Origin of the sequence: Pseudoduganella guangdongensis (assembly GCF_009857475.1) — a bacterium.
GTDB lineage: Bacteria > Pseudomonadota > Gammaproteobacteria > Burkholderiales > Burkholderiaceae_D > Rugamonas > Rugamonas guangdongensis.
Genome location: NZ_WWCJ01000017.1, coordinates 57,672 through 113,213, shown reverse-complemented (window position 1 = coordinate 113,213; position 55,542 = coordinate 57,672). Strand labels below are relative to the sequence as shown.

At 62.3% G+C, this 55,542-nt stretch carries 45 protein-coding genes (1 of these 45 cut by a window edge); 18 read left to right on the top strand and 27 right to left on the bottom strand.

Annotated elements, in window-relative coordinates:
• Nucleotides 1-157: 157 nt before the first annotated feature.
• Nucleotides 158-1,498 (bottom strand): short-chain fatty acyl-CoA regulator family protein, encoded by a 1,341-nt coding sequence (locus tag GTP41_RS20705; protein ID WP_161027480.1) that lies wholly within the window; start codon nt 1,496-1,498, stop codon nt 158-160.
• A 137-nt stretch (nt 1,499-1,635) separates the two neighbouring features.
• On the opposite strand from GTP41_RS20705, the gene GTP41_RS20700 reads away from it, so the two are divergent.
• From GTP41_RS20700 to mmsB, 5 genes are read left to right on the top strand one after another with little or no spacing between them, the layout of a single operon-like run.
• Nucleotides 1,636-3,129, top strand: a complete 1,494-nt coding sequence (locus GTP41_RS20700; protein WP_161027479.1) for a CoA-acylating methylmalonate-semialdehyde dehydrogenase — start codon at nt 1,636-1,638, stop codon at nt 3,127-3,129.
• A gap of 5 nt (nt 3,130-3,134) precedes the next feature.
• On the top strand, nt 3,135-4,295 hold the full coding sequence (locus GTP41_RS20695; RefSeq protein ID WP_161027478.1) for an acyl-CoA dehydrogenase family protein: 1,161 nt from the start codon (nt 3,135-3,137) through the stop codon (nt 4,293-4,295).
• Nucleotides 4,292-5,077, top strand: coding sequence for an enoyl-CoA hydratase (locus GTP41_RS20690; protein ID WP_161027477.1), 786 nt, complete (start codon nt 4,292-4,294; stop codon nt 5,075-5,077). Before GTP41_RS20695 ends, GTP41_RS20690 begins: the two co-directional genes overlap by 4 nt.
• Complete coding sequence (locus tag GTP41_RS20685) at nt 5,070-6,194, top strand: enoyl-CoA hydratase/isomerase family protein (RefSeq protein ID WP_161027476.1); 1,125 nt, start codon at nt 5,070-5,072, stop codon at nt 6,192-6,194. Before GTP41_RS20690 ends, GTP41_RS20685 begins: the two co-directional genes overlap by 8 nt.
• The gene (gene mmsB, locus GTP41_RS20680) at nt 6,191-7,078 is read left to right on the top strand and encodes a 3-hydroxyisobutyrate dehydrogenase (RefSeq protein WP_161027475.1); all 888 of its coding nucleotides are present in this window, start codon (nt 6,191-6,193) and stop codon (nt 7,076-7,078) included. Before GTP41_RS20685 ends, mmsB begins: the two co-directional genes overlap by 4 nt.
• Here mmsB and GTP41_RS20675 read toward each other — a convergent pair.
• The 8 genes from GTP41_RS20675 to tssK all read right to left on the bottom strand — a co-directional run bounded on the left by GTP41_RS20675 (nt 7,075) and on the right by tssK (nt 17,207).
• Nucleotides 7,075-7,683, bottom strand: coding sequence for a hypothetical protein (locus tag GTP41_RS20675; RefSeq protein WP_161027474.1), 609 nt, complete (start codon nt 7,681-7,683; stop codon nt 7,075-7,077). The two genes, mmsB and GTP41_RS20675, sit on opposite strands and share 4 nt — an antisense overlap.
• A gap of 85 nt (nt 7,684-7,768) precedes the next feature.
• Nucleotides 7,769-8,971, bottom strand: coding sequence for a hypothetical protein (locus GTP41_RS20670; protein ID WP_161027473.1), 1,203 nt, complete (start codon nt 8,969-8,971; stop codon nt 7,769-7,771).
• Nucleotides 8,972-8,975: 4 nt separating this feature from the next.
• Nucleotides 8,976-9,482, bottom strand: a complete 507-nt coding sequence (locus GTP41_RS20665) for a hypothetical protein (protein ID WP_161027472.1) — start codon at nt 9,480-9,482, stop codon at nt 8,976-8,978.
• A 656-nt stretch (nt 9,483-10,138) separates the two neighbouring features.
• On the bottom strand, nt 10,139-10,699 hold the full coding sequence (locus GTP41_RS20660) for a hypothetical protein (protein WP_161027471.1): 561 nt from the start codon (nt 10,697-10,699) through the stop codon (nt 10,139-10,141).
• Between the two features lie 28 nt (nt 10,700-10,727).
• Nucleotides 10,728-12,278 (bottom strand): LysM peptidoglycan-binding domain-containing protein, encoded by a 1,551-nt coding sequence (locus GTP41_RS20655; RefSeq protein ID WP_161027470.1) that lies wholly within the window; start codon nt 12,276-12,278, stop codon nt 10,728-10,730.
• On the bottom strand, nt 12,275-15,097 hold the full coding sequence (locus tag GTP41_RS20650; RefSeq protein WP_161027469.1) for a type VI secretion system Vgr family protein: 2,823 nt from the start codon (nt 15,095-15,097) through the stop codon (nt 12,275-12,277). Before GTP41_RS20650 ends, GTP41_RS20655 begins: the two co-directional genes overlap by 4 nt.
• Nucleotides 15,097-15,855, bottom strand: coding sequence for a type IVB secretion system protein IcmH/DotU (gene icmH / locus GTP41_RS20645; RefSeq protein ID WP_161027468.1), 759 nt, complete (start codon nt 15,853-15,855; stop codon nt 15,097-15,099). The genes GTP41_RS20650 and icmH overlap by 1 nt, the downstream gene beginning before the upstream one ends.
• A gap of 11 nt (nt 15,856-15,866) precedes the next feature.
• Complete coding sequence (tssK, locus tag GTP41_RS20640; RefSeq protein WP_161027467.1) at nt 15,867-17,207, bottom strand: type VI secretion system baseplate subunit TssK; 1,341 nt, start codon at nt 17,205-17,207, stop codon at nt 15,867-15,869.
• Nucleotides 17,208-17,413: 206 nt separating this feature from the next.
• Between tssK and GTP41_RS27465 the strand changes: the two genes are divergently transcribed.
• Genes GTP41_RS27465 through tssH form a run of 8 tightly spaced genes read left to right on the top strand, consistent with a single transcriptional unit; the run spans nt 17,414 to nt 26,707 of the window.
• Nucleotides 17,414-18,001 (top strand): outer membrane protein assembly factor BamD, encoded by a 588-nt coding sequence (locus GTP41_RS27465; protein ID WP_229502982.1) that lies wholly within the window; start codon nt 17,414-17,416, stop codon nt 17,999-18,001.
• Nucleotides 18,002-18,027: 26 nt separating this feature from the next.
• Nucleotides 18,028-18,531: a type VI secretion system contractile sheath small subunit gene (gene tssB / locus GTP41_RS20630; protein ID WP_161027466.1), complete on the top strand. Its 504-nt coding sequence runs from the start codon at nt 18,028-18,030 to the stop codon at nt 18,529-18,531.
• Between the two features lies 1 nt (nt 18,532).
• The gene (gene tssC, locus GTP41_RS20625; RefSeq protein ID WP_161027465.1) at nt 18,533-20,014 is read left to right on the top strand and encodes a type VI secretion system contractile sheath large subunit; all 1,482 of its coding nucleotides are present in this window, start codon (nt 18,533-18,535) and stop codon (nt 20,012-20,014) included.
• A gap of 39 nt (nt 20,015-20,053) precedes the next feature.
• A complete protein-coding gene (locus tag GTP41_RS20620; RefSeq protein WP_161027464.1) occupies nt 20,054-20,545 on the top strand; it encodes an Hcp family type VI secretion system effector in 492 nt (163 codons plus the stop codon).
• A gap of 17 nt (nt 20,546-20,562) precedes the next feature.
• Nucleotides 20,563-21,054, top strand: a complete 492-nt coding sequence (tssE, locus tag GTP41_RS20615) for a type VI secretion system baseplate subunit TssE (RefSeq protein WP_161027484.1) — start codon at nt 20,563-20,565, stop codon at nt 21,052-21,054.
• A gap of 1 nt (nt 21,055) precedes the next feature.
• Nucleotides 21,056-22,900 (top strand): type VI secretion system baseplate subunit TssF, encoded by a 1,845-nt coding sequence (gene tssF / locus GTP41_RS20610; protein WP_161027463.1) that lies wholly within the window; start codon nt 21,056-21,058, stop codon nt 22,898-22,900.
• Nucleotides 22,864-23,964: a type VI secretion system baseplate subunit TssG gene (tssG, locus tag GTP41_RS20605; RefSeq protein WP_161027462.1), complete on the top strand. Its 1,101-nt coding sequence runs from the start codon at nt 22,864-22,866 to the stop codon at nt 23,962-23,964. The genes tssF and tssG overlap by 37 nt, the downstream gene beginning before the upstream one ends.
• A 25-nt stretch (nt 23,965-23,989) precedes the next feature.
• The gene (tssH, locus tag GTP41_RS20600) at nt 23,990-26,707 is read left to right on the top strand and encodes a type VI secretion system ATPase TssH (RefSeq protein WP_161027461.1); all 2,718 of its coding nucleotides are present in this window, start codon (nt 23,990-23,992) and stop codon (nt 26,705-26,707) included.
• Here the strand turns inward: tssH and tssA are convergent.
• Genes tssA through GTP41_RS20565 form a run of 7 tightly spaced genes read right to left on the bottom strand, consistent with a single transcriptional unit; the run spans nt 26,704 to nt 35,863 of the window.
• Complete coding sequence (gene tssA, locus GTP41_RS20595; RefSeq protein WP_161027460.1) at nt 26,704-27,747, bottom strand: type VI secretion system protein TssA; 1,044 nt, start codon at nt 27,745-27,747, stop codon at nt 26,704-26,706. The two genes, tssH and tssA, sit on opposite strands and share 4 nt — an antisense overlap.
• Before the next feature lie 24 nt (nt 27,748-27,771).
• On the bottom strand, nt 27,772-28,521 hold the full coding sequence (locus GTP41_RS20590) for an OmpA family protein (RefSeq protein ID WP_161027459.1): 750 nt from the start codon (nt 28,519-28,521) through the stop codon (nt 27,772-27,774).
• Nucleotide 28,522: 1 nt separating this feature from the next.
• Entirely contained in the window at nt 28,523-29,509 is a 987-nt protein-coding gene (tagF, locus tag GTP41_RS20585; RefSeq protein ID WP_161027458.1) for a type VI secretion system-associated protein TagF, read from the bottom strand.
• Entirely contained in the window at nt 29,506-33,297 is a 3,792-nt protein-coding gene (gene tssM / locus GTP41_RS20580) for a type VI secretion system membrane subunit TssM (RefSeq protein ID WP_161027483.1), read from the bottom strand. Before tssM ends, tagF begins: the two co-directional genes overlap by 4 nt.
• Nucleotides 33,298-33,318: 21 nt before the next feature.
• Complete coding sequence (locus GTP41_RS20575) at nt 33,319-34,743, bottom strand: hypothetical protein (RefSeq protein ID WP_161027457.1); 1,425 nt, start codon at nt 34,741-34,743, stop codon at nt 33,319-33,321.
• 7 nt (nt 34,744-34,750) lie between these two features.
• Nucleotides 34,751-35,014: a PAAR domain-containing protein gene (locus tag GTP41_RS20570; protein WP_161027456.1), complete on the bottom strand. Its 264-nt coding sequence runs from the start codon at nt 35,012-35,014 to the stop codon at nt 34,751-34,753.
• A 9-nt stretch (nt 35,015-35,023) separates the two neighbouring features.
• Nucleotides 35,024-35,863 (bottom strand): M15 family metallopeptidase, encoded by an 840-nt coding sequence (locus GTP41_RS20565; RefSeq protein ID WP_371867377.1) that lies wholly within the window; start codon nt 35,861-35,863, stop codon nt 35,024-35,026.
• Nucleotides 35,864-36,178: 315 nt separating this feature from the next.
• Here GTP41_RS20565 and GTP41_RS20560 point away from each other — a divergent pair, with 315 nt between their 5' ends.
• The gene (locus GTP41_RS20560; RefSeq protein WP_161027455.1) at nt 36,179-36,886 is read left to right on the top strand and encodes a hypothetical protein; all 708 of its coding nucleotides are present in this window, start codon (nt 36,179-36,181) and stop codon (nt 36,884-36,886) included.
• Nucleotides 36,887-37,280: 394 nt separating this feature from the next.
• Here the strand turns inward: GTP41_RS20560 and GTP41_RS20555 are convergent, their stop codons facing one another.
• From GTP41_RS20555 to GTP41_RS20525, 7 genes are all read right to left on the bottom strand, one after another.
• Complete coding sequence (locus GTP41_RS20555) at nt 37,281-38,279, bottom strand: PoNe immunity protein domain-containing protein (RefSeq protein WP_161027454.1); 999 nt, start codon at nt 38,277-38,279, stop codon at nt 37,281-37,283.
• The gene (locus GTP41_RS20550) at nt 38,257-39,261 is read right to left on the bottom strand and encodes a PoNe immunity protein domain-containing protein (protein ID WP_161027453.1); all 1,005 of its coding nucleotides are present in this window, start codon (nt 39,259-39,261) and stop codon (nt 38,257-38,259) included. Before GTP41_RS20550 ends, GTP41_RS20555 begins: the two co-directional genes overlap by 23 nt.
• A gap of 22 nt (nt 39,262-39,283) precedes the next feature.
• The gene (locus tag GTP41_RS20545) at nt 39,284-40,132 is read right to left on the bottom strand and encodes a PoNe immunity protein domain-containing protein (protein ID WP_161027452.1); all 849 of its coding nucleotides are present in this window, start codon (nt 40,130-40,132) and stop codon (nt 39,284-39,286) included.
• A 54-nt stretch (nt 40,133-40,186) separates the two neighbouring features.
• Nucleotides 40,187-41,191, bottom strand: a complete 1,005-nt coding sequence (locus GTP41_RS20540; protein WP_161027451.1) for a PoNe immunity protein domain-containing protein — start codon at nt 41,189-41,191, stop codon at nt 40,187-40,189.
• On the bottom strand, nt 41,188-42,750 hold the full coding sequence (locus tag GTP41_RS20535) for a hypothetical protein (RefSeq protein WP_161027450.1): 1,563 nt from the start codon (nt 42,748-42,750) through the stop codon (nt 41,188-41,190). Before GTP41_RS20535 ends, GTP41_RS20540 begins: the two co-directional genes overlap by 4 nt.
• The gene (locus GTP41_RS20530) at nt 42,747-45,680 is read right to left on the bottom strand and encodes a type VI secretion system Vgr family protein (protein WP_161027449.1); all 2,934 of its coding nucleotides are present in this window, start codon (nt 45,678-45,680) and stop codon (nt 42,747-42,749) included. The genes GTP41_RS20535 and GTP41_RS20530 overlap by 4 nt, the downstream gene beginning before the upstream one ends.
• A 96-nt stretch (nt 45,681-45,776) precedes the next feature.
• The gene (locus tag GTP41_RS20525; protein ID WP_161027448.1) at nt 45,777-47,489 is read right to left on the bottom strand and encodes a hypothetical protein; all 1,713 of its coding nucleotides are present in this window, start codon (nt 47,487-47,489) and stop codon (nt 45,777-45,779) included.
• A gap of 53 nt (nt 47,490-47,542) precedes the next feature.
• Between GTP41_RS20525 and GTP41_RS20520 the strand changes: the two genes are divergently transcribed.
• The 3 genes from GTP41_RS20520 (at nt 47,543) to GTP41_RS20510 (ending at nt 51,736) form a co-directional block, all read left to right on the top strand.
• Nucleotides 47,543-47,887 carry a DUF2946 family protein gene (locus GTP41_RS20520; protein ID WP_161027447.1) on the top strand — a complete coding sequence of 115 codons (345 nt, stop codon included), beginning with the start codon at nt 47,543-47,545 and terminating at the stop codon, nt 47,885-47,887.
• Nucleotides 47,888-47,966: 79 nt separating this feature from the next.
• Nucleotides 47,967-50,078, top strand: coding sequence for a TonB-dependent receptor (locus GTP41_RS20515; protein WP_161027446.1), 2,112 nt, complete (start codon nt 47,967-47,969; stop codon nt 50,076-50,078).
• 77 nt (nt 50,079-50,155) lie between these two features.
• Nucleotides 50,156-51,736: a hypothetical protein gene (locus GTP41_RS20510; protein WP_161027445.1), complete on the top strand. Its 1,581-nt coding sequence runs from the start codon at nt 50,156-50,158 to the stop codon at nt 51,734-51,736.
• Between the two features lie 30 nt (nt 51,737-51,766).
• Here GTP41_RS20510 and GTP41_RS20505 read toward each other — a convergent pair whose 3' ends face one another.
• The gene (locus GTP41_RS20505) at nt 51,767-52,399 is read right to left on the bottom strand and encodes a cysteine hydrolase family protein (RefSeq protein WP_161027444.1); all 633 of its coding nucleotides are present in this window, start codon (nt 52,397-52,399) and stop codon (nt 51,767-51,769) included.
• A gap of 96 nt (nt 52,400-52,495) precedes the next feature.
• On the opposite strand from GTP41_RS20505, the gene GTP41_RS20500 reads away from it, so the two are divergent.
• Nucleotides 52,496-53,434, top strand: coding sequence for a GlxA family transcriptional regulator (locus GTP41_RS20500; protein ID WP_161027443.1), 939 nt, complete (start codon nt 52,496-52,498; stop codon nt 53,432-53,434).
• A gap of 1 nt (nt 53,435) precedes the next feature.
• Here the strand turns inward: GTP41_RS20500 and GTP41_RS20495 are convergent, their stop codons facing one another.
• The 3 genes in view from GTP41_RS20495 to napA are tightly spaced (at most 12 nt apart) and all read right to left on the bottom strand, a layout consistent with a single transcriptional unit that may run on beyond the window.
• Complete coding sequence (locus GTP41_RS20495; RefSeq protein WP_161027442.1) at nt 53,436-54,017, bottom strand: NapC/NirT family cytochrome c; 582 nt, start codon at nt 54,015-54,017, stop codon at nt 53,436-53,438.
• A gap of 12 nt (nt 54,018-54,029) precedes the next feature.
• The gene (locus tag GTP41_RS20490) at nt 54,030-54,503 is read right to left on the bottom strand and encodes a nitrate reductase cytochrome c-type subunit (RefSeq protein ID WP_161027441.1); all 474 of its coding nucleotides are present in this window, start codon (nt 54,501-54,503) and stop codon (nt 54,030-54,032) included.
• Nucleotides 54,504-54,515: 12 nt separating this feature from the next.
• Nucleotides 54,516-55,542, bottom strand: the 3' end of a protein-coding gene (napA, locus tag GTP41_RS20485; protein WP_161027440.1) for a periplasmic nitrate reductase subunit alpha. It continues 1,469 nt past the right edge of the window; 1,027 of the gene's 2,496 nt are visible here — the last part of the coding sequence; its start codon lies off the right edge, out of view; the stop codon is at nt 54,516-54,518.

Sequence of the window (55,542 nt, the reverse complement as noted above, 5' to 3'; positions counted from 1 at the left end):
CCGGTTAGCCTGTGTAGTGAATGGTGTAGTAATGCCGTCAACAGCAGGAACCCTCCGAAGCGGACTATGCCAGCCCACTGCTGGTAGTGGCGCAGCAGGAATCCCCCTCCTTCCCGCGTAAGCGGCGGTCGGAGGCCGAGGTGGGGGAGGATGTCAATCAGGTCAGGAGAACGGAAGGAAAGGCGCGCTGCGGGCAATCCTGGCGTTCGCACACTTTACAGCCGGAGCCGATGGGGGTGGCGACGTCCGGGTCCTGCAAATCCAGTCCTTTCGAATACACCAGGCGGTGCGCTTGCGATACGTCGCAGCCCAGCGCCACGGCGAAGGAGCGGGCGGGCGCCTGGAAGCCGGCCGCGCCGGAGCTGATGGTCTTGGCGATCCACAAATGGGTGCCGCCATCGGGCATGCGCGCCAGCTGGCGCAGCACGCGGCCCGGCTGGCTGAAGGCTTCGTACACGATCCATAAAGGGCAAGTGCCGCCCACGCGCGAGAAGTGGAAGGCCGCCGCCGACTGCCGTTTCGACACATTGCCGGCGCGGTCAACGCGCACGAAGAACACCGGCAGCCCCGCAGCACCAGGGCGCTGCATGGTGCTCAAGCGATGGCAGACCGCTTCAAAGCCTACGCCGAAGCGGTGCGCCAGCAGCTCGATATCGTAGGCATGTGCTTCCGCCGCATCCAGGAAGGCGCGGTAGGGCATGAGCACCGCGCCGGCGTAGTAGTTGGACAGAGCCAGGCGCAGCGCGGCATCGCTGCTTAGGCGCGCCTGCGCCACCAGGGCTTCGATCACATCGCCATGTTCGAGCGCGCCGAGTTGAGCCGCCAGCTGGAAGGCGCGCTGGCCGGCAGACAGGGATTCGGACAGGTGCAGCACTTTGCGCTGCGCATCGAACTCGCGCTTGCGCGTGCCCAGCGCGCCGTCCGCATCGATCGAGATGGCGATGCCGTACTGCTCCTGCAGGCGGTTCTGCAGCGCCTGCGCGCTGTTGTTGCCGACGCGTTCCGCTGCTTCGTCCAGTTCTGCGATGTAGTTCTGGCGCTGGTTCAGGTAGTCGCGCACTTCTTCATCGGCGGACGGCGCCAGCACCCCTTGCCGCGTGCCGCTGCTATCGAGCTGCACTTCCAGCGACTCGGCCCGTTCCGCCGCCATGCGGTAGCGCCGCTGCAATTGCAGGATGGAGCGCGCCATGCCGGGCATGTTTTCGACCAGCGTTTTGAGCTCGGAGATGGAGGCCGGCTCGGCGCCCGGCAGGTCGCTCAACACGTCGCGCAGGTCGGCCACCAGGCCGGCGTTCTCGTGCTCGGAAAAAATCTGCGGGTCGACGTTCAGCGTGCTGCCGATTTTCAGCAGGATCGGCACGGTCAACGGCCGCTGGTTGTTCTCGATCTGGTTCAGGTAGCTGGGCGAGATGCCCAAGGTTTCAGCCAGCGCGGCTTGCGTCATCTGGCGTTCCTTGCGCACGCGCTGCAGCCGCGCGCCCATGAAAACTTTGCTCATGGCTGCCCTCGCAAAACTTCGCACACTTTGCAAAGTCTCGTCATTTCCTTCGCAATTCCTCGCACTTTCACTCCTTCACGCCGGATTCGAATGTGCGAATAATGCAAACAATTTACTAAAAGCGCAAGGAGGAGAAGATGGCTGTTACCGTTCCGTTGTTGATCAATGGCGAGTGGGTTGAATCGCGCAGCACCGTTTGGCGCGATGTCGTCAACCCCGCCACGCAGGAAGTGCTGGCGCGGGTACCGTTTGCCACGGCGGAGGAAGTGGCGCAAGCGGTATCGTCCGCGCAGCGCGCTTTCAAGACCTGGCGCAAGACGCCGATTGGCCAGCGTGCCCGCATCTTCCTCAAGCTGCAGCAGCTGATTCGCGAGAACATGGCTGACCTGGCAGCCACGCTGACGGCGGAGCAGGGCAAGACCCTGGTCGATGCGGAAGGCGATGTGTTCCGCGGCCTGGAGGTGGTTGAACATGCGGCCAATATCGGCACCCTGCAAATGGGCGAGTTCGCGCAAAACGTCGCGGGCGGCGTGGATACCTATACCGTGCTGCAGCCGCTTGGTGTTTGCGCCGGCATTACGCCGTTTAACTTCCCGGCCATGATCCCGCTGTGGATGTTCCCGATGGCGATCGCCTGCGGCAATACCTTTGTCCTCAAGCCTTCCGAGCAGGACCCGCTGGTGACGGTGAAGCTGGCCAAGCTCGCGCTGGCAGCTGGCATTCCGCCCGGCGTGCTGAATGTGGTGCATGGCGGCGAGGACGTGGTGAACGCATTGTGCGACCACCCGGATATCAAAGCCATCTCCTTTGTTGGTTCGAGCAAGGTGGGCACGCACGTGTACCAGCGCGCCACGCTGGCGGGCAAGCGCGCCCAGTGCATGATGGGGGCAAAGAACCACGCTGTGGTGCTGCCAGATGCGAACAAGGAGCAGACCCTGAACCAGCTGCTGGGCGCGGGCTTTGGCGCGGCAGGCCAGCGCTGCATGGCCGCATCCGTCGCAGTACTGGTGGGCGAGGCGCAGCTATGGCTGCCGGAACTGACGGAAAAGGCCAAGCGCCTGAGGATCGGCGCCGGCAAGGACAATCCCGACCTGGGGCCGGTGGTTTCCTGCGCGGCGAAGGAGCGCATCCTGGGTTTGATCGCGCGAGGCGTGGAGGAGGGCGCCACCCTGGCGCTCGATGGCCGCGATGTTAAGGTGGACGGCTACCCGAATGGCAATTTCGTCGGCCCAACCATCCTGGCCGACGTAAAGCCGGGCATGGCGGTATACGAGCAGGAGATCTTCGGCCCGGTGCTGATCGTGGTGCCGGCGGCGACGCTGGATGAAGCGATCGCCCTGGTCAACGCCAACCCGAACGGCAACGGCACCGCCCTGTTCACGCAAAGCGGCGCGGCGGCGCGCAAGTTCCAGGAGGAGATTGATGTCGGCCAGGTTGGCATCAACGTGCCGATTCCGGTGCCGGTACCCTTGTTCAGCTTTACCGGCTCGCGCGCTTCCAAGCTGGGCGATCTGGGCCCGTACGGCAAGCAGGTGGTGCTGTTCTACACCCAGACCCAGACCATCACCCAGCGCTGGTTCGACGACCTGGCCTCGGTTGGGCAGGTCAACACCACCATCAGCCTGAAGTAACGGCCATGGAATTCTCGCTCAACGACGAACAGCGCGAGTTCCAGCAAGCCGCGCGCGCCTTCGCGCAGGGCGAGCTGGAGCCGAACGCCGCGCGCTGGGATGCCGATGCCTATTTCAGCGTCGAGGCCATTGCCAAGGCCGGAGAGCTGGGCTTCTGCGGCCTGTACACGCCGCCGCGCTGGGGCGGCCTTGGCCTGACGCGCCTGGACGCGGCGGTGATTTTCGAAGAGCTGGCTGCAGGCTGCACATCGACCACCGCCTACCTCACCATCCACAATATGGCAACGTGGATGATCGCGCGCTGGGGGCAGGAGTCATTCTGCGAACAGTGGGTGCCGGCGCTGGCATCCGGTGCCAAGTTGGCCAGCTACTGCCTGACGGAGCCCAATGCCGGCTCCGACGCGGCCTCCCTGCGCACGCGTGCCGAACGCGATGGCGATACGTATGTTGTCACAGGCAGCAAGGCCTTCATTTCGGGCGGCAGCCGCACCGACATGCTGGTGGTGATGGCGCGTACCGGCGGCCCGGGTCCAGAGGGGATATCGGCCTTCGCGATACCGGCCGATACGCCTGGCGTCAGCTTCGGCAAGCTGGAAGAAAAGATGGGCTGGAACAGCCAGCCCACCTGCGCGATCAACTTCGACAGCGTGCGCGTGCCCGCAGCGAACCGGCTGGGCGACGAAGGGCAGGGCTTTGCCATCGCCATGAAGGGCTTGGACGGTGGGCGGATCAACATTGCCACCTGTTCCATCGGCACCGCGCAGGCAGCCCTCAACCGCGCCCAGTTCCACCTGAAAGAACGGGTGCAGTTCGGGCGCGAGCTGGCCCAGTTCCAGGCCTTGCAGTTCAAGCTGGCCGACATGCTGACCGAGCTGGTGGCGGCGCGGCAAATGGTGCGCCTGGCCGCCTGGAAGCTGGACACCGAAAGCCCGGACGCCAGCGCCTATTGCGCCATGGCCAAGCGCTTCGCCACCGATGCCGGTTTTACCGTCGCCAACGACGCCTTGCAACTGCATGGCGGCTACGGCTACATCCGCGAGTACCCGCTGGAGCGCCACGTGCGCGACACGCGGGTACACCAGATCCTTGAAGGTACCAATGAAATCATGCGCCTCATCATCGCCAGGGCAATCCTGCGTGACGGCGCCACGGAGACTTTGACATGAAAACAAGCTACACCAACCTGTCCGTCGAACGCCAACAGCATACCGTGCTGGTGACCTTGCAAAACCCGCCCGCCCATACCTGGACCGAGGAAAGCCTGACCGCCCTGCGCGAGTTGGTTGAAGATCTGCAGCACGAACGCGACATCTACGCGCTGGTGATCACCGGCGACGGCCCGAAATTCTTCTCCGCCGGCGCCGACCTGAAGCTGTTCGCCGACGGCGACAAATCCACCGCGCGCCGCATGGCGCAGCGTTTCGGCGAGGCCTTCGAGGCGCTGGCCGCATTCCGTGGCGTGACCATCGCCGCCATCAACGGCTACGCCATGGGTGGCGGGCTGGAATGCGCGCTGGCCTGCGACATCCGGATTGCGGAAGAACATGCGCAGCTGGCGTTGCCGGAAGCCTCGGTCGGCCTGCTGCCTTGCGCCGGCGGCACGCAGAACCTGGCGCGCCTGGTCGGCGAGGGATGGGCCAAGCGCATGATCCTGTGCGGGGAGCGCGTCAGCGCGGCGCAGGCTTTATCCATTGGCCTGGTGGAGGAAGTAGTGCCGACCGGGCAGGCGCTCACCGTTGCGCTGGCCCTGGCCGCCAAAGTGGCGCGCCAGAGCCCAAGCAGTGTCTCCGCCTGCAAATCCCTGATCCAGGCCGGCCGCACCCTGCCGACCCAGCACAACCTGCCGCTGGAGCGCGAGCGTTTCGTGAGCCTGTTCGATACCAATGACCAGAAGGAGGGCGTGCAAGCCTTCCTCGAAAAACGTGAAGCGAGCTGGCGCAATGCTTGAACTGAATATCGAAGAGCGCGAGGCTCCACACGGCAAGCGCGTCGCCATCGCGACCCTGGATGCGCCAAAATCGCTGCACGCACTGACGCTGGACATGATCCGTCAGCTGGACAAGGCGCTGGTACGCTGGGAGCAAGACCCGCAGATCGCCTGCGTTTTCCTGCACTCCAGCACCGACAAGGCCTTCTGTGCGGGCGGTGACGTACGCAGCCTGCGCGACGCGATCCTGGCCGAGCCCAAGGCATTCCCCAACCCCGCCGCGCAGGCCTTCTTCAGCGAAGAATACCGCCTGGACTACCGCATCCACACCTACAGCAAGCCGCTGGTCGTGTGGGGCGGCGGCATCGTGATGGGCGGCGGGCTTGGCCTGATGGCCGGCGCGGGTCACAGGATCGTCACGGAAACCACCCGCATCGCCATGCCGGAAATTTCCATCGGCCTGTTCCCGGACGTGGGCGGCAGCTGGTTTCTGCCACGCATGCCGGGCCGCAGCGGCTTGTTCCTGGCCCTGACCGGCGCGCCGCTCAACGCCGCCGACGCGCTGTTCACCGGCCTGGGCGACTACTTCATCGCGCAGCTAGAGCGCCAGAACGTCATCGAGGCCCTATGCCAGGCAGATTGGCGCGGAAATGGCGAACAAGCGGCAAACCGCGTCCTGCGCCAGTTCGCGGCCACCTTCGACATTAATGCCTTGCTTGCTTCCGAAGTGCGTGCACATTTCGACGCGATCCAGGCCATGACCGCGTCGCGCTCGCTGCCAGACGTCGTGGCGGCAATCGGCGCCTACGCCGGCGACGCACCCTGGCTGCAACGCGCAGCCAGAACCCTGGCTGCAGGCTCCCCATTCTCAGCCGCGCTGGGCTGGGAATTGCAGCAGCGCGCCCGCCACCTCAGCCTGGCGGACGTTTTCCGCATGGAGCTCGCCGTCGCCCTGCATTGCTGCGCCTACCCCGACTTTTCGGAAGGCGTGCGCGCGCTGTTGATCGACAAAGACAACGCGCCGCAATGGCAGGCCGCGACCGAGCGCGATATCGCCGGCGCGGTGGCACATTGCTTCACAGCGCCATGGCAGCAGCACCCGCTTTCAGACCTGGATAAGAAAATGGAGACGCAATGACGAACATCGCATTCATCGGCTTAGGCAATATGGGCGCACCGATGGCCCGCAACCTGGTGCGCGCAGGATTCAAGGTATCGGTCTACGACATCTCGTTACCTGCCGTGCGCGCACTGGCAGAAGAGGGTGCGCGCGCGGCGGGGAACGCGGCCGATGCCGTGCAAGGTGCGGACGTGGTCATCTCGATGCTACCTGCCAGCCAGCACGTGCGTGATCTGTACCTGGGCTCTGGCGGCGTGCTGGAGGCCGCGCGTGGCGATGCCTTGCTGGTTGACTGCAGCACCATCGCGCCCGAAGCATCGAAAGAGATTGCGGCCGCTGCAGCCGCGCGCGGCCTGGCGATGCTGGATGCGCCGGTCTCCGGCGGTACCGGCGGCGCTGCAGCCGGCACGCTGACCTTCATCGTTGGTGGCGAGGGGGAAGCGCTTGAGCGCGCGCGCCCGGTGTTGGCCGCCATGGGTAAGAGCATCTTCCACGCAGGCGGCAGCGGGGCAGGCCAGGTCGCCAAAATCTGCAACAACATGCTGCTAGGCGTGCTGATGGCAGGCACTGCCGAGGCCCTGAACCTGGGAGTCGCCCACGGCCTTGACCCGCAGGTGCTATCGGACATCATGTCCCGCAGCTCCGGCCGCAACTGGGCGCTGGAACTGTACAACCCCTGGCCCGGCGTGATGGAGTCGGCGCCCGCATCGCGCGGCTACACCGGTGGCTTCGGCTCGGACCTGATGCTCAAAGACCTCGGCCTGGCGCAGCAGGCGGCACTGGGTGTGGGCGCCGCGACGCCACTGGGCGCGCTCGCGCGGCAGCTGTACCAGCTACACCAGCAACAGGGCAGGGGACAGCTGGACTTTTCCAGCATCAAATACTTGTACAGGGCCGATTAATCGCCGACGAACTGAAGGCTGCGAAAATCGTCTGACAGCACAGCTGTCGGGTCGCCTTCATGCTCGTGCAGGACCATGAATTTCATCGCCAGCTTTCCGTCTCGCACGGAAAAGCTGGTGTAGTCGCTCGCGTGCCCGTCTGTGTTGAGCAGGATGACCGGCTCGCGGCAGCTATGGATCAACACCTTCCCAAGCCGCCTCGCAGGTGCTCGCGAAACGTCTACGGTCACCACAAATATCTCTTCGCCCGAGCCACACTGCCCACGGCCATCGCCGCTGGTCGTGCGCTCCGCGATATTCAGCAGCACGATGCCGCGCGATGCATACGGTTGCAGTTCGGACGGCAGGAACCGAATGTAATCTACGCTGCCAATCAACTCCGGCGTGTACCCCTTTTCGATCCTCGCGATGACGGCTTGCTTACCCTCGCGCTTGACCGCAATCGTACGGCGCAACGCGTTGTAGCGCATCTCTACCGGACGACCGGCCAGGCAAACGATTGCCGTCCGCGTGCCTTTGGCCGAAACGCTTAGCGATTCAGGTGTCTCGCCAACGCAGTGCCGGTTGCCTGCCCAAGCCATGACCGGCGCGAGGGACGCAATCACGGCACAGAGAAACGTCCGGGCTAACAATTAATTGACCTCATGTAGTTATCGGTTCACTAGAGGATTTGGTGGAATGGGGATTCGTTCATCGAGCGACCTTGATGAAGTATTCCTGTTGATTGATGTACGAAGCTTGCGAAAACTCCGGGAAAAGGACGATCTGGCCGTCTTCCATCCAGATTCGGTACGACTTGTTTCTGATGTCGTAATCACACGTTCCGTCGCAATCACCCAGGACGTCGGCGTTGTCGCTAATCAGGGCTTCCGCCAGATTGTCGTTCACATGGATCAGATCTTTGTAGGATGATATGCCCGCACGGAACTCCTCCCGAGGAAAAACCTCCTTCAAGAGTCGAGTTGGAGAAATGAACTTTCCACTCGCTTTGGCGAACACGAAGGCATCCCTCTCAAAATCGGGAGTTCCTCCACACACCGTGTCCCGTTCGAAGACCACGCTGACGTAGCGTTTGGATATGACGACTTTACCCAACTTGGACTCATACCCCCACGGGTGTCCCTGGGCACCTTGCTGGCATTCGGCAGCATAGATGCGGAAGCCCTTCACCACATCTCTTAGCTTGGCATTAATGGCCTGGATGCTGGTGCTGCTTAATCCCGGCCCGGAAACCAGCTGTACCGACTCGATTGAAACGTTTTTCCCCAGGCGCCGACCGTTGAACCTTGTAACAGGATGCACCGTGTACTTCACCTGTCGCGAGAGCGCATCCGGCTGAGAAGAGAATGGGTTTTCCAGCTTGCCGGTTTCAATCCAGCTCGTTGTAACGCGACCAGTCGCAGGATGAACATACCGCACATAAGTCCGAAGGCCCCGGGTTTTAAGCGCAACGACCACGGCACCGGTATCCACTACCCGTCGAATACCCAACGCCGGGATGTACTCGACCGAGGCAAAGCGCGCCGGATGATCATCGTCGGGGCCTTTGCGGAAGTCTCCCACGGCGCCGCCACATCCGTCATGTTGTTCGTCTGTCTGGACTATCCACCCCTTGCCCTTCGAGAAGACACGGCCGGGAACGCGCTCGCCGCGCTTTGTGAACGAAGTAATGGGAAAGGAAACGTCGTTGCTCTGACCACTCTCGTAAAAAAAGAAGCTGCACGAAAAATGCGCGACCCGATGCTCTGCGCCATAATAGCCGGTCAATCCTTCAGTTTTGTTGACCGCGATCAGGCGTGGATTGTCGAACACGTACAGCACTTTCGCGTATGCTGTGCTTGATACCAGCAATGCCGTCAAAGCTAAGATCTTGCGGAAGTCTTGCAGGAACATGAGCTCAGTTTTCGGACGAGAGGGTCAGGTACATCAACAGCTTGCCGTCGTCATTGCAGACGAAGCCTTGCACAGGCCTGCCGGACTTTTTGACCGTCGTCGCGTATTTACGGCAATCGGCATGGCTGGAGAGGTCGACGTTTGAATTGCGGCTCTTCTCCATGAGCCCACGGAAGGAGCTGGTGAGCCAAGGGCGCGCTGCCTCTGGAACTACCGCCGTTGTTCCGGTCGGCTCTTTGAGGGAGGCAAACCAGTTGTCCGCTGGCTCAAGCTCGGCCATCAAGGTAATGTAATCGGTCGGTCCAGGCACGCCACCGCTGTATTCAGGTGTGCCGAAAACATCCCAGCGCGCGGATTTTATGGGGAATTCGATGCTGATTATCGCGCCTAGCGCAGCTGCGTCTTCGGACTGGGGCGGCTTTGCATCGTCGTCTTTGCACGCGCTTAAGGCCAGGCTAGAGCAGATAACCAGCGAGAGTACAATAGTCCTCGGCATATATCGTTCAAGCATAATTATTTTGCATGCTACAAAATCCTACATGGGCACAAGAGAAACCACATTCGCCCCCCACGGCATGCAAAGATCGCATTTGCAACCAGAGGCGGCAATCAGTGCGATGAACTGTAAACGCATCAGCTTCAATTCCTCTTGCGGGAATTCATCGCTCATATAGTGGAAAGACTTCGCCTCCGGTCTCATAGGTGTAAGCCCCATCTCCTAAAGTAATACGCGACTTCTTAGCGCCCCATTTGGCACCTTTGAACGTCAAGCATGATTTCATCTCAGGGTTGTAGCCAAACCGTTCGCATACAAATGGCTTATGAAGCGTAAAATCAATGATTACGAACTGCCGGATGCAATTGCCATCCCGCGCCTCTGCCACAACAAGACGTTTAGTTATACGTCGGCCGATCATTTTCTTATTTCTAGGAAATCTATCGATTGCTGCCAACGAGTAATTATCCATTGGGATAAAACTTAGCGCATTGCCTCGAAGTCTTCTTCCAAGTTATCAGCAAAGTACCATGTGGAAGGACGTGTTACAGTGGCATGCTACGCTACGGCGAGTGGTGTAAGGGCGGCAAATGTTGTCCCGCTCTCTTCTACAGTCCTCCGGTAAGATCGCGTCTAAAATGCATCTCTGCTCATCGAAATTCGCTTCGAAATTACTGCTCCTCTGGTGGAATAATTTCCGAGCCCGTTCTGTAAATGTAAACGCCATCTCCGAGCGTAATACGTGATTCTTTAACTCCCCATTTCGCATTTTTGAGCTTAAGGCATAATTTCATCTCGGGGTTGTCACCAAATCTCTCACTGATGAATGGCTTGTTGAGCGTAAAGTCAAGAATAAGGAATTGGCGGATGCAATTACCGTCTCGTGCTTCCGCGACGATGAGGCGCTTTGTCATTGGGCGACCAATATTCTTACTCTTTTTTGGGGAACTATCTATGGCATTTGGTACCTCCCCGTCCATCGGCATTAGACTTAAAGTATTTCCCCAACCGTCGCGTGTAGACGTCGGAAGCAGAATTGACTTGGAATTCAATTCAATCCGGGCCGCCATGATGTCGAGGCGATCATTTGCATCGTAAAACTTCAAGTCACCAAATGTTGTCGGATAAGTATAGCTTATAGCCCTAATCTGCTCATCCGTCAGAGCTCGTGCATGAGAAGAATTTCCGATTGATGCCAATAGGAGAAGGCTAAATAGATTTAATTTGAACATAATTTTTAACCCAAGCGGTAATTTTTATTCAGAGCGAATCGGTAATTGCAACTAAGTCTCGAGGGGCAACGTACGCAGCAGCATTGCACATTTTCTCGTTGAGTTGTATCCGAGAATCGACGTATCGCTGCAGCCATTCGCGGTGGGCCGCGAGATAGTCTCCACCTAGCTTTTCTGCAGCCTTTTTAGCCCCGTCCTCCTTTAGTTGCGCAATAAGTAGTTCTTCCGCACGAGCGGCCGTCATCCTTCTTTTGATAAACGCAATGGCGTCATCTAGACCAAGATGGTGGGTGAGATAGATCATTTTTGCCTTCTCTGCATCGGAAAGATGGGAGGTTCGTATCCCCCTTTCTGCCAGCCCGGCCAGATTCTGGACTCCGTAATCTACTGCCGTTTGAATGGCAAAGTCAGGTTGGAACCGCAGATCCATTAAACTTTGTAAATTTGAATCCTTAGCGACAGCTCTGTCTCGAAAATATTCTCTTGTGTTAAGTGTCTGTGCGAGTGTCCGCTTTGCGCTTCCAGTTACCAAATTACCGTTCGCAAGTCTAAATGCCTTCACACTTTTTGTCTTTACCTTCTTCCCGATTTTCTGGGTTAGTGTGGTCTCTGTTATCCATCCTTCCTTAACTGCCCGGGCATTGAGATATGTACCGGAGATGGTGGCTTGGTCAATCCAGCTTCCATCTACGAATTGCGTCATGCCGCGTGCCGATGAGTTCGGTGAAGCTGAGTTCGCATCCCACTCCCCATTCGATCTATCTTTCGTGATGAATTTTGGCTTGCCATCCTTGCCAATTTTTTGCGTTTTGGTTTTCCGATCTATAACGGGTACTTTTTCAACTGTACGAATCGTTGCAGCTTCCGCATTCATAATCGCGGCAATTGCCTGTGGGCAAATTCCGGAACGTTTACTTGCAGCGAGGATGATTTCTCTGTATTTAAAATTTGCGTCAAGCCTAAGATTGTCTTTGTTAGGACATTCCAATGCCACTACTTGAACTGGATTTCCTTGGGCACTCCGCTTATCTTCAACGGTTCCCGGCTGCGTTGGCGCTGGCTTATCAGTTTTGGTAGTCTGCACCGGGCCCTCGTGGATCGCGGTTTTCGAAGTCACCTCGGTCTTCGGACTTCGAAGCGTGACTGTAGTTTCTTCATTACTAACGGCAACAGTCGATATTTTCTTCCAACCACCGGAGCTTTTTTCCGCAAAGATCTGCACCTCTTTGGTAGCGTCACCAATCGCCACTGTCGGGATTTCGCCATTCGAATCCGTCGAATACTCTATCCGTTCACACCCTAACTCAACCGCAAGTTTGAGATTTGAGATTGGCCGTCCAGCGGCACACTTCACTTGAACGGATAGGGTTTTTTCTGGCTGATCTTCTGCCTGCGCCGCGAGAGCCAAGGCCGGTATAGGCCGTTGTTTCTTCGGCGGGATTACGAGTATCTGGTCTTTTCTGATGAGTTCCGGGTTTTTGATCCCGTTGGCCGCGACCAGTTGAGGAACTGTCAAACCAAATTTTCCAGCAATTTTCGTGAGAGTGTCACGTTCTTTTACAATGTACGTCGAGTTCATTCTTCTGCTTCCCAATCCCACCAGTCTGTTAAATCCAAATTATGTGGTCGATCGGGCGTCGTTACTTCGGTCGTCCAGTCTCCAGACCCAATCAATACAACAAATTCCTCTGCTTTCTCATCGTTCGTGTGCCGGGTGGTTCTACCATCCGCACCTGTTTCGAGCGAATGCAGCACCTTTCTTGCTTTCGCGTCCTGTACCACGACATCGACTTTAGGTGCGGCTTCTCCCGATACGGCACTTATTGCCTTCCAACGCAGGCTGTGAGGCTCATTTTTAGGTGTGATCAGTTGATGTGGTAGTTCCCTCAGGTCCGCGTTCTTCGAGCTGCCGCCGTCGAAGTTGTGCTTCGCGCTCTTGACCGTGAAATTGCCCGGGCAGGCGAAGGTGATGTTGCCGCCTTCCAGCGTGATCGAGGATTGGCCGGCATGCAGCACGATCTTTTTGCTGGCCTTGATCTCTATGCCGTCATTGACCGACAGGATCACCACTTCCTTATCCGCCAGGATTTCCAGTTCGCCGGTGTTGGCCTGCATGGTGACATTGCCATTCCCGGAAATTGCCTTCAGGCCGCCTTCGCGCGCGAACATGGTGGCGGCGTTGGCGGCGACGCTGGAGTAGCTTTGGCCGGCGCTCAGGTGCAGGTCGGAGCCGCTGGTCCAGTGCACTTGCTGGCCGGCGTAGAGCAGGGTGGAGGCGGGCGTGGCCAGGTTGATGCTGTCCACGCTGTCCATCACGGTGATGGCGCCGGCGAAGCGTTCCACCGGTTTGGCGGCATCGAGGTCGCGTGCGCCGTCCTTGCCGCGCTGGGCGCTGTGGCCGTTGACGGCGCTGCCGTATTTGCCGTCCTGTTTCGGGTCGATCTGCTTTTGCAGGTCTTGCTGCGCTTTGACGGACTCGGCGCCGAACAGGGCTTGCTGCTGTTTGGCGCTCTTGTACAGGGCGTCTGCCAGCTTTTCGCCGGCGCGCAGGCGTTGCAGGGCGTCGTCGGCGTCGAGCTGGGTGGACTGGATGCCGCTGCCGTGCGTGCGGCGGGCGCTGGTGGTCAGCAGCAGGCCTTCGCCGGAACGCAGCACGGCCCAGGCGTCCGTGCGCAGCTCGAAGCCGGTGCCGCGATGTTCGCCGCGCGTGGCGGAGTTGGGGGGCTGGTGCACCAGGTAGCCCAGGTTCAGCTGGCTGGCGGCGGTGCTGCTGGCCAGGCGCATGCGCAACTGGCTGCTGGTGTCGTCCAGCACCCATTGGTTGTAGCCGCTGTTGTCGAGCGCGTGGCTGTGGATGCCGGAGATCACACCGGCGTGGTTGGCGCTGGAGTCGACCCCGGCGGAGAAGGGCGGCTGGTCGCTGCCGGTGTAGAGCTGGGCGACCACGATCGGGCGGTCGATGTCGCCTTCGATAAAGTCAACCAGCACTTCGGTGCCGATGCGCGGCGTGAACTGGCTGCCGAAGTTGGGGCCGGCCAGCGCTTCGGCCACGCGTACCCAGGTGCCGGAGCTGTCGTCGCCAGGGGCGTTGCCTTCCGTGTCGGTGTTGTGGCTGGCGCCGCCGGGGTTGGCGTTGCTGCCGCGCTGCCATGGGAACTGGATACGCACTTGCTGGTTGCGTTCCGTGGTATTCGCGCTGCCGGGCAGGCCGACCACCAGGGCGGTTTGCGCGCCAAGGGCGGCGCCGCGCAGGCGCTGGGCGGTGGCGGCGGGCACCAGGGGCACGGCGGCGCGCATGCTGGCAAAGCGGTTGCGGTAGGTGCCGGGCGCGACGCCGGGGCCGGCTTTCAGCGCGGGCGTGAAATTGTTGCGTGCTTCGTGCTCGACCCACAGAGTGGTGAATTCGTCGCCGTCGAAACGTTCGTGCGCGCTCAGTGCGAAGTTGCTGCCGGCGGCCAGGCGGCGCGCGGAGCCTTCGCCGGTGAACAGCTTGTTGCCCAGTTCCAGCGCCTGCAGCATCAGCAGGCTGTGGCCGTCGGCGGCGCCGCTGGCGGTGTAGCTGCGTTCTTCGCTGCCGTCGTATACCGCCATGGCGGGTAGTTCACCGGCATCGAGGTTGCTGGCCTGTTCGGCGGCGGGGGCGGCCACTTGCGCCGGGTCCCAGCTGGCGATGCTGACGGCGTTGGGGGCGATGGCGCGGCGCGCGGAAAACTGGTCGATGGCGTCGTCGCGTTCCGTGGCGCGCACGCCGTGGAAGCGCAGGGCTTGCACGGCGGGGCGTTTGGCCTGGCTGTCGAAGACTACGACGCGGTGGCGCGACTGGCCGTCCTGCGTGGCTTGCTCGTCCTGGTCGTGTTCGAAGCGCCAGTTCAGGCCTTCCGATGCCAGGATGCGGCACAGGAAGTCATAGTCGCTTTCGCGGTATTGGGTGCGGGTGGCGCGCGGCGCCAGTTCCTGGCTGATGTCGAAGTCCACCCTTACTTGCGGGTAGTCGGCCAGGATCTCTTGCACGATGTCGCGCACGGATTTGTCCTGGAAGATGTAGCTGTCGCGGCGCAGGCGCAGCAGGGCCAGCGCCGGTTCCAGGCGCAGGCGGTAACGCGCCACACCGCCGTCGGCGCCGAGCCAGCCGGCCTGCGTGCACAGGCCGTGCCAGGAGCGGCGGCTGCCGTCCGGCTGCAGCAGGCGGATGGTGAGCTCTTCGCCGATGAAGGGACCCAGGTCCAGGCTGGTGGACGTGCTGAGTGCTTCGATCTCGAAGTGGAACAGCTCATTCACGCCTTCGCGGCCGTGCATGCGTTCCGCCATCAGGCTTTCCGGCAAGCCGGATTCCTGGGCGCTGGAGAGGGTAAACAGGCGGCCGTTCTGGCCCAGGCCTGTGCCGAACAGCGACTGCATCACGGCAGCGTAATGGTGACGTGGGCCTGGCGCGGCGCCATGCGCACCACGTCGTTATAGGCTTCCACCTGCCCTGCGGTATGGCTGGAGAGCGAGGCGCGCAGGCCGATATACGCGAGGGCGGAAATCAGGGCGAAGACGGAGCACAGCACCCAGAGCGGCAGGTCGCTGCGCAGCTTGTGCATCACCTGGTCGGGGCGTTCGCCATGCGGCGCAAAGCCGGGACGGCGACCCTTCAGGTGGGCGATTTCGTCGCCCAGGCGGCTGGTCAGGTAGCCCAGCTTCTCCGAGCCTTCCAGGATGTAGCGGCCCTGGAAGCCGAGCAGCAGGCACATATGGAACACTTCCAGCGCCTCCACGTGCTCGCTGCCGCGCGTGCGCAGCGCTTCCAGGCGGTTGAAGAAGTTTTCGCCGGCCAGCTGGTCGCCGAACAGAGCCAGCTGCAGCGGTTTCATCTCCCAGGCGTCGCGGATCGCGAACTGCGAGCGCAGGATGATTTCATCCACCGCCGCGCAGAAGGCGTATTTGGCGGCGTCGATATCGTCGGCGGAGGCGCCTTTCTTGCGCGCGTTGCGGCCAAAGTCGTCCAGGAAGCGCGTCATGCGGGTCTGGAATTCGTTGTGGTCTTGCGGCGCGCTGCCGTTCTTCAGCATGAACAGCGCGTAGAAGCCGTCGTACATCAGGTCCAGCAGGGTGGAGGCCGCGCTTGGCGCGGCGGCAGATTCGGCGATCAGGGATGGCGGTGCAATGGTATTCATGGTCGTACGGATCAGGAGTTCACGGCAATCAGTTCAAGGCGCAGCTCGCGCATGCCGGCTGGCGCGTAGATTTCAATCGATTGTGCTTGCAGCATGCGTTCGTACAGCGGCCCTTTGGAGTCGAGCACGAAGTAGCAGGTGTCCGGACGCACCGGCACGGCGGCCGGCACTTGCGGCGCGTGCGACAGGCGAACGCCCGGCATGGCGGACAGCACGAATTTCTCCACGTCGTCCGGTGCGCCAACCTTGAAGCGCAGCGGCACCGCTTCCACCAGCTCCACTTGCGGCATTTCGGCCGCCACGGCGAGGTAGAAGGTGGTGTTGGCGTCGATCTTGCCCGAGTCGAGCATGCCGCGGTGGTGGGCCGGTTTCGGCTGCGACAGGGCGATGGCGAAGTAGCGCGAGGAAATCACGGTGTCCAGCAGCTCGCGCACGATCATGTATAGCTGCGCGAAAGCGGGACCGGGGTCGTCGTGGCGGTAGGGCGGCAGGTCGGACAGCGACCAGCTGCGCGAATACGTCATCAGCGCGCCGGCCAGCGACAGCAGCTGCTCGTACAGGCGCTCCGGGTGCAGCTCGGGGTTGTGGTAGTAGTGCGACAGCGATGCGAACGAGGTGCTGGCGGTATGCAGCAGCCAGAAGGTGGACATGTCGCCGCTGCGGAATTCAATCACGTTGCGGCTTGGCTCGCGGTGGTGGCCGTACAGCGCGTTGACCTTGGCTTGCAGCGCGTCGAGCAGGCGGCGCAGCTGCAGGTACAGCGGCTGCGCGCTGCGGATGGTCAGGCTGGGCGGCACGAAACCGGGATCGAGCTCAAAGCCGCCGGTCGACAGGCGACGCAGGCGCAGCAGGGGCAGGGTCACATAGCCTTCGCGCGGTTCGGCGTCCGACACCAGGCGCAGCGATTTTTTCAGGTAGGCCAGTTCGGCCTGCGCCGCCTGGGTGTACAGGTCGGGCGTTTCCACATTGGCTTGCGCGAAGCGGGCGCCATTGGCGGCCTGGCCGGTCTGCGCGAAATTGCCGCCGAAATGCTTGAACACGGGCAGGGCCACATACCACGTCACGCTGTGCTGCGACTGGGCCAGCTGGCCCAGGTCGATCGCCTCCGGCAGGTTGTCGCTGCCCGGCGCGTCCACCAGTTCGCCGTCCGGCAGCACCAGCGCCAGGTCGAGCAGGCGCAAGGTGTTGTGCGCCAGGGCTTCCATGTCGACCGCCAGCCGGTCAACGCCCCAGGCGTACGGGTGGACGGCCTTTACGCTGCGATGCAAACGGTATTCGTGGTAGCGGTCCTGTTGCTGGAAATGCTGGGGTCGCAGGAAAAGGCCTTCGCCCCATAACACCTTGCTGGCCATCTTATGATCCTTCTGATAATTGTTTTCTGGTAACTGCCAGAACAATAACACTTCCGTAAAAAGCCTGTACTGAAAGGCTCAATCGTGCGCGGGGGTGTGGGAATTGGTGAGATTCAATTGTGCGCAGGTAATATTTTTCTTCTGATAACGTTCGCCTGAGCAACTATTGTGAAAAAGCTATTTGTCCGTCCCCTAAGAGGTTAGTTATGAAGAAAATCACTGTTATCAGCCGTATCTTGTGCATCGCAGCATTCGCTGCTTCCTTGTCTGCCTGCCAGACCCTCGAGTCCACGAAAGTCGCTTTGCCGGTCAAACCGAAGCTGGAGGATTTGCTGGCCAAAGCCAGCGAAGCCAAGGCGGCGGGCAAGGCGGAGCAGGCCATCACGCTGTGGAAAGAAACCGCCCAGGCCTTCCCGGCCGATAAGCAGCCTTGGGTGAATATCGCCCAGGCCCGTTACGACGCCGGCCAGTACGGCGAAGCCATCGTCGCTGCGCAGGAAATCCTGGTGCGCGACCCGTCCGACCAACTGGCCAACAGCATCGTCGCCATTTCCGGCCTGCGCCTGTCGACCCGCGCGCTGGCTGACCTGAGCCGCCAGAACAACCTGTCCGGCAACATCCGCACTGAATCGCAGGACCTGGCCAAGCTGCTGCGCGAGAGCCTGGGCGAGAGCGTGCTGGTACCAACCGCGGAAAAACCGGTCAAGGCGCCGGCTAGAACCGCGACCCGCAAAACGCCGGCCAAAGCCAGCGCATCCACCCCAAGCGCCGACCCGTTCGGCGCGCTGAAATAAACCACTAGTCGAAACAAGGAGAAGCCATGTCCAAGAACGAAAGCGTGCAGAAGCGCCTGCAGAAAATCCGTCCGCCACGGGTCCAGATGACCTATGACGTGGAAATCGGCGACGCCATCGAAAACAAGGAGCTGCCCTTTGTGATGGGCGTTGTCGGCGATTTCGGCGGCAATTCCGAGGTGGAGCAAAAGCGCCTGAAGGAACGCAAGTTCGTCAACATCGACCGCGACAACTTCGACGAGGTGCTGAAAGGCGTGGAGCCGCGCGCCACCTTCCGCGTGCCCAATGAGGTGGGCGGCGAAGGCCAGTTCGGCGTGGACCTGAAATTCAAGGCCATGTCCGACTTCCGTCCGGAGTCGATCGTGCAGCAGGTGGAGCCGCTGCGCCAGCTGCTGGAGGCGCGCAACAAGCTGGCCGACCTGCGTAACAAGCTGGCCGGCAACGACAAGCTGGAAGACCTGCTGAACGACGTGCTGCGCAGCACCGAGAAACTGGCCGAACTGGGCCAACCTGCCGCCAAAGGAGAGTGATATGTCGGCCCAACTGAATGCCGGCGGCGCGCTGGCCACTACCGAACACTCCCTGCTGGACCAGATCGTTGAGCAGAGCAAGGTCGCCAAATCGACCACCGAGCATGCGCGTGCGCGCGACATCATCGCCGAACTGGCGCAGCAGGTCATGGCCGGCACCGTGGTGGTGTCGGACAACCTGGCCGCCACCATCGATGCCCGCGTGGCGGAGCTGGATCGCGTGATTTCCGCCCAGCTGTCGGCCATCATGCACGCGCCGGAGTTCCAGAAGCTCGAAAGCAGCTGGACCGGCATGCATTACCTGGTGAAGAACAGCGCCACCGGCACCGGCTTGAAGATCAAGATGCTGAACGCGACCAAGAAGGAGCTGGTCAAGGACTTCCAGGGCGCGCTGGAATTCGACCAGAGCGCCATGTTCCGCAAGGTCTACGAGGAAGAATTCGGCACCTTCGGCGGCGCCCCGTTCGGCGCCCTGATCGGCGACTTCGAGATCACCCGCCAGCCGGAAGACATGTACTTCATCGAGCAGATGTCGCACGTGGCGGCGGCGGCGCATGCGCCGTTCATCAGCTCTGCCTCGCCGGAGCTGTTCGGCCTGGAGACCTACGCCGACCTGGGCAAGCCGCGCGACCTGTCGAAAGTATTCGACACCGTGGAATACGCCAAGTGGAAGTCGTTCCGCGAATCGGAAGACTCGCGCTACGTCGGCCTGACCCTGCCGCGCTTCCTGGGCCGCCTGCCGTTCAATCCGGCCGACGGTGCCACCGTGGAAGGCTTCAACTACGTCGAGGACGTGGACGGCACCGACCACCACAAATACCTGTGGTGCAACGCGGCCTATGCCTTCGGCGTGCGCCTGACCCGCGCCTTCGAGGACTTCGGCTGGTGCGCGGCCATCCGCGGCGTGGAAGGCGGCGGCCTGGTGGAAGACCTGCCGACCCACACCTTTAAAACCGATGAAGGCGAAGTGGCGCTCAAGTGCCCGACCGAAATCGCCATTACCGATCGCCGCGAGAAGGAGCTGAGCGACCTTGGCTTCATCTCGCTGGTGCATTGCAAGAACACCGACTACGCGGCCTTCTTCGGCGCGCAGTCGGCGCAGAAAGCACGTAAGTACAACACTGACGCTGCCAATGCAAACGCCGTGCTGTCGGCCCAGCTGCAGTACATCTTCGCCGTGTCGCGCATCGCCCACTACATGAAGGCCATGATGCGCGACAAGATCGGCAGCTTCGCCGCTGCCTCCAACGTCGAGGACTACCTGAATCGCTGGCTGACCCAGTACGTGCTGTTGGACGACAACGCTAGCCAGGAGCAAAAAGCGCAGTTCCCTCTGCGCGAAGCCAGCGTGCAAGTGTCGGAAGTGCCGGGCCGTCCCGGTGTCTATCGCGCCGTGTCGTTCCTGCGTCCGCACTTCCAGCTCGACGAGCTGTCCGTTTCACTCCGTTTGGTCGCGGAGTTGCCGCAATCGACCAAGTCGTAATTTAATTTTTTTATTTTCTCAGAAACAGAAAGGAATACCATGGCAATCGACGTCTACCTGCAAATTGACGGTATCAAAGGCGAGTCCACCGATACCGCCCACAAAGATTGGATCGAAGTCAAATCCGTCCAGTGGGAAGTGTTGCAGCCTAAGTCTGCCACCGCATCGACCGGCGGCGGCCACACCGCGGAGCGTACCGAGCACCGCGACATCGTAGTTTCCAAGCTGGCCGACCTGGCTTCGCCACTGCTGCTGCAGAATTGCTCCTCCGGCAAAACCCTGCCGAAAGCAAAGCTGGAGTTCATGCGTGCCGACGGCCAGGGCGACCGCGTCAAGTACTTCGAGATCGAACTGGAAAACGTGCTGATTTCCAGCGTCGCGCCAGAAGTGCGCCAGGGCGACATCCTGGGCGAAGACGTTTCGCTGAAATACTCCAAAGTGAAGTGGAAGTACACCCAGCAGAAAGTCAACGGCGGCACCGGCGGCAACACCTCCGGCGGCTGGGACCTGTCGTCCAATAAGGTCGCGTAAGAGGAAAGCAGATGACGGTGAGGGGATTCACGCCGGGCTTGATGGACCGGCTGCTGTTGCCCGGCGACCCTGGCGCCGGCAGCGGCGCGGTGCACAGGATGTCGCTGGAGGAGATGAAAGACTCCGTCGCGCGCGACCTGGAGGCCCTGCTGAACACCCGCACCGTCATTCCTGAGCATCTGCTCAAGCGCTTTCCAGAGTGCGGTCGCTCCATCATCAGCTACGGGCTGAATGACTTTGCCGGCATGTCGCTGGCCAGTCCGGACGACCGCGCCGCCATTTGCCAGGGGCTGGAGCGTGCCATTGCACGGCACGAGCCGCGCCTGCGCAATGTGCGGGCCACGCTGGAAATGAGCGAGGGCGGCATCGACCGCCTGAATTTCGCCATTACGGCGCTGCTGGTGCTGCATGCGGCGCAGGAACCGGTCAATTTCGACGCGGTGCTGCAGCCATCCAGCCTGCATTACACGATTAGCAAGGCACGCCGCGTGGCGATGCCGGGAGCATGATTTGGAAGAATTACTGCCGTACTATGAGCGCGAACTGGGCTTCTTGCGGCGCTATGCGCGCGAGTTCGCCGAGCGCTACCCCAAGATTGCGGGCCGCCTGCTGATCGGCGGCGAGGTCTGCGAAGACCCGCATATCGAACGCATGATCCAGTCCTTCGCGCTGCTTAATTCGCGCGTATCGAAGCGGCTGGACGACGATTACCCCGAATTCACCGAAGCACTGTTCGAAGTGCTGTATCCGCACTACCTGCGGCCTTTTCCATCGTGCTCGATCGCGCGCATGGATTACGCTTCCACCGCCGCCCAGTTGACCGCCGCCACCGACATTGCGCGCGGCACGGAGCTGAACACGCGCCCGGTCAACGGCGTGGCCTGCACTTTCCGCACCGCCTATCCGGTCACCATTGCGCCGCTCGAGTTGAGCCGCGCCTCCTTCACGGCCGCCCTGGCCGCGCCGGAAGCGGTGCAGCTGCCGCCGGGCGCCGGTGCCGGCCTGGCCATCACCATCGAATCGCTGTCCGAGCAGGTTGGCCTGCCGGCCATGGAAGTGGCCAAGCTGCGCGTCTTTATCGACGGCGAACCGTCTTTCTGCGCGGCCCTGCGCGACGCGCTGTTCATGCGCAGCGCCAAAGCCTGGGTCGAGTGCGACGGCAACGGCCGCTGGCTGCCGCTGGCGCGCATTCCGGTGGCCGCCGCCGGTTTCGAGGACGACGACGCGCTGATCGACTTTTCGGCGCGCTCGCACCAGGCCTATCGCCTGCTGACCGAGTATTTCTGCTTCCCGGAGAAGTTCAACTTCTTCGATATCGACCTGGCGGCCCTGTGCGCCCAGGCGCCGTTCGGCTGCAAGCGCCTGACCTTGCACATTGCCATGAGCGGCCTGCGGCCCGATTCGCACACGGCGCGCATGCTGTCCACGCTGAATACCAACAACCTGCTGCTGGGCTGCACGCCGGTGGTCAACCTGTTCGCCCAGCGCGGCGAACCGATCCGCATCACGCATACCGCCGCCAGCTATCCGGTGCTGGCCGATGCGCGCCGCGCCTACGCCTACGAGGTGGTCGCCATCGACGCGGTGCGCATGGTGCGCCAGACGCCGCAGGGCGAATCCATCGTGGAATTCCGCCCCTTTTATTCGCTGCGCCACGGCGAGACGCCGGAAAAGCACGGCCACTACTGGGTGATGCGGCGCGACGAGCAGATGGCGCTGCAAAGCCCCGGTTACGAAACCGAAATCACCATCGTCGATATCGACTTCGATCCGGCGGCGGTGGAGACCGACACCCTGAGCCTGCAGCTGACCTGCACCAACCGCGATTTGCCGGCCTCGCTGGCCTACGGCATGCGCGGCGGCGACCTGTTCCTGGAGGGCGGCTCCAGCGTGCGCAGCATCAGTTTCCTGCGCAAGCCCACGCCATCGCAGCGCTTCGAGCGCGGCCACGGCGCGCACTGGCGCCTGGTGTCGCACCTGTCGCTCAACCACCTGTCGTTGTCGGGCGGCGGCCTGGAGGCGTTCCAGGAAATGCTGGCGCTGTACGACCTGCCGCGCTCCGCCGCGACCCAGCGCCAGATCCAGGGCCTGCGGGCGGTGGCCTACAAGCCGGCCAATGCCTGGCTGGCCGGCAATCCGTTTGCTTGCGTGGTGCGCGGCATGGAGGTGCGCCTGACGCTGGAGGAAGAAGCCTTCGTCGGCAGCGGCATTCATGCCTTTGCCCAGCTGATCGAGCGTTTCCTTGGCCTGTACGTGCACGCCAATAGTTTTACGCAACTGGTCGTCGTGGCCGAACGAACCGGGGAGGAGCTGCTGCGATGCACACCGCGAAGCGGCGATTTGAGCCTGCTGTAATCGAGCGCCTGTTCGCCGAGCCGTTCCGCTTCCAGTTCTTCCAGGCGGTGCGCATGGTCGAGCTGTGGCTGCGCCGCCATGGAGTGGCGCAGGAGGGGGCGGTCGCCAACTTCATGCGCTTTCAGAACCCGCTGACCTTGCGCTTCCCGGCCAGCCAGATCGAGGCCCTGCGCGCGGAGCCGCGCGAGATCCTGCCGACCGCGCCGGCGCTGGCCGAGGCCTTGCACGGCAAGCAGCTGCGCTACCTGCGCATGACGCCCAATTTCATGGGCTTCCTGGGCAGCGCGGGCGCCTTGCCGGCCCATTACACGGAAGCGATTGCAGCTCACCAGCTGTACGAAAAGGACGAGGGGCCGCGCGCCTTCCTCGACGTCTTCTCGACCCGTTCGCTGTCGCTGTTCTACGAAGCCTGGCGCAAGTACCGCCTGGAGCTGAAGTACCAGCTGGACGGGCAGGACCGCTTCCTGCCGCTGCTGCTGGCGCTCGGCGGCCTGGGCGGCAAAGGGCTGACCCAGCGCCTGGGCGCCGCCGTGCCGGGCGCTGCGCCCGGCCACGGCGCGGTGCGCGACGAGTCGCTGGCGTTCTTCGCCACGGCCTTACGCCAGCGGCCCGCCTCCGCCTCGAACATGGCGCGCGTGCTGGGCGAATACTTCCGCGTGCAGGTGGCGGCGACGCAGTTCGTCGGCTGCTGGTGCGAAGTGCCGGCGACGCAGCAGACCATGCTGGGCGGCGTGTCGGCGCAGCTGGGCGCAACCGCCATGATCGGTTCGCGCGTGTGGCAGCGCGACCTGCGCATGCGCCTGACCATCGGCCCGCTGCGGCGCGCCGATTTCGACGCTTTCTTGCCGGGCGGCAGCGCGGCGCTGGCGCTGGACAAGCTGCTGTCGATGTTCACCGGCGTCACGCTGGAATACGAGATTTGCCTGGTGCTGCGCGCCGACGACGTGTCCGGCGCGTCGCTGGGCGCCGGTGCGCGCCTGGGCTGGGATAGTTTCATGCAGGACGGCGCCGCGCACGAGGACCGCAGCGACGTCCACTACTTCATCCACGGCTTAACGAATTAATTACACAATATAAGAGGACAGCTCGATGAGCATCAACCTGAAAACCCTGATCGGGAAACTGAACGACACCTGCCGCAATGCGGCCACCCGCGCCGCCAGCATCTGCGTCGGCCTGGGGCAGTACGAAGTGGACCAGGAACACCTGCTGCAGGCATTGCTGGAAAACCCGCGCAGCGACCTGGTGCTGCTGGCACGCCATTTCGAAGTCGATACCAGCCGCCTGCAGGCCGACCTGCAGGCAGAGATCAGCCGCTTCCGCAGCGGTAATGCGCGCACGCCGGTGTTTTCGGCGCGCCTGCCCAAGCTGTTCGAGCACGCCTGGCTGATCGCCTCGCTCGACCTGCAGGCCGGCCAGCAAGTGTTCATCCGCAGCGGCCACCTGCTGCAAGCGATGCTGACCGATGCCGAGCTGTCGCAGCTGGCTTATCGCAGCTCGCCGCTGTTCCACCGCTTCCAGGCGGACGATATCAAGCACCACCTGGACAAGCTGGCCGCCGGTTCCGAGGAGGCCGAGGCGGCCGCCCGCGCCGCGGCGGCCGGCGAGGGCGCTGCGGACGGCCTGGGCGGCGATCCGGTCGGCGAGATGCAGCAGCCAGCAGGCAAGACGCCGGCGCTGGACCAGTTCACCACCAACCTGACCGAGCGCGCGCGCGCCGGCAAGGTTGATCCGGTGATCGGGCGCGATGCGGAGATCCGCCAGGCGATCGATATCCTGATGCGCCGCCGCCAGAACAATCCAATCCTGACCGGCGAAGCGGGTGTCGGCAAGACCGCCGTGGTGGAAGGCCTGGCGCTGCGCATTGCCGAGGGCGATGTGCCGGATGTGCTGAAAGGCGTGGCGATCCATACGCTGGACATGGGACTGCTGCAGGCCGGCGCCAGCGTCAAGGGCGAGTTTGAGAACCGCCTGAAGAACGTGATCGACGAAGTGCGCAAGAGCCCGACCCCGATCATCCTCTTCATCGACGAGGCGCACACCATGATCGGCGCCGGCGGCCAGGCCGGCCAGAACGACGCGGCCAACCTGCTCAAGCCGGCCCTGGCGCGCGGCGAGCTGCGCACCATCGCCGCCACCACCTGGGGCGAGTACAAGAAATACTTCGAGAAGGATGCCGCGCTGGCGCGCCGCTTCCAGGTCATCAAGGTGGAGGAGCCGAGCGAGGAGCTGGCCTGCGCCATGCTGCGCGGGATGGCGCCTTTGATGGAGAAGCACTTCGGCGTGCGCGTATTCGACGAGGCGATCACCGAGGCGGTGCGCCTGTCGCACCGCTACATCATGGGACGCCAGCTGCCGGACAAGGCTATCAGCGTGCTGGATACCGCTTGCGCCAAAGTCGCGCTGGGCCAGAGCGCTTCGCCGGCCCTGATTGAACAGCTGCAGCGGCGCCTGGAGCGCATCGCGGCGGAAGTGGGCGCGCTGGAGCGCGAACAGGCCGCCGGCGGGACGCATCAGGAGCGTCTGCAGGAGCTGGCCGCTGTGCGCTCGGCGGCGCAGGATGAACTGGTTGCGCTGCAGGCGCGCTGGGAGCAGGAGAAAGCATTGGCAGCGCAGATCGCCTCCGCCCGCGCAGGCCTGGAACGCGGGGTTGCCGCGCCGGCCGCAGGCGATGGCGCCGAGGACGGTGCTGCTGCGGACGCTGGCGGCGCGGCCAGCCAGGCGCGCGATATCCAGGCCTTGTTGAAACAGCTGCGCGCCCTGCAGGGCGACGCGCCGATGGTGCCGGTGCAGGTGGACGGCAACGTGGTGGCGGAAATCGTCGCCGGCTGGACCGGCATCCCGCTCGGCAAAATGGTGAAAGACGAAATCCAGGCCGTGCTGCGCCTGCGCCCGGCGCTGGAAGAACGCGTGATCGGCCAGCCGCACGCCATCGAAGCGGTGGCGCAGCGCGTGCGCACCGCGCGCGCCAACCTGGACGACCCGAACAAACCGAAAGGCGTCTTCCTGTTCGTCGGCCCATCCGGCATCGGCAAGACCGAAACCGCGCTAGCCCTGGCCGATGCGCTGTACGGCGGCGAACGCAAGATGGTCACCATCAATATGAGCGAATACCAGGAAGCGCACAGCGTCTCCGGCCTGAAAGGCTCGCCGCCCGGCTACGTGGGCTACGGCGAAGGCGGCGTGCTGACCGAAGCCGTGCGCCGCAACCCGTACAGCGTGGTCTTGCTGGACGAAGTGGAAAAAGCCCACCCGGACGTGCTGGAGCTGTTCTTCCAGGTCTTCGACAAGGGCGTGATGGACGACGCCGAAGGCCGCGAGATCGACTTCCGCAACACCATCATCATCCTCACCTCCAACGTCGGCTCGGCCAGCATGATGCAGGCCTGCCTGAACAAGGAAGCGGAAGAAATGCCGTCGCCGGAGGATCTGGAGGCGGTCATCCGCCCGCAGCTGGTGAAAGCCTTCAAGCCGGCCTTCCTGGGCCGCCTGAAAGTGGTGCCGTACTACCCGCTGGGCGACGACGTACTGGCCAGCATCATCACCCTCAAGCTGGACCGCATCGGCCAGCGCGTGGCAGCCAACCACAAGGCCGCCTTCCACTACGACGACACGCTGGTGGAAGCCGTGCTGGCACGCTGCACGGAAGTCGATTCCGGCGCGCGCAATGTGGACAATATCCTGAACGGGACTTTGCTGCCGGAGATCGCCGAAGCCGTGCTGGCGAAAATGGCGGAGGGAAGCGCGATCGGCCGCATTGAAGTAGCGGCCGACCAGCAGGGGAACTTTAAGTACAGCGTGGTTTAATTATTCGAGGAGATGCCCAGCATCTCTTCGATATGCGACAGCGAACCGGCATCCTTCACCACACTGCGCAGCCAGGTGTGCAGGTCCTGTTCGCCGGCATCGGCAGCCTTGTCGGCGAAGTAGGAGACCGGGCTGTGCGGTTCCGTGCGGCGGAAGAAGCTGGCGATCTCGCGCAACTGCGCGATCGCCTGCGCGCGTGAATTCACCGGCCCCTGCGCGTAGGAGGCGCCCGCGGCGCCCACCGGTTGCGCGATGAGGATCTGTTCAGCGGCCGGCGCCGTGCCCAGCGGCGTGCTGATTGTCGCCGGCAGGCCGGCGTGCGAAGGCATGGCATCGATCATCGCCTGCACCGCCTCGCGCGCCGCCGAAAAACCAGGGCTGTCATTGCCCAGGCATTCATCGGCCGCCTGCTCCAGCTCACGCAAGGCATCCATGCAATAGCGCGCATCGGTCGCGAATTGCTCGCGGAAGCGCGGCGAATTGCGCGTGCGCGCCGATTCCATATCGGCCAGCTTGGGCCAATCCGGGTTGCGCGCATGGTCCGGCAGGCTGGCCTGCTTGCGCGCCATCTCAAAGTCGATAGCGGAAAACGCCGTGCCATGGCCCTCGGTCAACGGCATTTCGCGTAGCAGGGCAGGGGTGCGGCCCAAAATCCAGGCCAGGTTGCCGATGCGCTGCTCCATATCGTCGCCGTCCGGTTCCGGGTACAGGCCTTGGTCCCAGTACTGGCGGCACAGGCCCGCCAGCAGGCGGAACGCTTCGCCCAGGCCCTGCATGCGGTGCTGCTTGGCGGCGGCTTCCGCCAGCCACACGGCGATGCGCAAGTCCTTGCTCTTTTCGCCAAGCAGGGTGCTGCAGCGGGTGACAACGAAGGACCAGTCGGCCTCTTTCAGGTCGGTGACCCATTCGCCCTGTTCCAGCGAAGGATCGTCAAAGCGGCGCGCCTGGGCGATGGCGTCGAAGTCGCTGGAGAACGACAGGTCGGCGCCCGCCGGTTGTGCCGGCGAGATGGGCGCCAGCAGGGTTTCTGCGTTAAACATGGTGGATCTCCTTCTTAGTGCTTCTTATTGCGCCATGCGGAATTCGATGCGGCGGTTGCGCGCGCGGCCGTCGGCGGTATCGTTGCTGGCCACGGGACGGTCCGGCCCCTGGCCGGAGGCGACCAGGGTGTCCAGCGCCACGCCCTTGGCGGACAGGTAATTGCGCACCGCCTCGGCGCGCGCCTGCGACAGGTTCTGGTTGCTGGCGCGCAGGCCGACGTTGTCGGTGTGGCCGATGATCTCGACCTTCTGGCCCTTCATCTTCAGCATGGCGGCCGACATTTCGTCCAGGATGGTCTTGCCGGACGGCGTCAGCACCGCCTGGCCGCTCTCGAATTCAATGATGCGGTTGGCCAGCGTGCGGTCCAGCACGCCCTGGTCGTTGGCGGTGACGCGCAAGCCGTTGTTGACCGTGTAGGTGGGATTCAGGCTGCCGGCAAAGTCGCTGGCAATGCGCTGGCGCAGCGCCTCGTTGGCCACTTCGCCGCGCACGCTGACATTGGTGCCGTCGATCTTGAGTTGGCCGCGGCTGACCTGCTTCAGGCCGGGCGTGATCAGTTTTTGCACATGGTTGCTCCAGTTGGCCGGCGTCGCCACCGGGCCGATGGTGATCTGGTCCAGCACCTTGTCGGCGCCGTAGACTTCGCGCAGGCGGGTCAGCACGGCGGCTTTGCTGGCCTCGTCGGCCACGGTGCCGCTGGCCACCACCTGGCCGGGAGTCTGCGCCTGGACTGCGCAAGCGGCGCACAGCAGGAGGAGGGGAAGGTAACGCATATCAGTTTCCGATAAAGGAAGTGCGCAGCGAGTCGCGCGCGGATTTCAGGGAAAGGCCGGGCTGGGCCAGGTAGGCCGATACTTTCTGTACCGCGTAATCCTCATTGACCTGGTCTTCCACCCAGTCGACGTTGTCGAAGCCGATGTGGCGCTCCTCAGCCACGCGCGGGTCCATGATGCCCAGCAGGGTTTGCGGCGAAGCGCCGCTGAAGCCGAGCACCAGCACCGGCTTGTTGTCCAGGCGCGTGAGGAACAGCGACAGCTCGAAGTCGGCGCGCGTCAGGAACGGCGTCACCACATGCATCCAGAACGCCGCCACCAGGTAGCGGTACATCGGGTCGTTCGGCAGCGGCAGCACCAGGCTCTTGTCCAGGCGGCTCGAGCTGCTGGCCATGACCGGCTGCAGCAGCATGCCCAGGGCCAGCAGCACCTGGCGCACGCTGCCGGTAAAGCCGGCTTGCGCCAGCATGGCGTCCAGCCCGCCCACCGTTTGCAGCTCCAGGAAGTCGGCAAACGCCGCCTCATAGGCGCTGGCGCGCGTGTCCAGTTCCACCGTGTTGCCGTTCAGGGCTTGCAGCGGGGCGGCGGCATCCTGCGCGGCGATCACGCCGCCGCTCAGGTTTTCCAGCCGGTTCCACAGGCGCGTCAGCACCAGCGGGCTGTTGGAGGCGAAGGCCGACGGCTCGTCCAGGTCGACGCTGCCCGCCATCAGGAACGGGAAGCGGCGGCTCGACTGGTCGCTGCTGGCCGCGATATGGCCGGCAATGGCGCCGCGCCGGCGCGGCCCGAACAGGGCGAAGTGCAGCGGCTGTACCGCGTCATAGGTCAGCTTCCAGCGCGCATCGGTGCTCAACATATCCATCGAGCGCGCCAGCCAGTCGTCCAGCACCTGCAGCGTTTTCGGATCGCTGCCGCCTTTCACAAAGTCGGCGCGGCTCGGGATTTTGCCGAAGTAGCCGATGGCGGCTGCGGTAGCGGTGCGGCTCATTGCGCGCCTCCTGCTGCGGCAATTGCCGGGGCGCCGGTGGTTGGCGCAGGCGCGCCGCCGACCACCGTGTCGGGCAGGCGCAGTTTGCGGAAGCCCTGGCTGGCCTGGGCCGGCGCCGGGGCCGCCACCGGGGCGGCCGGCAACAGGCGCAGGTTGGCCGCGACGGTCACGCCGCCCTGGGTCCAGTTCAGCTCAAAGCTGCCGTCCGGACGGCGCTTGCGCTGCGCCGCGTCGATCATTTTCTTCAGGCCGAAGTGGCCCAGTTCTTCCAGCACCACCACTTTCTTGCCGTCCGGCGTGAAGGCGGTAATGCGCGAGCCGGGCACGCCCTGCGGGTTCGGCCATACCATCGAGACCCAAGGCTGCGGCTGGCCTTTCCAGCGCACCTGCTGGCCGTCGATCTCGATGGTGTATTCGCTGACACCGGTCACTGCCACGGTCTGCAGTTCAAAGCGGGTCTGCGCCTCTTCGCCGCTGGCCTGGTTGGCCACGCCATTGGCGCTGAGCGGCGCGATCCAGCCCGGGAAGGACGTGGCCACCGCAGGCGACAGGCTGATGCCCATATTGGCCCAGGTCTTGGCGCTCAGCGAATCGCCGCGGCGCACCACCAGCGGGCCGATGGTGGTGTTGAAGAACTTCGCCACCGCGCCTTCCGGGCCGAACACCTGGCCGATTTCGGCATTGCTGGCCTCCACCCGCGAATCGGTCGCGAATGGATACTTGGCCTGCAGGTCCTTGCGGAACGGCTCCAGCACCTGGGCCGCCCACACCTTGTTGATCTCGGTTTCGGTCGGCTGCACGATCACGGCGAAAGTCTGCATCAGGGGGCGCACCAGCAGCGGGCGAATGGCCTGCTTCTGCTGGTCGCTCATACCGACCAGCATCTGCTCATCGACAAAGCGCAGCGCGTCGGCCAGTTCGGAGCCGCTGCCATCCAGCGTTTGCTGCATCAGTTGCTTGGCGCCCGGACCCGGGTCGCCCTGATTTTTGATCTGGTTGAAGCGCGCGCGCAGCTTGGCCAGGCTGTCCATATAACCGCGCATCAGCGTCGCATCGTTATTCTTTGGCACCACCAGTTGCGCCACGCCGGAGAATTCGCGGCCGACCGGGCCCAATGGCAGCGCCGTGCCGGCCGGCGCGCTGGTTGGCAGGTTGATGTTTACCTGCGACGGTTTCTGGCGCAGGATGGTTTCGCGGAACCAGTCGCCCACGCTGCGCTGCGCCCGCTGCAGGCCGGCGTCCAGCAGGGAAGGGTTGTCCCACGAGGTTTCCTGGTACACGGTGTTGACCAGTTTCGAAATGGGCGAAACCTGCGGGTCGCCCAGGCGGTTCATGGCGGCGGCCGCCGCCTCAAAGCCGTTCAGGTCCTTGATCGTCACGCCCTGCAGGAACTTCTGCCATTCCTTGGCGTAGTCGTTCTTGTACGCGTCCAGCAGCGCTTTCTGGATCTGCTCCGGGCTGCCTTCCAGCGTCAGGTCGTCGCGGCTGGCCGTTTTCAGCACCCAGTCGGCGCTTTGCAGCTCGCGGTTGGCGGCGTCCTTGATGGCGTCGCGCACATAGCCTTCCCATGCGGCGCGGGTGTAGGCACCGGAGATGGAGTAGCTGCCCAGCACCAGTTCGCGGTCCTGCTCACCGACGATGCGCGCCACCGTCATGGCCGGATAGCGGGTCGAAGCGCGCGCCTTCAAGTCGGCATACACGCGATCGCGCGCCGGCATGCCGCGCACCACGCCGCGCAGGGTGTTGCGCGACTGGTCGACCAGGGCCAGGCGGTTCTCCACTTGCGGCCAGGACGGGTCGTTGATCTCGGACAGGTAGAAGCCGATCAGGCGTTCGGCGCTGCGGATCATCTGCTCGCGCGGCATGCTGCCGCGGTTCGCTTCCAGCCACACACGCCAGAAACGGGTCAGCTGGTCGTTCAGGTGGCTCGACTCGGCGCGCGATTTATCGCCCAGCATCAGGTAGGTTTTCAGCGCGTTGTAAGCGTCTTCCACGCTTTCCGGCGAGGCATCCTTGAACTGCTGCTGCGCGGTGGCGACTGCTGGCGTTGCCGCCGCAGGAGGCGTGGCGCTGCCGGCGGTGGCGGCGACCGGGCGCGCCAGCGGCTGCAGGCGGTCGGCATTTGCGTTCACTTCGCCCAGGAAGGATTCCAGCGACTGGCCGACGGGTTTCAGCATTACTTCGCGCACACCGGCAAAGTATTCTTCGCGCAGTTTGCGCTCCAGCAGTTCGCCCTGGTACAGGCCCAGACTCACCGACAGCGGACGGTCGTCGCGGAAGCGCGCCAGCTGCTCGATACGGTCTTGCAGGATTTCCAGCGCCTCCAGGCGCGCCGACAGCTCCGGGCGCTGCTTCTGCAGCTTCACGGCCTTGTCCAGGTCGGCCTGTACATTCGCCACCAGCTGGCGGTTGCCCATGTACGACCAGCTCCAGCCGCCCAGCAGCAAGCCGCTCAGGGCCACCGCGCCAAAGAAGGCTGCGTAGCGCATGCGGATCTTGGCCGGGCTGGCGTACTGCGACACCAGCTGCTTGTCGGCGAAGATCACGTTGCGGAACAATTTAAGCAGGAAGTAGCCGTGCTGCTGTTCCGAATCGTGCTGCTCCTGCTGCTGCAGGTTCAGGTCGAAGCGCTGCGCCACGCGGTGCGAGGTGGCCGAGACGCCGTTACCTTCCTGCAGCGCGCTGGTGAAGTAGAAGCCGCGGAACACCGGCTTGAACTGGAACGGGTTTTCCTCGAACAGGGTGGCGACGAAGGTACGCAGCGGCGCCTTGATCGAGTTGAATTCGAGCGGGAAGGTGAACACGCCGGACGGCAGGCGCTCGCGCCATTGCAGGGCCATATTGGCCATGCTCATCTCTTTTAGGCCCTCATACAGCTCGTCGAAACGGGCGTCGAACTGCTGCAGCAGGGCTTCGTTCGAATTGTTCTTCTTGTAGGGCAGGGTGGCGCCCCACACGCGGTCGCGCTCACCGATCTCGCTGTCGTGGAAGAAGTCGGTAAAGCCGTTGATCAGGTCTGCTTTGGTGAAGACGATGTAGACCGGGGCATGCACTTCCAGCTTTTCGGTCAGCTCCTGCACGCGCTGGCGCAGGTTCTTGGCCAGCTCAATCGCAAACTCCGGGCGCTTGCCGGTCAGTTCAGCGATGCTGACCGCGATGATGATGCCGTTGATCGGCGCCTTCTTGCGATACTTTTTCAGCAGGCCGAGGAAGCTGAACCACTCGGCGCGGTCTTCGTCGTTCACCGAATAGCGGCCGGCGGTATCCAGCAGGATGCCGTCGGTGGTGAAGAACCAGTCGCAGTTACGGGTGCCGCCAACGCCTTGCACGATGCGGCTGCCGGCCAGCGGGAATTGCAGGCCGGAGTTGGCGATCGCCGTGCTTTTGCCGGCGGCCGGGTTACCGATGATCATGTACCAGGGCAGCTCATATAAGGCGGCGCTGCCGGAGTGCAGGCCGAGCTTGGAGGTCTTAATGGTCTGGATAGCATCCAGCATGCGCTTGCGCAGTGCCTCGGTCTCGTGGCGCGGCGCGGCATTGCCGGCGGACGTGGTGACGGTCTGCTGCTCCAGCATGCTGCCCAGCTGCGTGGCGGCTTTGCGCGCTCGGTAGCGGCGCCATAACCAGATGGCCGCGCCCAGCATCAGCGCCGCTGCCAGCACGGTGAAGGCCATGGTATAGGGCAGCTCCAGCAACACCGCGACCAACAGCAGGAAGGCCGCAAAGGCGATCCAGCCGTAGATCAGGAAGGCGGTGCGCGAAGTCAGGATGTCCCGGATTCTCTGCATCATTTTTCTACTCTTGCAAGGTTAGCTAAGGGTTGGTGCGCTGCTGGCCGGAGCCTGTGCCGGCGTCGGCAGGGGGCCGACCAGCAGTGCGAAAGGTTGGCGCGGATTGGCATTGGCCAGGCATAGCGCATGGCCGCCGCTCTCGGCAGCCTGTTCGAGCGCCAGCGCCAGTGCCGCCAGCGCGCCGGCAGCGCCGGTATGGCCGCAAGCGGCGCCCACGCAGGCCAGCGCGGTATTCGTATCCAGGGCGGGCGCGCGCGTTTCCACGCACTGCATCAAGTCCGCCACCGCCGCCACGCGGTGGTCGGTATCGGCCGCGATAAAGTCGACCGCCAAGGTATCGCTGGCGGCATCCGCTCCGGCAGCGGGCGCGCCCGCCGGCGTGCTTGTGCGCTGCGCAGCCTGTGCCAGCTCGATCGCCCGCTGCGCCAGGTCTGCCAGCGGCGGCGCCGGCTGGTCCGCCGTGCCGCTCGCCAGTGCCAGCAGGGCCGGCGCATCGTGCGCGCCAGACGCAGGCTGCAAGAGGATGCCTGCCGCGCCTTCGGAAGGCATGTGCCCATTCTGGTTGCGCGCCCCGAACAGTTTGCCGTGGATGGCCATGTATTCGACAGCATCTGCATCAATCGCCGAATCGCAGGCAAGCACCATGCTGAAGGCCGGAGCCGTTGCGCTGCCCGCCTGCGCGGCCACATCGTGCAAGGCGCCCGGCAAGGCGGCTTGCTGTAAATGGCGCAAGGCCAGCCGCTCACGGGGCCAGCCTGCATCAATCGCGCAGTGCGAGAGCCAGTCCGTCGCCAGGTCCCGCAGCGGGGCAGGCCAGTCATCGGGCAGCAGCGGCAGCAACTGCAATACGCCGTTGTCGTCCTGTGCCTCCGCGTACATGGCCAGTTCGGCCGCCACCTCACCGCCGAGCGCCAGGGCGCGCAGCTGGTGCGGCTTGACCTTGGCCGCAGGGTGGCCCGACAGCCACTCCTGCAGCGGCTCCAGGTCGACATCCGCCACGCGCCCCGCCATGATCGGGAAGCCCTGCATATCCGTCAGCTCAGGATCGAGATCAAGGCGCGCCGCGCCCTCCGCAAAAGCGGCAGCCAGCGCCGCCGGCGAATCGCCGTGCGGCATGCGCAGTGCTGCGCCAGCTACACCCAGCGGCAGCCACGCTGCCTTGGGCGAAGCGGTGCCAACACCGCCCGCGACCGTGGACGTATCCGGTGCCGGCACTGCTGCCGGCGTTTGGCCCGCGCTGGAGGGATCCGCTGTGCGCGCCGTATAAGCCTTATTCGCCAGCCAAACGGTACTAAGCAAGACCAGCGGCACCGCCAGCAGGGCTAGCGCCAGGTCGCCCGTATCCGGCATGCGCATGGAGCTGCGCCAGTACCAGACCGCGCCGATCCAGCACACGCCGAACACGCCAAGGACCAGCAAGCTGCGTTTCAACCAATTCCGCATGCCCGCCTCACACCGCGTCCGTCGTGTTTTGCTGGCCCGCGATCAGGGTCGCACCGCAAGCGGTCTTGTCGCCGTGGCGCGCGACCGCCTTGCCGTCCACGACCAGCGTCTGGTCGCCGCTGGCAATGGCATTGTTGCCGCACTTCGGGCAAGACACTTTGTCGCCCATACGCGCGATCGGCTTGCCGCCGCTATCGCTCTGCTGCGACGCTTCCAGCACTGTGCCGCCGTGCGAAGTCTTGTCCCCTAAAACGATGAATGCTCCTGGCATATTGTGCTCCTATTTCCTTCTTACGCCGTCCACACGCAACTCGGTGTGGCCGAAATCCATCATCTTCCAGCGGCCGCCCCAAGTCAGGCCCAAGCTCTCCGCCACCTCGCCGAACAACTGGTAGCCGCGCATCGCCCAAGGGTCGCGCTCAGAAATCACCAGCTTGCCGTCCCGCAGGAAAGCGCAATCCGCCGCCAGGCCATACTGGTGCCAGCTCTGGAACGCCGCCGCATTCGTGACGTTGCTGCCCTGCGCCGCCAGCGCGTTCTGGCGCTCCGGGCTGCGATAACCTTCCAGCAGCGCCATGTCATAGCCATGTTGCTCCTTCATGATGCGGAAAGCCTGCAGCAGCTTTTGCGCATAAGCCTTTTCCAGCAAAGCCCAATCGCGGCTGGCCGACACCAGGCCTGGCCGCACCACCTCCACCTCGGGGGTGGTGAACAGCATTGGCGGCAGGGCAGGCGGCGGTACCAGCTGCTCGCCCTCAAGCAGCGACGCCACCTGCTGGTTCGCCTCGCGCACCGGCGCATCGAAGCCGCCCACCATGGTGCGGCTGCTCGACATCCAGGCGATCAGCGCCGGCAGCAGCATGATCACCAGCGCCGCCAGCGCGGTCCACCAATGCTCGCGCAGGAAATTGCTGCCGCTGCGCACCGCCAGCGCCGATTCGGAGCCAAGGGCCGCAGCCTGGCCGCTGCCACGCCGTGCCCAATCCTGCACGCGGCGCTGCACACGGCCGCCGGCCAGCTCCAGGCGGCGCGCCACGTAAGCGCGTCCCGCAGGGAACAGCACCATCCAGCTCAGCGCACAAGCCAGCAAAAAATAGAGCAGTACAGCAAGGAAAAACACATTGACCCCGATAAATGTAATTACACTTTTGATAACTAATTGGGCGTATGTCGGCTTGGCAATTAATTATTGCGGGAAAGTATATCTTGAAGTTCTGATAAGGCGCGTTCGCTTGGATTTCAATCGTGCGCGCCTCCAATAAAGGCACTCTGTTGAAGAGTGCGCCACCTTTTCCTAGAATAAAGTAAATTATTGCTAATCTTTACGGGGAGCAATCCATTGTCACAAAGTAACGAAACCAGAAAGCCGGCAGCTCGCCCCAGCCTGCTCTCGGCAGAGCAACAAGTAGCACTTGATCAACACCCGGTTGCGCCTTTGGCGAGCCCGGCGGCAGCCGCGCCTGCGTCCGCCGCCGCCCGCCGCAAGCCCTTATGGCTGGCCGCCGGCGTCGCCATCCTGGCCGGGGCTGCCGCGCTGGCCGCGACTCAGTTTGGCAGCGAGCCCGAATCCGTGCCGACGCTGGCCGCCGCACCGACCGTAGCACCGGCACCGGCGACGTCGCCGGCTCCAACCGAAGCGCCGCCCGCAAATGCGGCAAATGGTGTGACGCCCGATGCCGCAGCCGTGGCGACGCCCGCCGTGCTGGCCGCCGCACTCGACGCCCCGCAACCGCAAACCGCCACCATCGTTGATGAAGCGCCCGTAGCCGTCGCCAAGCCCAAGGAATCGCTAGCGCAAATGCTGGAAGGCGGCGCCGCACCGGCCAGCAAATCCGCTCCGGCCAAGGCGGTCAAGAAACCCGTGGCAAGCAAGCCCGCGAAGCCCGCCGCGAAACCGCAATCCAGCACGCCGGCGGAACCGGATAACGATGTGGCGTTGTTGGCCGCGCTGGTGGCGCATGCCAAATACGACACGTCCGCCAATGCGCGCGTGTCCCTGCCCAGGGCACTGGAGCAATGCAAGAAGCAGGGCAAGCAGGACGCCGCACGCTGCCGCATCCGCGTATGCGAAGGCCGCTGGAAGAAGGACGAATGCCGCGTCTACAATCGCAGCAAGCTGGAAAAGTCCGCTACGCGTTCCTGATCGCGTCATACGGAACAAAAGGCGCTGCTGCAAAGAAGTATCGCCGCTAACAACGGCGTGTAGGCCTTCCAGTGGCAATTGCCCACGCGACCGGCCCGGTAGGAAAAACCCAAGCATGCGCTCGATAATCGCGTCGGATCCGTCATAGTTCGTTCCTTCGATGTGCGCGTAGATGCGGGGGATCTGGTCTTCGCGATGCAGGAGGAGAGCGGCAGAAAGTAGATTTACGTACTCGACGTAATTGTCGATCATGTCGTCGAGTACGAAAGGTCGATAGTACAGATCGGTCGGCACGGTTTCGAGTTGCTTGACGACGCGCCCATACGTCGCGACGATGGTGCTCAGGTATGACGCAAACACCGGCAGCGCGTCGCCAGCGGTGTGGCAATGCGTGTCAGGCTAAGGGTGCATCCGGTTTTTCCAACTGCCAGATCGTCAGTCCATACCCGGAATCGAAGACTGGCATGACTTCACCTGTCTTGAAATGGCGCGCGCTATCAGGCTTCGCAGGGCTTAGCCAATAGCCTGACATTGGGCAGGCCTGCCCGCCAAGAGCGCGCAGGATTTCAAGACCACCTTCCAGCTTCACCGGGGAGCGCGGCATGCTGCGGGCATAATCGACCATGTCCTTCGGGTAGACCATCTCGTTGCGATACGTGGAATCGTCCAAATCGTAGAGGTAGGTGAACGCTGCTGCGCACATCGCCCAATAGCCAAAGTAGGGCGTGAAGTCCGGTTCGATCTGTTCATGCTTGCCCCAGAAGTGCGCCACGCCTTTCATCGACTTGTACCAGCCCTTGACATACTTTTCCATGCCTTTTGCCTGGTCCTGCGGCGTGGTGTCGTTGATCGCCGTCAGCAATGGTGTGTAGGCCTTCCAGTACCAGCTCTCCACCTTCGGCCGGTCGGGCAGGAAGAACGCGAGCAGGCTTTCGATCACTGCATCGGACTCGTCGTAGTCGGTGTCTTCAATCAGCGCATAGATACGAGGAATCAGATCCTCGCGATGAAGCAAGGTTGCTGCAGCAAGCATGCTCACGTAATCGACATAGTTGTCGATCATGTCGTCGAATACGAAAGGCGGGTAATACAGATCTGCCGGCACTTCTTCAAGTTTGGCGACCACTCGCTCATAAGCTTCAACAACGGTGGTCAGATAAGACGCCAGTTCAGGCAGGCTTTCTCCTGCGGTGTATCGAAGTCGCAGCGTGTCCCAGCACTGCAAGGCGAAGGCTTTCAGGATTGCGACGTTATCGCGCGGATCGTCGCTTGGTTCAGCCAGCTTTTGTGCGACCAGCCCGGAGTCTTCGTCAAACCACTTGAGTGTCGCCTGATAACACTGTTCGTCAATGAACGGCTGGCGTCTTACTTTACAGAAGATCCGGTGTTCCATCCGGTTTGTCCAATTGCCAGATTGTTAGCCCATAAGCCGAATCGAAGACAGGCATGATTTCATCTTTCTTGAAATGGCGAGCGCTATCTGGCTTCGCTGGGCTGAACCAGTAGCCTGGCGTGGGGCATGCCTGGCCGCCAAGCACGCGAAGGATTAAGCTGCCATCTTCCAGCTCCACGCTGTTGCGCGGCTGGCTTCGAGCATATTCAACCATGTCCTTGGGATAAACCATTTCATCCCGGTACCTGGAGTCATCAATGTCATGCAGATAGGTAAATGCGCCCGCACACATCGCCCAGTAGCCAAAGTATGGCGAGAAGTCGGGTTCAATCTGTTCATGCTTGCCCCAGAAATGCGCCACACCTTTCATTGACTTGTACCAGTTCTTCACAAACTTCTCCATGCCTTTGGCTCGTTCGGCTGGATCTTGTTGAGTGATCGCGTTGAAGAGTGGTGTGTAGGGCTTCCAAAAGTGGAAGTCCATCTTAGGCCGGTTCAGGAGGTAGAAGCTGAGAAGCGTTTCGATCACAGCATCAGACCCGTCGTAGTCAGTCTCTGCGATTAGCTCGTATATGCGCGGGATGAGATCCTCGCGGTGAAGCAAAACCGCGGCGGATAGCAGGTTTAAGTAATCGACATAGGTGTCGATCATGTCATTGAGGACAAAGGGCGGATAGTAATGTGCATCCGGGACGTCATCCAGTGCCACTGCTACGTCTTCGAAGGCTTCCACGACTTGTGTCAGGTAGGGAGCGAGCGATGCCAGGTCGTCCCCGCCCGTCAGCCGCAATTCAAAAGTGTTCCAGTAGCGGTATGCCCATGCCTTCAAGATGGAGACGTTGTCACGTGGGTCGTCAGTAGGTTCTGCGAGTTTTTCGCGCAATACTTCCGCGTCTTCTTCGAACCATTCAAGCATGTTCAAATAGCTCTGTTCGCCAATGAGGGGTTGGCGGCGGGATGCAGTGAAGTCAATTTTGTTCATAACCTGGCCTGCGTTGGCATTATTAGGAGTTCCCTGCTTGGCGCGCAAAGTCCACCAAGTCGCGCGGGTAAAACGGTGCTGTCCGGTAGTCGGTATCGTCGATGTCCAGTACGACCGTGATGGCAGCTGCTTCCCAGGACCAGTAGCCGGTGAAGCCATTTCCGCGCTTGCAGCTTTCGTAGTATGGCTCGAGGCGACTATCGGCGTACCATTCAGCCAAATACGCGGACAACATTTCCGGACGATGCCGGTCTTGCGCATCAAAGATCTTCAGGGTTTTGGAATAGGGCAGACGTCGCGTGCATTCGAGGGAATTCTGACGCCCTTGCAAATACTGGCCAAGCAAACGTTCCAACATGCCATCGCGTGCGGGGCAGTCATAGTCAATGATCGATGCCACGCGACCAAGCTTGTTTATGCAGCCAAGCAGGATCGCAAAGCAAACAAGGCGATTCGCGTTGACGAATTCCGCATTGCCAAGAGTAATGTGTGGCGAGCGGTAGGAAGCGCCCTGTTCTTGATTGTATTGAGAGCTGACCTTCGCATAGACTTCAAAGTAGTTCAGCGCTTTCACGTATGCGTCGGGAAGGCTTTCGACAGGCATGCCAGCGGAGTATTGAAGTGCAAGCAGATTGAGCGCATATTCAGCGCGTGCTCCAGTCATGCGCAAGATGGTCGCAGTATCTTTGCCTTGGCACCAGATGGGGTCTGCAAGGCGATCACTAGTCTTGACTATGCGGGCAAGCAAATCATCTGCTTCAGCTGCGTAGGTTTTGTAGTCCAGGAGCTTCTCTCGCCGACCATTGGCGAATGCGGCATCATCAACTTTCTTCATTTTTTTGAATTTGCTTTTGCGCGCAATGTTCACCATTGCTTCAGTGTGCCGAAGCAATGGCTGGTTCGAAAAACTTGCGCTGCTTAACCCTTACTGAAGATCTGGTATTTCATCCGGTTTTTCCAATTGCCAGATTGTTAGCCCATAAGCTGAATCGAAGACAGGCATTATTTCATCTTTCTTGAAATGGCGAGCGCTATCTGGCTTCGCTGGGCTGAACCAATAGCCTGCCATTGGACATGCCTGGCCGCCAAGCACGCGAAGGATTAAGGTGCCATCTTCCAGTTCGACGCTGTTACGTGGCTGGCTTCGCGCATACTCGACCATGTCTTTGGGATAAACCATTTCATCCCGGTACTTGGAATCATCGATGTTAAGCAGATAAGTGAATGCACCCGCACACATCGCCCAGTAGCCAAAGTATGGCGAGAAGTCCGGTTCAATCTGTTCATGCTTGCCCCAGAAATGGGCGACGCCTTTCATTGACTTGTACCAGTTCTTCACAAACTTCTCCATGCCCTTGGCACGTTCGGCTGGATCTTGTTGATTGATCGCGTTGAAGAGTGGTGTGTAGGGCTTCCAAAAGTGGAAGTCCATCTTAGGCCGGTTCGGGAGGTAGAAGCTTAGAAGCGTTTCGATCACAGCATCAGACTCGTCGTAGTCAGTCTCTGCGATTAGTTCGTATATGCGCGGGATGAGATCCTCGCGGTGAAGCAAAACCGCAGCGGAGAGCAGGTTTAAGTAATCGACATAGGTGTCGATCATGTCATTGAGGACAAATGGCGGATAGTACTGTTCTTCCGGGACGTCATTCAATGCCACTGCCACGTCTTCGAAGGCTTCCACGACTTGCGTTAGGTAAGGGGCAAGTGATGCAACGTCGTCCCCGCCGGTCATCCGCAATTGCAAAGCGTTCCAGTAGCGGTATGCGCATGCCGTTAAGCCGGCGACGATGTCGCGCGGATCGTCAGTGGGCTCGGCCAGCTTTTCGCGCAATTCTTCTAAATCATCTTTAAACCATTCAAGCATACTTAAATAGCTCTGTTCGCCAATGAGGGGTTGGCGGCGCAATCGATTGAAGTCAATTTCAGTCATTTTTTTGGTTTCCTGGGCTTTGTGCTTCTCTTCGGCTTTCCGCTTTTTATATATCGTGCTTCTGCAGCGTCGATGTCTTGAGCCGTGAACGCACGCTGAATGTTATGCTCAGCGTGCTGTTCTGCGTATCGCTGCGCTGCACGTGGATTATCGACCAAACCCTCACTAAGTATTTTTGTCATTACTTCAGTGTGCTCGGCCGCTTGAATTGGCGTCACAAGAAATACGTGGCGGGAGTAGTTTCGGTACATCTTTGTTTCGAGACGGAAGAAATCTTTGCGGATCCGATCATCGACCCACTTTTTGCTCATCTGCAATACCATCTCGGTTTGAGCTTTCTTTCCTCCTTTTGCTGGCGGCGGAGTATTCACAGCACTGCTCGCCGACAGACTCTTCGCTTCTCCCAGCATGCTCAGCAAGTCCGCTGCAGGATTCATATTTGCCTTGGCCTCGACGATTGCGTATTGTTGGGACTTCGCACGATTGGTGAACCACACTGAGTCGATACCAGCTTGAAGCACATGCTTGCTTGGGGTGCACAAATAAAGCGGAGTTTGATTGTCGTTGATCTTCCTGAAGTCGTTCTGCCAGCCCGCTTTGCGACTAGATCCTACGTCAATCGTATCGTGTACATTCCAATCGAGACCCCAATTCATCTTCTCGATCACATAGTGATCGACGATATGTTCGCCCATCAGGCCTTTGGCGGCAAAGTTCAGGGCTTTATAGCCCTCGTATGCCAAGCGCTGAGTGACCGTGACCGCCTTCGACGCGCTGACTTTACCTTGGGTGCGCGGTTTTTCGGCAACCACTTCGTGTCGGCGGTCACGCGCGGCTCTTGGGGTTACCGCGTTATTGCGTGTAGGGCCACCGTGGCCGCCGCGCGGAGTCGTCGCTGCATTTTGTGCCAATGCCAGTGCGACCGCTGCGGCGTGCTCGCCCAGCAGCTCCTCGAGGAACTTCTTGATTTCGGCTGCTGCCTCCCTGATTGGGGCAGCGAGCTTGCCACGCAGGGATTTGATGGAAGGGATAACGTCGCGTGCCAGTTGTTCCAGATGGTCAGGACACCACCAATGGCCGGCGGCGATGTATTCCAGCATCTGGATGCTGCTTTCCAGAGCGAAGTTGGCCTTGATGATCGCTGCCTGCGTATTGCCGGCCCAGTCCAGCGCACGCACCCATTTCACGGCACCGCCTTTTTTTACGCCGAGCATGCGTTCGACCATGGCGACGCCGCCGTTGAAGGCGCCCTTAAGCGCCTTACGTTCCTTGTAAAGCGGTTTGAATACGGTCTTGAAGGCGCTGCCCACTTCGGGAATGACGCCAAAGGCGGCAAAACCGAGGGTGATTTTCTGGTCCAGCGTGGCCTTGGACATGCCACCATGCTTGTTGATGTTGTAAAGGCAGCCGCTGATGTCCCGCACGTCCATCACCTGGTCGACAACGGGAATTAGCGAAATCAGGCCGCCAATTACTTGGGCCGAAACCATTTGCTCCTCGTTGAAGTCGCCCAGAATCAGGTCTTCAAGGAACTGGACGCAGTCGTCAATAATGCTCACGCTTGCTTCCTTTCATGTTCGAGGCGCGCTTGTTCGATAGCCAGCCTGCCTTGTTCGCGTACTTTCGGATCCTTGTGTTCGCCGGGTTCGAGTGGCGGAGGCTCCCAGTCGCGCGGGTCTTCGCCAAACTCCACGGTGTATTCGCCGTAAGGAACGCTCAGCAGGCGCGCCTGGCCTTTGTCATCGAGCGTTCCTTCGCGCACCGTGCCGTCGGCAAAGCGTACTTTATAGGGTGCACCCGGGACTGCATCCAGGTCGTCGTAGAGGAACATCAGATCGATGTCGTTTTTCGCCTGGTCCGGTTTTGGCAGCGCAGGCAGGCTTGCTTCTCCGCTGGCCGCGCCAGAGAGTTCCTTCTTGCTGGCTTTGAAATCGATTTTTCCAGGAGCGTTCAGGGTGATATTGCCGCCTTCGATCCGGATCGCAGCCCCCTGGGTCGTCAGCAGGACGTGCTGCTTGGCCGCGACATTTACCTCCGCGTTGATGCTGGCGACCGTCAGCAATTTATCCGCCGTGAGCAATGTTGAAGCTTCTTGGCTTTGGGAGCTGAACTTGCCGCTTGCCGCGTGCAGGTGCAAGCCGGTTTCCTTGGCTGGCTTGGCGGGATCGCTGGCCTTACCGTAGGTGAAAAGGCTGATGCCTCCCTGCGCGGCGTGGTGCAGATTGGCCTGTGCGGCGAAGTTGATTGCGTGACCGGCCGCAATGCTGCTGCTCACGTCTGAAGCGAGTATTGCATTGGCGGGCGTCGCTGCCACGATCCCGGCGGGGCTGTCCAGTTGCAGCAGCGGCGTGTTGTAGGCTTTGACTCCTTCGCCATTGTCTGCCTCAAGAATCCCTACAGTGCGCTCCATGCCGGAAATGGCCGGCAGCTTGTCAGCTTCGGCTTCCTTGGGCAGGTCGGCCTTGTGTGTCTTGGCTTGCTGGGCGAGCGAAGTCTGGCTTTGCTTGCTGGCGGTAACCTGCCTGCTGGCAGGCCGTGAGTCCAACACCTGCCCGGATGCGCCGCGCGCGGCCTGGCTGGAGAGCAGCATGCCTTGCCCGGCGCGCAGTGCCAGCGCGTGTTCGGTTTTCAGTTCGGCGCCGAAACCGGCATCGTGCAGGCGCTGGTTGTCGGTCTGGTGGCGCAGGTGGCCCAGGTTCAGTTCGGCCGTGCCGGTGTGCGGCTTGGCGTGGCGCTGCAGTGCGACCCGCGCCTGGCCGGGCGTGTCGTCGAACACCAGCTGGCTGTAGGCGCCGGAGCCGGACTGGCTGCTTTGCATGGCCTGGCTTTTCAGGCCGGACAGGGCGGCGGGGTGGGCGTGGCCGCCCGCTTCGCCGGGGAACCAGGCGGGCGCGTTGCCGGTGGCGGCGCCGGTGCCGGCGGCGACCTTGTTGTGCTGGGCGTCGGCCTGGCCGGCGCCGTTGTACAGGGCGCCGATGATGACCGGGCGATCGATATCGCCTTCCAGGAAATCGACCAGCACTTCCTGCCCGACGCGCGGCAGGGTGTTGCTGCCCCAGTTTGCGCCTGCAATCGGCGCCAGCGGCGTGGCGACGCGCACCCAGGTGCCGGCGCTGTCGTCGGCGGGCGCGCCGCTGTCGGACGCTTGCAGGGCCGGGCCCAGGCGGCTATGGCTGCTGGCGCCGCGCTGCCAGTGGAACTGCACTTTCACGCGGTGGTCGCGGTCGGTGAAAACTGGCGCGCCGCTGGGGCCGACCACAACGGCGGTTTGCTGGCCATGCACGGTGGGGCGCTTCCATTCCGCGCTGCTGCGGTAGGGCAGGGCGGCTTCGATGGCGTCCACGCGGTTGCGGTATAGCGGGCGCTCGGCGATGGTGCTGCCGGTGGCGTGGCGGCTGTCGGCCAGGTCGGCGTCGTTTAGTAGTTGCAGTGCAGCCTGGCCGATTTCGCGTTGGATATTGGAGCGCATTTGCGCTGCCAGGTTGTTGTGCATCAGGTGCAGCACGCGGGTGGCGATGAATTCGCCGGTGCCGCCGCTGGCCGGTTCGCCGAGCAGGGTGAAGCGGGTGGCGGGGGCCATGGTGCGCACGGTGCCGGCCCCGGTGACGTTGTTGCGCGCCACGTCGAGCGCCTGCAGGCGGCGATCGGCCAGGCGCTGGCCGTGTTCGCGGCTGGTGTAGGCGTAGGCGCCGGGCACGTCGCGCGCGGTGAGCGGCAGGCCACTGTCACCGGCGCCGCCGGCGCTGGCCGGGCGCAGGCCCAGTGTGCGGTAGTCCCAGCTTTGCAGGGCGATTTCGCCGGTCAGCAGGCTGGCTTGCTGGCGCCAGCGGTCCATGCTGTCTTCGCGCATGACGGCGCCAGCCTGGGTGAAGCGCACGCTGGCCTGGGTGTTGGTCTGGAAGGCGCCGTTATGGTCGGCGATGACCAGCACGTGGCCGTCGCTGCGGTGCTCGTAGTAATAGAACAGGCCTTCTTCGGCCATCAGACGCTCGGCAAAGGCCCAGTCGCTCTCTTGGTATTGGGTGCACAGGCTGCGTTTCGGGTAGGCCGCGCGGTCGGCCAGTTCGAAGCGCCATTCGGGCACCAGGGTACCCTGGCCTTGCCAGCTGCCCAGCACCGCGTCGAGGATGTCGCATACCGACAGGTCCTGGAACACGCGGCTGTCGCGGTTTTGCGCCAAAAAGGCGGTCCAGGGTTCAACCCGCATGCTGTAGCGCGCCATGCCGCCGTTGGAGGCGCTCAGTTCAATCGCGGTGATGTGGCCGTGGAAGGGGCGCAGCGCCTGCGGTCCGGCGGCCGTCACCAGTTCCAGCAAGGCGGGTTGGCCGATCAGCGTTTTGAGGGGAATGGCGGCGTCGGTGGCGAGGGTGCTGATGTCGAAAACAAAGGGTTTGCCGATGGCTTCTTCACCGCGCACGCACTCCACGATCAAAGGCGCGCACGTCGTCAGGCGCAGCAGGCGCGTGTCTTGTGTGATGCGATCCAGCATGTGATTGTTTTTTCGATAATCATACGGATCGACATTACAGCGTAGAAATACTTTATCGGCAATAGTGATTTCAATCGTGCGCACCTCCGTCGAAAACTATTGATTTGCTAGTGACTCAGTAGGGACCACCTTCCTGCGCTGGCCTTCCAGCCAGCCGGCGGGAAGTTTGTCGAGCAGGGGATCCTTGGCTTTCAGGCTGGTCCAGCTATTGCCGCCGTCCGCCGAGTAGACCAGCAGATGCGGGTGTTGGTCCATGTCGCCCAGGATGCCGGCGAGCCAGATCTGTTTGTCGTCTACCAAGTAGCTACTGATTAGGGACGACAAGTCTGCCGGCAGTTGGATGCGGCGCCATTTGGCCCCGTCCCTTGAGGCCATCAGGGTCTGCTCGGTGGAGCCGGTGATCCACCAGCCGCCACGGCGCGAATATCCCAGTTCCACCAGCAGGTCCGGGTCGCCGAGTCTGGCCGTGCGTTTGCTCTTGCAGGTGGCGGGATCGATGCGCTGCACGTGGTAGCGTGTCTGTCCGTCTTGCAGGAAGTCGGTCACCAGGGCGAGCACTGTGCTGCTCGATGCGGAGAATTGCACGTTGTAGGCTTGCAGCGCTGCCAGCGGCGAGCGCCCGGCCGGCGCGCCCAGCTCTTTATAGGAGACCGTGCAGCGGCCGCGCCCATGGCGCAGCGCGTAGCCGGTGGGGGTGTCGCTGACTTCCAGTCCATTCGGCAGCAGGGCAGCGCCTGGCCGGGTGCTAAGGTGTTTGCCACTGGCGGGATCGACGATCAGCGCGCCGGCGTGGATGCGTCCTGATTCGTCAAGCTGCAGCGGCGGCCAGATGCGGCCGGCGGGCAGGGTTTGCAGCGTGATCGGCGGTTCCGCTTGCACGCGTACCCGTTCGCTGTCCTCGCTGATCGTCACGTTGCCGACTTTGAATTGGGTCGCCGGCATGGCGTTTTCTTTACCTTCCTCGGGTGCGCTTGCCAGCAGCGATACGACCAGGATGGAGAGCGCGTGGTTGGCGCCGTGTATCGTCCCCTCGGACGGTAAATGCAGCGGTCCGTCGAATCCGCAGGCGAGGGCAGCGACTGGCCGTGTCCCCATCCATCGCTTGGCGGGCTGGCTGATGCTCACCTGCGTATCCTGCAGCTTCAGGAGCGGCAGGGGGAATTCAAACACTTCGGCGAATACCTGCGTTTCTTCCGGCGCGAGACCTTTCAGGAGCTGGCGCAGTTCGTCCGGCTGTCCGCAGTGCTGTTGTACCAGCCGGGTCAGGTTTTCGTGGTCGATGGTTTCCAGGCCGAACCTGGGCAGCGCGGAATAGCGGACGGTCTGGATCGCTGTGGATTCAGGCGCGATCCGACCGCTCCATCCATAAGTGAGCTGCGACTGCCAGTCCTTGAGTTGCGCTTTGCGCAGGTATGGGCCCATGTCCCGGCCCAGAAAGTAGGTGTGTGGGTAGCGTGCTACGGTCAATGCCTTGCCATCCAGCGTCGCCGTCAATTCGGGGAAGGTCTTGTCGCCATACTCTTCACCTTCGCCGAAGTACTCGAACAAGGGTGTCGCGGCATAAAAGCCCACCTTCTGCGTCCGCCTGGTGTCGTTCTTGAGGGTGATGGCGATATCAACTTCGTGCCCCTTCAGCTGGATCCTGGCCCCCGACACATAAGGCGCACCAGACTGCATGCCTAGCGTGAGCGGTACCGCGTTCTCGAATTCATATGCGTTTGCTGGGGCGCTGATGCAGCAGAATGCAATGGCGAGAGCCAGCGCGAGTCTTAGTTTTACAAGATGCTTCACAAAATTGATCCAGGTCACCCAATCACCAAAAGTCAATTGTAGTCAATTTCTTAAGTCCCTAGAATCCCGTTATGGACCTTAGGCGACATCACCGGACTTACCTCGCATGGCTGCTGTGCATCGCCATGCTGGTGGCGGCATTGATGCCAACCCTGGCCCGCATTCATTCCCACGTGAGCGCGCAGGCTGCCGTCCATGCTGTGAGCGACCACCCGGCGCCGGGGCAGCACGCCAATCATATGGACAAGTGTCCCTTCTGCCAGTTGCAGTCCGATTTGCCGCTGCTGGAAATCCCGCCAGCGCAATGGATCGTTGCCGAGATGCCCCGGGCACGGCCGGAACTGTTCTACCAATCCCCATCCCCCCTCCATACCTGGGCTGCTGCCAGCCCGCGCGCTCCGCCCGTCCTGGGCTGACTCCCACACCGCTTGACTGAAACTGGCGCCGCGCTAACGCAGGCGTTCGCCCCCGCTCGCCCTAACGAATCGCAAAATCATGAACAAGAAGATCCAACTGTCCCTCGTTTCCCTCGCACTGCTGGCAGCATTCCCTGCGCAGGCGGAAGAACCTACCCTGGTCGAAGTCGTCGTCATCAGCGGTGCGCGCGCCGCCACCAAACTGTCGGAAACCCCCAGTGCGATCGGCGTGGTCGATGCCGAGATGCTGCGCCGCGACAAGCCGAAAACCATGGGCGACGCCCTTAACCGCGTGGCCGGCGTGCATTGGAACGATCTTGGCAACGAGCAGCACAGCATGGCGATCCGCCAACCGATCAGCACCGGCTCGGTCTACCAATACCTGGAAGACGGCATTCCCATCCGCCCGCTGGGTGTCTTCAACCACAACTCGCTGAACGAGATGAACCTGGCCGGCAGCAATGGCATAGAAATCCTCAAGGGCCCTGGCTCCTCGCTGTACGGCAGCAATGCGGTGGCCGGCGCGATCAATATGATGTCCGCCGCGCCGACGCGCAAGCCGTTCGCCATGCTCGGTGTGCGGCACGAGGCGGTGGCCGGTTTCACCCGCTACGACACGGCGGTCAGCAACACCTGGGGCAAAGTGGGCCTGCGCTTCTCGCATTACAGCAGCCGTCGTTCAAGCGACAACTGGCAGCAATACAGCTATGGCGACAAGGACTCTTTCACCTTGCGTGCTGACTACGCGCTGGACAGCGGCTCGCAATTGCGCGCCACGCTGGTGCGCACCGACCTCGATACCGCCATGTCGGGCAGCGTGTTCGAAAACGACTACCAGGCGTCCTCCGGCAAGAGCCTGAACTCCTTCACCTACCGCCGCGACCTGACCACTCGCGCCACCGTGGCGTGGGAAGGCGAAACCACGGCGGGCGGCAACACCACCGTGACCCTGTTCACGCGCCGCAACGACCACGGCCAGATCCCGGCCTACCAGATCGGCAGCTGCAGCGGCAACGTGTGCAAGGGCGCGCAGAACAACAACCATGTCAGCTCGCGCGGCATCGACATCAAGCACGTGCAGGAATTCGGCTGGCTCGATGCGCGCCTGATTGCCGGCGTGTACATCGACCGCAGCGCCAACCCCTACGTCAGCGATAACCTGAGCATCGTGCGCGATCCGGTCAGCGGGCGCTATGTGAGCTACACCCTGGCCAGCGCCGCGCAACCAATGGGCGTGCGCGACTTCACCACGGATATCGATAACGACGCGGCCTTTGCCCAATTCGAGTTCACGCCGCTAAAGCAGCTGCGCGTGGTGGCTGGTGGCCGCGCCGATCGTATCCAGTACGACTACCGCAACAACCTGGCGCCAAAGGGCAGCGCCAACTTCGGCGCGCCGAACGAGCAGCGCAGCTTCGGCCGCTTCAGCCCCAAGCTGGGTGCCAGCTATGTGCTGGGCGCCGACGCCAACCTGTATGCCAACATCAGCGATGGCTTCACGCCGCCCGAAGTGAGCCAGCTCTATGGCAAAACCGGTATTCCCGACCTGCACTCGGCCACTTACCGCAATATGGAGCTTGGCCTGCGGCTGGCCTTCCTTGGCGGCGCACTGCGGCTGGATACGGCGCTGTACCGCCTGGTGGGCCGCGACACTATCGTCAGCTACACCGTCTCGCCCGGCAACAGCGAGAACCGCAACGCCGGCCGCACACGCAGCCAGGGCCTGGAGTTCGCCCTGAACTACGACAGCAAGCTGGTGGACGCCCGCTTCGGTACGGCACTCGCGCGCCACCGTTTCGAGCGCTACCGCATCTCCGCCACGCAGGACTTCAGCGGCAACGAAATGCCGCAGGCCCCGCGCGACATGACCAATATGGAGATCGGCTTCAAACCCATGGCTGGCGCCCGCATCGCGTTGGAGGCCATACACCAGGGCCGCTACTGGATGAACAACGCCAACAACGTCGAATACGGTGGCCATACCCTGCTCAATCTGCGCGCCGCCTATCGGTTGGCGAATGGTTGGGAGCTATGGACGCAGGTGCGCAACCTGGGCGACCGCCATTACGCCGACTCCGCCTCCAGCTCCTACGCCGGCAGCGGCAGCTACCAGCCGAACACCCAGAACCAGTACACCCAGGGCGCACCGCGCAGCGTGGCGCTGGGGCTGACCTACGCCTACGGAAAATAGTTTGAACCAAAAACTGGAACAATTTCTTGCTTCATGCCTATAATGCTTTCCACCTAAATTCTGTCATACAGATCGTAATGGTTGACGTGTCAGCTTCTCATTTGCAGCAGGGCAGGGCTATTAATAGCGCGATTTTCAAACATGGCCCGGCTTTGTTTGACGCGGTAAAAGAAACCATCTTGAAAGAAGCCACGGTTCCGGCGGCGGGTGGCAACGCAGCCCACAAGGCTAATCAGGAAAAGCTGCTGGCGACCATTGCCCGGATCTGCGAGCAGGGGCAATGGAATCCCACTCTGAGCAAAGCGCAGTTCTGGGATACGGCCTGGGGACGTATCGTTTACCAAGGCACGCGCGCCGACAAGGCGTCCAAGGAAATCGACAGCATGCGCCAGTACCCGCTGTTTGGCGACATTGAGGCGTTCGATCAGGAGGACTATCAGTTCGATAAAGCGCAATGGGAAGCCTTCGCCGCGCACTGGAAGCGGCGCTTCGAATGGTACAAGCTGGTACAGCGCTTCGGCCCGGCCAAAGCGCAGGCCGTAGAGGCCAAGCGTGGCGGCAGCTGGATGGATAACACGAATGCGATTCCCTGGGGTGCGGTTGCCGAAGACTGGGCCGCGCTGGCCGATATGTGGAGCAAAAGAGTACGCAAGTACGCTAACTGGCTCGACTTTGCTAAAGGCCAGGGCGAATTGTGGGACGAAAGCTTGCAGGGTTTTGGGTCGCATTACCCCAGCAAGGCACTCGATATCATGACCAAGTCGGGCGACTTCGCAGGCATCCAGTTCTCTTCCCATCCGGAAAAGATGAAGAAATACCTGGATGTTGCCGGGTTTTTGAAATCGGCGTCAGATACCCAGATTCTCGATTTCTATGTGGGGCCGTCCTACCAGCATGAGGTGGTGCATACCATTGGCGCGGAATACCTGCGCGCGAAGGAGCGTTTCGAAACAATCCATAAGAAATTCAGGGAGCACTTTGGTTACATCACATCGCTCCACCTGATGATGGACCTGGGCTTCATGACGGTGAAGCCGGATCGCGTCCTTACCTATTTGTTTTCCCGGCTTGGCTGGTTGGTTACCTTGCCGAAGAGTCTCAGCAAAGAGCAAGTCCTAAGAAAGTACACCGATGAGAGGGTGGTGCAGGAAGTGCTGCATCGCGCGGACGTATTGGCGGCAAGCCTGGTCGACCATTGTGGTACACCGTACACCCACCGCCTACTCGATATCTGGATGGTGAAGTTCGGCCAAGAGCCAGAGGAGCAATTCGGCATCACCGTTAATCTCGAGGCTGCGAGACCGAATGCGATGGAACGGCTATATGAACGGGTGGAGCAGCGCATGGCTTCGGCGCCAGTCGAACGTGGGGACGCGGAGGAGCGCTGGCCGTCGGCCATTGCGTTTGCACCGCTGACCAGCCGCGGTGGGCCCCGCCCCGGGAAAGCGCGGCATGCCGCCACCGCGCCGCGCAGCGCGAGGATCCGCCCAGCACAGAAGACGCGCGAGCAGGAAAAGCTGGAGGAGATGCATAGCTTTTACCAGATGAACAAGCAGTCCTTGCCCGCCACCATCCGCAATTTTCGCGACGAGATTGTTCAGTTGATGATGGCCGGCTTGCCGGTCGCGGACGCGTTCAGCCAGGTGCAGCGGAAATAGGCGTCGGCTAGGTCCCCGCTGGCATTCCCTTTAGGCGCCGCCAGCAACTGCGCTTTCGCGGGCCCGCATATTGGAGGACAGGATATTGTCCTTCTCCAGCGCGTTGCCGGCGCTGACCGCGTCGGCCCATTGGCGGGTGGTCGCAACGGCGGCGAAGTTGGAGTGGAACACCACGCTGAAGGCGCGGTGGATTTCCTCCGCTGTGGCGCTGCCCGCCGCGTTCGCGTAGGGCAGGGCGCCGGTGGCGTCGGAAAGCACTTCCACCGCCAGCCCCAGATGCCACGCTTCCACGATGGTGGAGGCATTGCAGTTGTGGGTCATATAGCCGGCGATGGTCACGGTGTCGATAGCCTGCTCCTTCAGCCATTGCGCCAGGCCGGTACCGGTGAAGCTGCTGGCCAGCTTTTTGTTGATGTGCAGGTCGGCCCCCAGCGCTGCGACGTCCGGATGCAACTGCCAGCCATCCGAGCCCACGGCGAACACCGGCGCGCCCTCAGGCGTGTCGTGCTGCACCACCACCACCGGCACGCCGCTCTCGCGCGCCGTCTTCATGGCCTGCACGATATTCGGCAGGGACTGCGCCGTAGGCGGGTACTCGATCGGCAGCTTGCCGGTGAAGTATTCATTCTGTACATCGATAACGATCAGCGCGCGGCGTGCCATTATGGCCTCCTTTGTGGTGGTTGATGGACGCCATTGTGCGGCCGTGCCGCTTTGCGCGACAGTGGCCCGGGGGACGTTATTCGATATAATCGGGCCATGCGTAAGAAAGTGGCCATCATTGCCTTCGACGGCATTACCCCCTTCCACCTGTCGGTGCCATGCCTGGTATTTGGCGGGCAACACGGGGAATCCCTGTTCGAGGTGAGCGTATGCTCGGCCGAGCGCGGCCCGATGCGCACCACGGCGGGATTCGATATTGCGGCCCGCAAAAGCCTGCGTGCGCTGGCCGGGGCCGATATCGTCATCATGCCGACATGGCACGACGATTGCCGTCCCGCGCCGCCGGCCTTGCTGCAGGCTTTGCGGCGCGCGCATGCCCAGGGCGCATTGATCGTCGGCTTGTGCCTGGGCGCTTTTCCGGTGGCCGAGGCGGGCCTGCTCGATGGCCGCACCGTGACCACGCACTGGGCCTTCGCGGGCCAACTGGCGGCGCGCTGCCCGCTGGTGCGGGTCGACCAGGAGGTGCTGTATGTGGACGAGGGGGACGTGCTGACATCGGCCGGCGCGGCGGCCAGCCTGGATTGCTCGCTCTACCTGCTGCGCAAGCTGGCGGGCGCCGACTACGCGAATATGGTGGCGCGCCGCTTGCTGGTCGCGCCGCACCGCGACGGTGGGCAGGCGCAGTTCATCGAACGCCCCTTGCCGGTGTCGGGCAGCGATTGCCGCCTGTCGGCGGTATTGGATTGGGTGCAGCACCGGCTGGCGGAGGAGCACAGCCTGGACGCATTGGCGCAACGCGCCGCCATGAGCCGGCGCAACTTTACGCGCCACTTCCGGCAAGCCACCGGCACCTCGTTCAAGCAATGGCTGCTGAACCAGCGCCTGGCGCACGCCCAGCGTCTATTGGAAAAGAGCGACGCCCCGATCGAGGTCGTCGCCCAGCAGAGCGGCTTTGGCACGGCGCTGTCCTTGCGGCAGCACTTCCGTGCCGCCTTCCAGCAAACGCCGTCCGCTTACCGCCGCCTGTTCCTGTAGCTTACTTCACGCCGTGCATGTCGGGCAGCGTGTGCGCGATGCCTTTGTGGCAGTCGATACAGGTTTTCTCGCCGCTGGCCAGCTGGGTAGAGTGGGCGTCCACCGCGCGCTTGCTCTGGCGGGTGAAGTCCATCGATTCGAACTGGTGGCAGTTGCGGCATTCCAGCGAGTTGTTGGCCTTCAGGCGCTTCCATTCATTGGTAGCCAATTGCAGGCGGTGCGCCTCGAATTTCTCGCGGGTGTCGATGGTGCCGAACACCTTGCCCCAGACTTCTTTCGACGCCTGCATCTTGCGCGCGATCTTGCTGGTCCATTCGTGCGGCACGTGGCAGTCCGAGCACTTGGCGCGCACGCCGCTGCGGTTGGAGAAGTGGATGGTGCGCTGCAGCTCGGGATAGACGTTGTCGCGCATTTCATGGCAGCCGGTGCAGAACTTCTCGGTGTTGGTGGCTTCCATGGCGGTGTTGAAGCCGCCCCAGAACACCACGCCTGCCACGAAGGAACCGATCACCAGGAAGCCAAGGCTCAGGTGTACTGCCGGCCGGCGCAGTATGCCCCAGTAGGATTTGAAGATTTTTAACATCGCCACCCCCGCTTATTTCTTCTTGGCCGGCGCGGCCGGTGCGTTCAGCATGGTGTCCACGTCCTTGAACTGATTGTTCACCAGCGGCTCCAGGTTCGCTTGCGGCACGTGGCACTGCAGGCAGAAGTAGCGGCGCGGCGACAGCTCGGCCAGGAAGTTGCCGTCCCGGTTCTGGAAGTGCGTCACGCTGATCATCGGCGCCTGGCTTTCCTGGGTGCGGGTGCGGGCGTGGCACATCATGCAGCGGTTCGCGCTCTTGTCGATCTGGTAGTTCTCGATCTTGTGCGGAATGATCGGCGGCTGCATGGCGTAGTTGCGCTGGCGCTTGACGTCGCTGTTGTCGGGATTGACCAGCGCCGGCGGCTTGGTGGTTTCCGCCAGCGGCGTGGCGCCGCGCATATTGTCCAGGGCGCGCGGCGCCGGCTGTGCCTGGGCGAAGACGGACAGCGGCAGCAGCAGGGCGAGAATCAGGGCAAACTTTTTCATGGTCGGTTCCTCCTATACCTTGCGGATGCTGACTGCGCACTTCTTGTAGTCAGTCTGCAAAGAGATGGGGCAGGTGGCGTCCAGCGTCACCTTGTTAATCAGCTGGCTGGCGTCGAAGAACGGCACGAAGACCAGTCCGCGCGGCGGCCGGTTGCGGCCGCGCGTCTCGACCCGGCTCTGGATCGCCCCGCGGCGCGACTTGACTTCGACCAGGTCGCCGCGGCGCGCGCCCATCGCTTTGGCGTCCTCCGGGTGCATAAAGCACACGGCATTCGGCACGGCGCGGTACAGCTCCGGCACGCGGCGCGTCATGGTGCCGGTGTGCCAGTGCTCCAGCACGCGGCCGGTGGACAGCCAGAACGGGTATTCCTTGTCCGGCGATTCGGCCGGCTTCTCGTAGGGCAGCGCGAAGATCACCGCCTTGCCGTCCGGATGGCCGTAGAAGCGCACGCTTTCGCCTTTCTTCACGTACGGGTCCAGGCCCTCGCGGTAGCGCCAGCGCGTCTCTTTGCCGTCCACCACAGGCCAGCGCAGGCCGCGCGTCTGGTGGTAGGTGTCGAACGGGGCCAGGTCGTGGCCGTGGCCGCGCCCGAATTCCGCGTATTCCTCGAACAGGCCTTTCTGCGGGTAGAAGCCGAAAGCCTTGGCTTCGTCGTTCTGGTAGCCAGCCTCGATCTGCGCGACCGGGAATTTGTCGACCTGGCCGTTACGGAACAGCACATCGAACAAGGTTTTGCCTTTGTAGGCCGGCATGGCCGCCAGCAGCGGCGCGGTCCACACTTCTTCCATCTTGAAGCGCTTGGAGAATTCCATCAGCTGCCACAAGTCGGAACGGGCCTCGCCCGGTGCGCTCACCAGTTGGTGCCAGAACTGCGTGCGGCGTTCGGCGTTGCCGTACGCGCCTTCTTTTTCCACCCACATCGCGGTCGGCAGGATCAGGTCGGCCGCCGTGGTGCTGGCGGTCGGGTAGGGGTCGGACACCACCACGAACGCATTGGGGTTGCGCCAGCCTGGCAGGATTTCGCCCATCACGTTCGGG

Coding starts and splice junctions, on each gene's coding strand:
- GTP41_RS20705 (WP_161027480.1), bottom strand. CDS start 1,498: ATGAGCAAAGTTTTCATGGGCGCGCGGCTGCAGCGCGTGCGCAAGGAA.
- GTP41_RS20700 (WP_161027479.1), top strand. CDS start 1,636: ATGGCTGTTACCGTTCCGTTGTTGATCAATGGCGAGTGGGTTGAATCG.
- GTP41_RS20695 (WP_161027478.1), top strand. CDS start 3,135: ATGGAATTCTCGCTCAACGACGAACAGCGCGAGTTCCAGCAAGCCGCG.
- GTP41_RS20690 (WP_161027477.1), top strand. CDS start 4,292: ATGAAAACAAGCTACACCAACCTGTCCGTCGAACGCCAACAGCATACC.
- GTP41_RS20685 (WP_161027476.1), top strand. CDS start 5,070: ATGCTTGAACTGAATATCGAAGAGCGCGAGGCTCCACACGGCAAGCGC.
- mmsB (WP_161027475.1), top strand. CDS start 6,191: ATGACGAACATCGCATTCATCGGCTTAGGCAATATGGGCGCACCGATG.
- GTP41_RS20670 (WP_161027473.1), bottom strand. CDS start 8,971: ATGTTCCTGCAAGACTTCCGCAAGATCTTAGCTTTGACGGCATTGCTG.
- GTP41_RS20665 (WP_161027472.1), bottom strand. CDS start 9,482: ATGCTTGAACGATATATGCCGAGGACTATTGTACTCTCGCTGGTTATC.
- GTP41_RS20660 (WP_161027471.1), bottom strand. CDS start 10,699: ATGTTCAAATTAAATCTATTTAGCCTTCTCCTATTGGCATCAATCGGA.
- GTP41_RS20655 (WP_161027470.1), bottom strand. CDS start 12,278: ATGAACTCGACGTACATTGTAAAAGAACGTGACACTCTCACGAAAATT.
- GTP41_RS20650 (WP_161027469.1), bottom strand. CDS start 15,097: ATGCAGTCGCTGTTCGGCACAGGCCTGGGCCAGAACGGCCGCCTGTTT.
- icmH (WP_161027468.1), bottom strand. CDS start 15,855: ATGAATACCATTGCACCGCCATCCCTGATCGCCGAATCTGCCGCCGCG.
- tssK (WP_161027467.1), bottom strand. CDS start 17,207: ATGGCCAGCAAGGTGTTATGGGGCGAAGGCCTTTTCCTGCGACCCCAG.
- GTP41_RS27465 (WP_229502982.1), top strand. CDS start 17,414: ATGAAGAAAATCACTGTTATCAGCCGTATCTTGTGCATCGCAGCATTC.
- tssB (WP_161027466.1), top strand. CDS start 18,028: ATGTCCAAGAACGAAAGCGTGCAGAAGCGCCTGCAGAAAATCCGTCCG.
- tssC (WP_161027465.1), top strand. CDS start 18,533: ATGTCGGCCCAACTGAATGCCGGCGGCGCGCTGGCCACTACCGAACAC.
- GTP41_RS20620 (WP_161027464.1), top strand. CDS start 20,054: ATGGCAATCGACGTCTACCTGCAAATTGACGGTATCAAAGGCGAGTCC.
- tssG (WP_161027462.1), top strand. CDS start 22,864: ATGCACACCGCGAAGCGGCGATTTGAGCCTGCTGTAATCGAGCGCCTG.
- tssH (WP_161027461.1), top strand. CDS start 23,990: ATGAGCATCAACCTGAAAACCCTGATCGGGAAACTGAACGACACCTGC.
- tssA (WP_161027460.1), bottom strand. CDS start 27,747: ATGTTTAACGCAGAAACCCTGCTGGCGCCCATCTCGCCGGCACAACCG.
- GTP41_RS20590 (WP_161027459.1), bottom strand. CDS start 28,521: ATGCGTTACCTTCCCCTCCTCCTGCTGTGCGCCGCTTGCGCAGTCCAG.
- tagF (WP_161027458.1), bottom strand. CDS start 29,509: ATGAGCCGCACCGCTACCGCAGCCGCCATCGGCTACTTCGGCAAAATC.
- tssM (WP_161027483.1), bottom strand. CDS start 33,297: ATGCAGAGAATCCGGGACATCCTGACTTCGCGCACCGCCTTCCTGATC.
- GTP41_RS20575 (WP_161027457.1), bottom strand. CDS start 34,743: ATGCGGAATTGGTTGAAACGCAGCTTGCTGGTCCTTGGCGTGTTCGGC.
- GTP41_RS20570 (WP_161027456.1), bottom strand. CDS start 35,014: ATGCCAGGAGCATTCATCGTTTTAGGGGACAAGACTTCGCACGGCGGC.
- GTP41_RS20555 (WP_161027454.1), bottom strand. CDS start 38,279: ATGGAACACCGGATCTTCTGTAAAGTAAGACGCCAGCCGTTCATTGAC.
- GTP41_RS20550 (WP_161027453.1), bottom strand. CDS start 39,261: ATGAACAAAATTGACTTCACTGCATCCCGCCGCCAACCCCTCATTGGC.
- GTP41_RS20545 (WP_161027452.1), bottom strand. CDS start 40,132: ATGGTGAACATTGCGCGCAAAAGCAAATTCAAAAAAATGAAGAAAGTT.
- GTP41_RS20540 (WP_161027451.1), bottom strand. CDS start 41,191: ATGACTGAAATTGACTTCAATCGATTGCGCCGCCAACCCCTCATTGGC.
- GTP41_RS20530 (WP_161027449.1), bottom strand. CDS start 45,680: ATGCTGGATCGCATCACACAAGACACGCGCCTGCTGCGCCTGACGACG.
- GTP41_RS20520 (WP_161027447.1), top strand. CDS start 47,543: ATGGACCTTAGGCGACATCACCGGACTTACCTCGCATGGCTGCTGTGC.
- GTP41_RS20515 (WP_161027446.1), top strand. CDS start 47,967: ATGAACAAGAAGATCCAACTGTCCCTCGTTTCCCTCGCACTGCTGGCA.
- GTP41_RS20510 (WP_161027445.1), top strand. CDS start 50,156: ATGGTTGACGTGTCAGCTTCTCATTTGCAGCAGGGCAGGGCTATTAAT.
- GTP41_RS20505 (WP_161027444.1), bottom strand. CDS start 52,399: ATGGCACGCCGCGCGCTGATCGTTATCGATGTACAGAATGAATACTTC.
- GTP41_RS20500 (WP_161027443.1), top strand. CDS start 52,496: ATGCGTAAGAAAGTGGCCATCATTGCCTTCGACGGCATTACCCCCTTC.
- GTP41_RS20495 (WP_161027442.1), bottom strand. CDS start 54,017: ATGTTAAAAATCTTCAAATCCTACTGGGGCATACTGCGCCGGCCGGCA.
- GTP41_RS20490 (WP_161027441.1), bottom strand. CDS start 54,503: ATGAAAAAGTTTGCCCTGATTCTCGCCCTGCTGCTGCCGCTGTCCGTC.